The organism is Halobacillus sp. GSS1 (assembly GCF_017307035.1).
Taxonomy (GTDB): Bacteria; Bacillota; Bacilli; order Bacillales; family Halobacillaceae; genus Halobacillus; species Halobacillus litoralis.
Genome location: NZ_JAFLHE010000005.1, coordinates 1 through 57,671, shown reverse-complemented (window position 1 = coordinate 57,671; position 57,671 = coordinate 1). Strand labels below are relative to the sequence as shown.

General features: G+C 43.3%; 51 protein-coding genes (1 of these 51 running past the window's edge). 34 read left to right on the top strand and 17 right to left on the bottom strand.

Annotated features, from left to right (window positions below):
• The 9 genes in view from J0K78_RS12060 to J0K78_RS12020 are tightly spaced (at most 40 nt apart) and all read left to right on the top strand, a layout consistent with a single transcriptional unit that may run on beyond the window.
• Nucleotides 1-197 carry the end of a YveK family protein gene (locus tag J0K78_RS12060; RefSeq protein WP_206947306.1) on the top strand. Its footprint begins 559 nt before the window's first position, so the window shows 197 of its 756 coding nt (coding positions 560-756); its start codon lies off the left edge, out of view; its stop codon occupies nucleotides 195-197.
• Nucleotides 181-816, top strand: coding sequence for a CpsD/CapB family tyrosine-protein kinase (locus tag J0K78_RS12055; RefSeq protein ID WP_206947305.1), 636 nt, complete (start codon nucleotides 181-183; stop codon nucleotides 814-816). The genes J0K78_RS12060 and J0K78_RS12055 overlap by 17 nt, the downstream gene beginning before the upstream one ends.
• A 27-nt stretch (nucleotides 817-843) precedes the next feature.
• The gene (locus J0K78_RS12050; protein WP_206947304.1) at nucleotides 844-2,337 is read left to right on the top strand and encodes an oligosaccharide flippase family protein; all 1,494 of its coding nucleotides are present in this window, start codon (nucleotides 844-846) and stop codon (nucleotides 2,335-2,337) included.
• A complete protein-coding gene (locus tag J0K78_RS12045) occupies nucleotides 2,309-3,550 on the top strand; it encodes an O-antigen ligase family protein (RefSeq protein ID WP_206947303.1) in 1,242 nt (413 codons plus the stop codon). The genes J0K78_RS12050 and J0K78_RS12045 overlap by 29 nt, the downstream gene beginning before the upstream one ends.
• A gap of 24 nt (nucleotides 3,551-3,574) precedes the next feature.
• On the top strand, nucleotides 3,575-4,636 hold the full coding sequence (locus J0K78_RS12040; protein WP_370551118.1) for a glycosyltransferase family 4 protein: 1,062 nt from the start codon (nucleotides 3,575-3,577) through the stop codon (nucleotides 4,634-4,636).
• Nucleotides 4,637-4,652: 16 nt separating this feature from the next.
• Nucleotides 4,653-6,305 carry a glucosamine inositolphosphorylceramide transferase family protein gene (locus J0K78_RS12035; protein ID WP_206947301.1) on the top strand — a complete coding sequence of 551 codons (1,653 nt, stop codon included), beginning with the start codon at nucleotides 4,653-4,655 and terminating at the stop codon, nucleotides 6,303-6,305.
• Between the two features lie 40 nt (nucleotides 6,306-6,345).
• Nucleotides 6,346-7,698, top strand: a complete 1,353-nt coding sequence (locus J0K78_RS12030; protein WP_206947300.1) for a sugar transferase — start codon at nucleotides 6,346-6,348, stop codon at nucleotides 7,696-7,698.
• A gap of 17 nt (nucleotides 7,699-7,715) precedes the next feature.
• Nucleotides 7,716-8,489: a glycosyltransferase family 2 protein gene (locus J0K78_RS12025; protein WP_206947299.1), complete on the top strand. Its 774-nt coding sequence runs from the start codon at nucleotides 7,716-7,718 to the stop codon at nucleotides 8,487-8,489.
• Nucleotides 8,490-8,529: 40 nt separating this feature from the next.
• A complete protein-coding gene (locus J0K78_RS12020) occupies nucleotides 8,530-9,585 on the top strand; it encodes an acyltransferase family protein (protein WP_206947298.1) in 1,056 nt (351 codons plus the stop codon).
• A 52-nt stretch (nucleotides 9,586-9,637) separates the two neighbouring features.
• Here J0K78_RS12020 and J0K78_RS12015 read toward each other — a convergent pair whose 3' ends face one another.
• Nucleotides 9,638-9,976 (bottom strand): VanZ family protein, encoded by a 339-nt coding sequence (locus J0K78_RS12015; RefSeq protein ID WP_206947297.1) that lies wholly within the window; start codon nucleotides 9,974-9,976, stop codon nucleotides 9,638-9,640.
• Nucleotides 9,977-10,209: 233 nt separating this feature from the next.
• Between J0K78_RS12015 and J0K78_RS12010 the strand changes: the two genes are divergently transcribed.
• Nucleotides 10,210-11,151 (top strand): LCP family glycopolymer transferase, encoded by a 942-nt coding sequence (locus tag J0K78_RS12010; RefSeq protein WP_206947296.1) that lies wholly within the window; start codon nucleotides 10,210-10,212, stop codon nucleotides 11,149-11,151.
• Nucleotides 11,152-11,365: 214 nt separating this feature from the next.
• On the opposite strand, the gene J0K78_RS12005 is transcribed toward J0K78_RS12010, so the two are convergent.
• The 6 genes from J0K78_RS12005 to J0K78_RS11980 form a co-directional block, all read right to left on the bottom strand.
• Nucleotides 11,366-12,169 (bottom strand): sugar phosphate isomerase family, encoded by an 804-nt coding sequence (locus tag J0K78_RS12005; RefSeq protein WP_206947295.1) that lies wholly within the window; start codon nucleotides 12,167-12,169, stop codon nucleotides 11,366-11,368.
• Between the two features lie 13 nt (nucleotides 12,170-12,182).
• On the bottom strand, nucleotides 12,183-12,974 hold the full coding sequence (locus J0K78_RS12000; RefSeq protein WP_206947294.1) for an amidohydrolase family protein: 792 nt from the start codon (nucleotides 12,972-12,974) through the stop codon (nucleotides 12,183-12,185).
• 12 nt (nucleotides 12,975-12,986) lie between these two features.
• The gene (locus J0K78_RS11995) at nucleotides 12,987-13,976 is read right to left on the bottom strand and encodes a Gfo/Idh/MocA family protein (RefSeq protein WP_206947293.1); all 990 of its coding nucleotides are present in this window, start codon (nucleotides 13,974-13,976) and stop codon (nucleotides 12,987-12,989) included.
• A gap of 12 nt (nucleotides 13,977-13,988) precedes the next feature.
• Nucleotides 13,989-14,801 carry a carbohydrate ABC transporter permease gene (locus J0K78_RS11990; RefSeq protein WP_160911320.1) on the bottom strand — a complete coding sequence of 271 codons (813 nt, stop codon included), beginning with the start codon at nucleotides 14,799-14,801 and terminating at the stop codon, nucleotides 13,989-13,991.
• Nucleotides 14,802-14,819: 18 nt separating this feature from the next.
• Nucleotides 14,820-15,689 (bottom strand): carbohydrate ABC transporter permease, encoded by an 870-nt coding sequence (locus tag J0K78_RS11985; RefSeq protein ID WP_206947292.1) that lies wholly within the window; start codon nucleotides 15,687-15,689, stop codon nucleotides 14,820-14,822.
• 81 nt (nucleotides 15,690-15,770) lie between these two features.
• The gene (locus tag J0K78_RS11980) at nucleotides 15,771-17,003 is read right to left on the bottom strand and encodes an ABC transporter substrate-binding protein (RefSeq protein WP_206947443.1); all 1,233 of its coding nucleotides are present in this window, start codon (nucleotides 17,001-17,003) and stop codon (nucleotides 15,771-15,773) included.
• 339 nt (nucleotides 17,004-17,342) lie between these two features.
• Here J0K78_RS11980 and J0K78_RS11975 point away from each other — a divergent pair, with 339 nt between their 5' ends.
• The 9 genes from J0K78_RS11975 to J0K78_RS11935 all read left to right on the top strand — a co-directional run bounded on the left by J0K78_RS11975 (nucleotide 17,343) and on the right by J0K78_RS11935 (nucleotide 28,506).
• Nucleotides 17,343-18,029, top strand: coding sequence for a DUF4867 family protein (locus J0K78_RS11975; RefSeq protein WP_206947291.1), 687 nt, complete (start codon nucleotides 17,343-17,345; stop codon nucleotides 18,027-18,029).
• The gene (locus J0K78_RS11970; RefSeq protein WP_206947290.1) at nucleotides 18,026-19,783 is read left to right on the top strand and encodes a solute:sodium symporter family transporter; all 1,758 of its coding nucleotides are present in this window, start codon (nucleotides 18,026-18,028) and stop codon (nucleotides 19,781-19,783) included. Before J0K78_RS11975 ends, J0K78_RS11970 begins: the two co-directional genes overlap by 4 nt.
• A 21-nt stretch (nucleotides 19,784-19,804) precedes the next feature.
• Complete coding sequence (locus J0K78_RS11965) at nucleotides 19,805-21,856, top strand: alpha-glucosidase (protein WP_206947289.1); 2,052 nt, start codon at nucleotides 19,805-19,807, stop codon at nucleotides 21,854-21,856.
• A 78-nt stretch (nucleotides 21,857-21,934) separates the two neighbouring features.
• Nucleotides 21,935-23,278, top strand: a complete 1,344-nt coding sequence (gene sftI, locus J0K78_RS11960; protein ID WP_206947288.1) for a sulfoquinovose isomerase — start codon at nucleotides 21,935-21,937, stop codon at nucleotides 23,276-23,278.
• Between the two features lie 17 nt (nucleotides 23,279-23,295).
• Nucleotides 23,296-24,462: a diphosphate--fructose-6-phosphate 1-phosphotransferase gene (locus J0K78_RS11955; RefSeq protein WP_206947287.1), complete on the top strand. Its 1,167-nt coding sequence runs from the start codon at nucleotides 23,296-23,298 to the stop codon at nucleotides 24,460-24,462.
• A complete protein-coding gene (locus tag J0K78_RS11950) occupies nucleotides 24,452-25,183 on the top strand; it encodes a GntR family transcriptional regulator (RefSeq protein WP_206947286.1) in 732 nt (243 codons plus the stop codon). The genes J0K78_RS11955 and J0K78_RS11950 overlap by 11 nt, the downstream gene beginning before the upstream one ends.
• A gap of 15 nt (nucleotides 25,184-25,198) precedes the next feature.
• The gene (locus J0K78_RS11945) at nucleotides 25,199-26,089 is read left to right on the top strand and encodes a class II fructose-bisphosphate aldolase (protein ID WP_206947285.1); all 891 of its coding nucleotides are present in this window, start codon (nucleotides 25,199-25,201) and stop codon (nucleotides 26,087-26,089) included.
• Between the two features lie 20 nt (nucleotides 26,090-26,109).
• Nucleotides 26,110-27,543 carry an aldehyde dehydrogenase family protein gene (locus J0K78_RS11940; protein WP_206947284.1) on the top strand — a complete coding sequence of 478 codons (1,434 nt, stop codon included), beginning with the start codon at nucleotides 26,110-26,112 and terminating at the stop codon, nucleotides 27,541-27,543.
• Nucleotides 27,544-27,600: 57 nt separating this feature from the next.
• The gene (locus J0K78_RS11935) at nucleotides 27,601-28,506 is read left to right on the top strand and encodes an AEC family transporter (protein WP_206947283.1); all 906 of its coding nucleotides are present in this window, start codon (nucleotides 27,601-27,603) and stop codon (nucleotides 28,504-28,506) included.
• Between the two features lie 307 nt (nucleotides 28,507-28,813).
• On the opposite strand, the gene J0K78_RS11930 is transcribed toward J0K78_RS11935, so the two are convergent.
• From J0K78_RS11930 to J0K78_RS11920, 3 genes are all read right to left on the bottom strand, one after another.
• The gene (locus J0K78_RS11930) at nucleotides 28,814-30,172 is read right to left on the bottom strand and encodes a GntP family permease (RefSeq protein WP_206947282.1); all 1,359 of its coding nucleotides are present in this window, start codon (nucleotides 30,170-30,172) and stop codon (nucleotides 28,814-28,816) included.
• 17 nt (nucleotides 30,173-30,189) lie between these two features.
• Nucleotides 30,190-31,311, bottom strand: a complete 1,122-nt coding sequence (locus J0K78_RS11925) for a glycerate kinase (RefSeq protein WP_206947281.1) — start codon at nucleotides 31,309-31,311, stop codon at nucleotides 30,190-30,192.
• A 123-nt stretch (nucleotides 31,312-31,434) separates the two neighbouring features.
• Nucleotides 31,435-32,481, bottom strand: coding sequence for a CdaR family transcriptional regulator (locus tag J0K78_RS11920; protein ID WP_206947280.1), 1,047 nt, complete (start codon nucleotides 32,479-32,481; stop codon nucleotides 31,435-31,437).
• A 142-nt stretch (nucleotides 32,482-32,623) separates the two neighbouring features.
• Here J0K78_RS11920 and J0K78_RS11915 point away from each other — a divergent pair, with 142 nt between their 5' ends.
• On the top strand, nucleotides 32,624-33,130 hold the full coding sequence (locus J0K78_RS11915) for a pyroglutamyl-peptidase I (protein WP_370551117.1): 507 nt from the start codon (nucleotides 32,624-32,626) through the stop codon (nucleotides 33,128-33,130).
• A 132-nt stretch (nucleotides 33,131-33,262) separates the two neighbouring features.
• On the opposite strand, the gene J0K78_RS11910 is transcribed toward J0K78_RS11915, so the two are convergent.
• From J0K78_RS11910 to J0K78_RS11890, 5 genes are all read right to left on the bottom strand, one after another.
• On the bottom strand, nucleotides 33,263-34,462 hold the full coding sequence (locus J0K78_RS11910; RefSeq protein WP_206947279.1) for a M14 family zinc carboxypeptidase: 1,200 nt from the start codon (nucleotides 34,460-34,462) through the stop codon (nucleotides 33,263-33,265).
• Nucleotides 34,463-34,475: 13 nt separating this feature from the next.
• Nucleotides 34,476-36,176 carry a M4 family metallopeptidase gene (locus J0K78_RS11905; protein WP_206947278.1) on the bottom strand — a complete coding sequence of 567 codons (1,701 nt, stop codon included), beginning with the start codon at nucleotides 36,174-36,176 and terminating at the stop codon, nucleotides 34,476-34,478.
• A gap of 353 nt (nucleotides 36,177-36,529) precedes the next feature.
• Nucleotides 36,530-37,654 carry an alanine racemase gene (gene alr / locus J0K78_RS11900; protein ID WP_206947277.1) on the bottom strand — a complete coding sequence of 375 codons (1,125 nt, stop codon included), beginning with the start codon at nucleotides 37,652-37,654 and terminating at the stop codon, nucleotides 36,530-36,532.
• A gap of 59 nt (nucleotides 37,655-37,713) precedes the next feature.
• Nucleotides 37,714-38,844, bottom strand: coding sequence for an alanine dehydrogenase (gene ald / locus J0K78_RS11895; protein ID WP_206947276.1), 1,131 nt, complete (start codon nucleotides 38,842-38,844; stop codon nucleotides 37,714-37,716).
• Between the two features lie 105 nt (nucleotides 38,845-38,949).
• Nucleotides 38,950-40,200 carry a PucR family transcriptional regulator gene (locus J0K78_RS11890; protein WP_206947275.1) on the bottom strand — a complete coding sequence of 417 codons (1,251 nt, stop codon included), beginning with the start codon at nucleotides 40,198-40,200 and terminating at the stop codon, nucleotides 38,950-38,952.
• Between the two features lie 235 nt (nucleotides 40,201-40,435).
• On the opposite strand from J0K78_RS11890, the gene J0K78_RS11885 reads away from it, so the two are divergent.
• From J0K78_RS11885 to J0K78_RS11835, 11 genes are all read left to right on the top strand, one after another.
• Nucleotides 40,436-41,512 carry a YkvI family membrane protein gene (locus tag J0K78_RS11885; protein WP_206947274.1) on the top strand — a complete coding sequence of 359 codons (1,077 nt, stop codon included), beginning with the start codon at nucleotides 40,436-40,438 and terminating at the stop codon, nucleotides 41,510-41,512.
• 130 nt (nucleotides 41,513-41,642) lie between these two features.
• Nucleotides 41,643-43,292 (top strand): glycoside hydrolase family 13 protein, encoded by a 1,650-nt coding sequence (locus J0K78_RS11880; protein WP_206947273.1) that lies wholly within the window; start codon nucleotides 41,643-41,645, stop codon nucleotides 43,290-43,292.
• A 176-nt stretch (nucleotides 43,293-43,468) separates the two neighbouring features.
• A complete protein-coding gene (locus J0K78_RS11875) occupies nucleotides 43,469-44,413 on the top strand; it encodes an N-acetylglucosamine kinase (protein WP_206947272.1) in 945 nt (314 codons plus the stop codon).
• A gap of 18 nt (nucleotides 44,414-44,431) precedes the next feature.
• Nucleotides 44,432-45,334, top strand: a complete 903-nt coding sequence (gene murQ / locus J0K78_RS11870; protein ID WP_206947271.1) for an N-acetylmuramic acid 6-phosphate etherase — start codon at nucleotides 44,432-44,434, stop codon at nucleotides 45,332-45,334.
• Between the two features lie 60 nt (nucleotides 45,335-45,394).
• The gene (locus J0K78_RS11865) at nucleotides 45,395-46,777 is read left to right on the top strand and encodes an ABC transporter substrate-binding protein (protein ID WP_206947270.1); all 1,383 of its coding nucleotides are present in this window, start codon (nucleotides 45,395-45,397) and stop codon (nucleotides 46,775-46,777) included.
• Between the two features lie 145 nt (nucleotides 46,778-46,922).
• Nucleotides 46,923-47,816 carry a carbohydrate ABC transporter permease gene (locus tag J0K78_RS11860; protein ID WP_160911363.1) on the top strand — a complete coding sequence of 298 codons (894 nt, stop codon included), beginning with the start codon at nucleotides 46,923-46,925 and terminating at the stop codon, nucleotides 47,814-47,816.
• Between the two features lie 19 nt (nucleotides 47,817-47,835).
• Entirely contained in the window at nucleotides 47,836-48,672 is an 837-nt protein-coding gene (locus tag J0K78_RS11855; protein WP_089651246.1) for a carbohydrate ABC transporter permease, read from the top strand.
• Between the two features lie 14 nt (nucleotides 48,673-48,686).
• Nucleotides 48,687-49,565 (top strand): MurR/RpiR family transcriptional regulator, encoded by an 879-nt coding sequence (locus J0K78_RS11850; RefSeq protein ID WP_206947442.1) that lies wholly within the window; start codon nucleotides 48,687-48,689, stop codon nucleotides 49,563-49,565.
• Between the two features lie 14 nt (nucleotides 49,566-49,579).
• Nucleotides 49,580-50,983 carry an FAD-binding oxidoreductase gene (locus tag J0K78_RS11845; protein WP_206947269.1) on the top strand — a complete coding sequence of 468 codons (1,404 nt, stop codon included), beginning with the start codon at nucleotides 49,580-49,582 and terminating at the stop codon, nucleotides 50,981-50,983.
• Nucleotides 50,976-52,256 carry a (Fe-S)-binding protein gene (locus J0K78_RS11840; protein ID WP_206947268.1) on the top strand — a complete coding sequence of 427 codons (1,281 nt, stop codon included), beginning with the start codon at nucleotides 50,976-50,978 and terminating at the stop codon, nucleotides 52,254-52,256. The genes J0K78_RS11845 and J0K78_RS11840 overlap by 8 nt, the downstream gene beginning before the upstream one ends.
• Before the next feature lie 221 nt (nucleotides 52,257-52,477).
• Nucleotides 52,478-52,942, top strand: a complete 465-nt coding sequence (locus tag J0K78_RS11835) for a PepSY domain-containing protein (protein ID WP_206947267.1) — start codon at nucleotides 52,478-52,480, stop codon at nucleotides 52,940-52,942.
• Between the two features lie 68 nt (nucleotides 52,943-53,010).
• On the opposite strand, the gene J0K78_RS11830 is transcribed toward J0K78_RS11835, so the two are convergent.
• Complete coding sequence (locus J0K78_RS11830; RefSeq protein WP_206947266.1) at nucleotides 53,011-53,868, bottom strand: STAS domain-containing protein; 858 nt, start codon at nucleotides 53,866-53,868, stop codon at nucleotides 53,011-53,013.
• 270 nt (nucleotides 53,869-54,138) lie between these two features.
• Here J0K78_RS11830 and J0K78_RS11825 point away from each other — a divergent pair, with 270 nt between their 5' ends.
• From J0K78_RS11825 to J0K78_RS11815, 3 genes are all read left to right on the top strand, one after another.
• Nucleotides 54,139-54,945 carry a glutamine ABC transporter substrate-binding protein gene (locus J0K78_RS11825; protein WP_206947265.1) on the top strand — a complete coding sequence of 269 codons (807 nt, stop codon included), beginning with the start codon at nucleotides 54,139-54,141 and terminating at the stop codon, nucleotides 54,943-54,945.
• Between the two features lie 111 nt (nucleotides 54,946-55,056).
• Complete coding sequence (locus tag J0K78_RS11820) at nucleotides 55,057-55,713, top strand: amino acid ABC transporter permease (protein ID WP_115822824.1); 657 nt, start codon at nucleotides 55,057-55,059, stop codon at nucleotides 55,711-55,713.
• Nucleotides 55,713-56,435 (top strand): amino acid ABC transporter ATP-binding protein, encoded by a 723-nt coding sequence (locus tag J0K78_RS11815; RefSeq protein ID WP_206947264.1) that lies wholly within the window; start codon nucleotides 55,713-55,715, stop codon nucleotides 56,433-56,435. The genes J0K78_RS11820 and J0K78_RS11815 overlap by 1 nt, the downstream gene beginning before the upstream one ends.
• Before the next feature lie 37 nt (nucleotides 56,436-56,472).
• On the opposite strand, the gene J0K78_RS11810 is transcribed toward J0K78_RS11815, so the two are convergent.
• Nucleotides 56,473-57,438, bottom strand: a complete 966-nt coding sequence (locus J0K78_RS11810; protein ID WP_206947263.1) for a sodium:calcium antiporter — start codon at nucleotides 57,436-57,438, stop codon at nucleotides 56,473-56,475.
• Nucleotides 57,439-57,671 lie beyond the last annotated feature (233 nt).

Below are 57,671 nucleotides of genomic sequence, written 5' to 3'. Positions count from 1 at the left end.
CTTTTCTTAAAGAACATTTAGATGATTCAATCCGGACTGTTTCTCAAGTAGAAAAAGAACTAGGGATTCCGGTTCTTGGTGATCTTCACTTGAAAAAGAAAGCTTCAAAAAAGAGGAGACATGAAAAACACTCGACCCAAAGAGGTAGGAAAATGGAAATCGTAGATGGGGAGGAAAAAAATGAGATCAGTGTCTGAGAAGGTTAAACAGAAACTATTGCTCAATGAACAATATGTGAGCACTCAGCAAATACGGATGATTCAAATAAGAGTGAATCGATTTATCCGTCACAAACCTTCAGCTTTAATGCTTACATCAGTAGATGACCACACGGAAACCTCTTTGGTAGCTGCTAAATTAGCTCAGGCTATGGCTCACCAAGGTAAACGAGTGTTATTGGTCGATGCACAACTATCGTCTCCTACGCTCCATAATTTATTTCAAAATAAGAATGGATTGGGTTGGGCTGATGCTGTTCTGGAAAGAAGAGGTGTGGAAAATCTAATTCGGAAAACACTGGTCCCTAACCTATCCCTCTTAACAAGCGGTTCTCCAAAGAGTTTTTCACACGAAATGTGGATGCCTGAAAAAATTCAAGGCGTCGTTGATGAATGTAAGAAAGCGTTCGATCTTATTTTATTTACAGCGCCAATGTTTATGTCTAGTGCTCACGCCCAATTGTTAGTTGAATGCTGTGAAGGGGTCCTTTTGGTTGCCCGTACAAAGAAGAGTAAGAAAGAGACGTTAATCTCTACTATAGATGCCGTTGAAAGGTCTGGGAAAGAAGTATTTGGGACCATCCTACAAACGGGGTAGATTTAATGGGAAGGAGTGGAGGAGAAGGTGGACAAGGAAAAGAAAAACTCTATCGCATCAAATATCCTTCATCTTTTTTACAGTACGGCCTTATCTAGTATTTTGAATGCTGCTGCTCTCATTGTCCTGGCTTCCTACCTCCAATCCAGCCATTATGGAGTATTTAGTGTCGCATTAGCCTTTGCCATGATTATGGGGTACTTTACAGATGCAGGGTTAAGCGATATCACGCTTCGCGAAAGTTCTAAGCCCGGGGTGAAATTACCGGAACTGATTTCTTCTTATGTAAAGATGAGGTTGACTCTGCTAGTGGCCACCTTTTTCATTGGTTTTACTATCATTCACTTTTTTAACTCGAGTAACGGAGAGTTGATCCGTACAGCATATTATTTAATAATCCCTATGGTCACAGGTGTCGCCTTACAAAGCATAGGAACGACGTTTTATCAACTTATCGAAAAAATGCAATACTACGGATTGATCCGTATGGTCTCATCCTTTTGTCTTGTTACAGCAATGGTGGTAGGGATGGGACTTCAGTTAAACCCTCTCACCATGTGTATGTTATATGGACTCTCTTACCTAACAGCAGGCATTTTTGGTCTGGTCTTAGTGATGAAGGATGTTTCCATTCGATTTGCCTACCCTTTTCATAAAGGTCTATTCAAGAACCTGGGTTCTTTCACATTGGGGGGGCTTCTGTTCGTTTTGCTGCCACATATCGGGCCGATCATACTTGAGAAAACGATTCCAATAGCTGCTGTGGGGTTGTTCGCTGTTGCTTATCGAATTCCCCAAGCTTTGCAGCAAATTCCTTTTATTGTAGCAGGAGCATACTATCCCGTTTTATTCCGTTCTTTCCAGCACCAAAACTTGAGAGAACATCTTAATCATCAAATTTCGCAGACGAAAATCATGTCTTTGGTCGGTATGATGATGGTTCTCCCTTTTTTTTACTTATCTGAATATGTTATCAAGATTTTATTCGGTACAGAATGGTTAGGGGCTGCCTTCCCCCTTAAAGTACTTTCACTTATGTTGTTACTTCAATCCGTGAATATTGCATTAGCGGACGGTTTGACAACGATGGAGAAACAAAATTCCCGTACATTTATCCAACTGGTCACTGTTATCGTCGGATTAGGCCTGTATATAACCTTAAGTCTTTCTTATGGAGTAATCGGGGCTGCCGTTACTGGAGTGGCTATCGAGGTTTTAGCTCTTATCGGTTTTTGGGTGTGTTCACCAAATCGATGGGTACTGTTCAAAAGGTCATTATTTCCTTATTTATCCTACTTTTTTACTGGTTTGCTTATTATCGAATGGGTTGGTAATCTTCATGCCATGCTTGCGCTGCCCCTCCATACAACCCTTGTGCTGTTACTTCCTTTGCTGGACACTGATTTAAGGCGAAAACTATATGTTTATACTCAGCAGTTATTATTGAAATACAAACAAGGGCGTGTGCCGGAGCATTCAGGAGGGGTGGAAAATGGGCCTTCAAAAGCCAACGGATCTTAAAAGAAATTGGACTGTATTTTTTCTATTCCTGTTGATCACTTTAGCCAATTATGGTGTTCACATAGGTTTTTCATTAAAACCTTATATGATATTTTCACTCCTCTATTTTGTCATATTTATCAGTCAGTTCCGCTTCTATCATCTGCAATTGTATGAAGTTGCGATGCTTGCATTCTATCTGATTTACTCGTTTACTGGTGCATTCTCGCTATATCCGGCATCAAGTATAAGGATAATGGCAGGTGCTCTTATCTATTTATCTTGTTACTTGGTGATGAAATCCATTTTAGAGGGCGTCCATCAATCAATTATTGATAAAAGTATTGGATATGTAGGTCTGATCTTTAATACGGCCAGTCTTCTTTTGTACGTGATTGGACTTAGAAGTGTCGGCTACTTTTTTGATACCGAGGGCATCCGAATTTCTGAATTCGGGCTGATGATCGATCGTAACTATCCTAGATTGATTGGCTTACTTCAAGATCCTAACTTTTTTGTTTTTTATAATACTGTTTTCTTTGCTTACTATTTATGTAACTCAAAAGGTTGGTTGAACAAAGCGGGGTTAATCTTGTGTATTACCACGAATATCCTCACTTTTTCCAGAGGGGGATTACTTGTTATGGTGGCCCTCTTCATCTTATATGGATTGATCAACCGTCCATTCAAACAATTGAAAATGACAATGGGGGTCATTCTTTCCGTTTCCTTTGCTTGCTATATAGCCATCGTGTATTTAAGGTTTGACTTGCTTTCCATATTGGAATCGAGAATGAACGACTTTACCAGTGACGGAGGCAGCGGGCGGATCGAGTTGTGGGGCCGGGCCTGGGAATATTTCACCACACACAAAGTTGTCGGAATTGGAGCCTTTAACTTTGCGGAATACAACTCCTTTGAGTATGGCGATAACCTTTCCGTACACAACACTTTCTTGGATGTACTTTCGGAATCGGGTCTACTTGGCATATTCTTTTATCTCTTGTTTTTATTCCTTGTTGTTTATCACCTGTTTCAATACAAAATTTACAAACATAAACCTTATCTTTTTTTAACCGTTATAGGAATGGTCCTTCAAATGGGTTTTCTATCTGTAATCATCAATGACATCTTTTTTATGGTCTTGGCGATCTTATCTACTTATTTAAATCAATATAAGTTTGGGACGCAGGAAAGTACATTTTCTGTGACGACGGTACAAAAAGTATCATGACTGATAGTAATGGAGGTGGATGCAGTGAATGTTTTGTTACTAACAGATAAATTGAGCTTCGGAGGAGCAGAGATTTACTTCTGCAAGCTTGAAAATCATTTGGAGCATCCGGACATGAATTTCTACTATGCTGCTGGTCCAGGAGATTTGCAAGATAGGCTCACAAATAAGGACCATTACGTTGAATTAAAAAGAGACAGGCATTTTAGGAATTTCTTAAAGTTGAAAAAAGTAATGAAGATCAATGAGATTTCGTTAATTCACGCGAATAGTTTGCGGATGGTTTTGTATGGAGTTGCTCTGAAGATGGTGACACGCAGGCCGATTAAACTTCTCTATACGAAGCACAATATCACCTGGTTAGAACTGAAAAGCAGAAAAATATTCTCCGCGTTAATGAATAGGTTTGTGAATCGAATTATTACTGTGAGCAATTTTGAAAAAAAATCGCTCCTAGAATCCGGCGTCCAAAAGGAAATCATTAAAACGATTTATAACGGCGTAGACCTAGAGCAATTTATTTTTAGAGAAAAAAGACAAGGTCAGGCTTTCAATGTCGGAATCTTGGCTAGGTTATCTAAAGAAAAAAACCTTGAATTCTTTATTGAAATTGCCAGGAAGTTCAAAGGTATGAAAAATGTAAATTTTGTTATTGGCGGAGACGGGCCGGAAAAAAAGAACTTGGAAAATTTAATTAAACGGTATGGTTTATCTGAGAACGTAAAGATGCTTGGTTCAATCAAGAATCCAGAAAAATTTATCGGAGACATGGATGTTATGTTGCTTACTTCAAATCGAGAGGTTTTTCCAATGGTCATTTTGGAGTCGATGGCTGTAGGAACCCCCATCATTTCCATAGACCGGGGTGGGATCAGTGAAGCACTCCTTGAAGGACAAACGGGTTATCTCGTTTCCGAACATTCAACCGAAGTGTTCCATGAAAAGATTTTGAAGCTATTCGCGGATTCTACGAAGCATTATGAATTATCTATGAAAGCACGGCAGCGTGTGGAAGAGGAGTTTTCCTTAAAGAAAATGGTAGGTGAGACAATACAGGAATATTTGGATCGAAAAGATGTCATTTAGAGAGGGGGAGGGTGTTTTGAAGCCTGCACAAATGAAGTTTGGAATTATTATTAATTCTCTTTCAGGAGAAAAATGGAAATATGAAATGCTTCATAAGCTAAAAGAAATGGAGAATCTAGAATGTTCGTTGGTTATTAAGGTTCATGACAGGGGAAAGCACCAGTCATATAAACATCAAGACTACAATATAAAAGACATGTTCCCGCATAGTAGTCTCAAGGTATGTGAAGTTGATAAGGGTGTACTAAAGCAAAAGGACCTCTTACATTTAAGAACTTATCATTTGGATTTTTATTTAGATTTAAGTGATAACCGTTTTGAAGGCGAATTTCTAAATCTAACATCGTACGGAGTGTGGACCTTCCGCCATTTAAAAGAAAAAGAACCATTTTTTCATGCGTTATGGAAAGAATCCCCCTATACGGAAGTGTTTTTTGATCGTTTACTTCCCAACGGAAAAGTTCAAAATTTAATGAAGGGTTCTCTTCCGACGATTCTTTATTCGGCTAAAAAACACAAGACACAATTAGAACAGGCCATTTTGGAATGGCCGGCACAGATGTGTAGGAAAATAAACAAAGGTATCCCAAACACTTCTGCTTCACATGAATGGGTGATAGAAAAAAACACTCCTCTCCCAGCAATGAAACGAATAAAATATTCACTGAGAATAGGAAAACATCAAGCTAAAAGATGGTATAAGCGCTTGTTTGGATACGAGTACTGGAATATAGGGGTCGTGAATCAACCCTTGCATGCATTCTTGAAAGAAGATCCAGTAGAAATTAAATGGCTATTTTCCGATAAAAACCTATATTATGCAGACCCATTCGCTTATGAAGCAGATGGAGAGTTGCGTCTGATTTTCGAAGAAGTGGATCATAGAGTTGTTAAAGGCTTTATTAGTGAATTGCATTTAACCAACGAAGGGGAAGATATGGGAAAGTATAGTCTGAGAAAGGGAACGATGAACCTCCCCACCCATATGTCTTATCCTTATATACTAGAGGATGGAAATAACTATTTCTGTATTCCTGAAACATCAGAGTCGAAAAAAGTGACGATCCACCAATGGAAAGATGAGACTAAAGGATGGGGGGAAGTCAAAACCATCTTGAAAGGAATAGCAGCTGTCGATTCTACTATTATCCATTGGAATGGAAGGTGGTGGCTGTTTTGTACTAGGGCGTCATCCTTCCAAACCGAGAATTATGAGCTGCATATCTTTTATTCGGATCACCTTCTAGGTGAATGGAAAGAGCATGCTGCAAACCCGGTCAAGTATGATATTCGTTCAGCAAGACCCGCAGGTACTCCCTTTGTGCTAAATGATGTATTATACAGGCCTGCACAAGATTGTTCAGCCACATACGGTGGGAGTATTGTTCTAAATAGGGTAGAAAAGTTAAGTCCTGATGAATTCAAAGAAGAACCAGTATCCCAATTGCATCAGTCACCTGAAAGCCTTTACCCAGACGGATTACACACCATGTCTTATGCACGAGAGAATATTTCTCTAGTTGATGGTAAACGGATCGATTATCATCCTATGAACTTGTTTAAAAAACTTTATATGGTAAAGTCCAAGCCTTTTGAAAAAGTGGTGAAACCTGGTGATAAGAAAGGTAATTTTATACGTTCGTTCTCAATAAAGAACCTAAGTTCTTAATTGGGGTGGTTTAGGATCGTTAAGAGAGGAGAGGGATAAGATGAATCACTCGTTTAAAGGAAACTTTGCCCCCTTTATTTTTATGGATATGGCACTGCTCTTTAGTGGATTTTGGATCATCTATAACTTTTTTGAGGCGAGTTCTATCATTGATTTTCCGTTTCACACAGCATCACTTCCTCTCGCATTAGGAATAGCCTATATGACCTTTACATTCTCCAATTCTTATAAGAACTGGGAGAGAAAATCGCTTAAGGATCTTATGTATTCCGTCGTTATCTCAATGATCATTGTAGGTGTGTTGATTAGTTTGGGAATCGTTTTCACATCATGGTTCACTTTCGGTATAAGCTATTTGATGGTTTCGATCAGCCTCCAGACTTTTCTTTTATTACTCGTAAGGTCGATAGCCTGGTCTTTCATAAGGAAAAAAGCTGTAAAAAGGATCTGGTTAATTGGAGACGAGGATTCAAAGATGGATCATTTTCTTGAAAAGAATGAAGGCTGGTATCGTATTTGTGGTTCTTCTCAAACAATGGATGAAGATGTCTTAAAAAAATATGAGAAGGATACGGATGCGTTGTTGATCGGTTCTGGTTTTAGTGCAAAAGAAAAAGTGGAAATGGTACAGCTTGCCACTAAATATGGGAAGGAAACATTGGTGATACCTGAACTTTATGAATTAGGTATTCAGGGGGCGGAAACTTATCAACTGGAAGATACAATTGTCTTTTCGATCCAACCCTTTCATATTCACCCAATCCACCAATTACTGAAAAGGGGGATGGATGTGATTGGATCCATAAGTTTAATCTTACTTACAAGCCCAATACTTCTATTATTAGCATGGCTCATCCCACTAACATCTCCGGGTCCAGCCCTGTATAAACAGCAAAGATTAGGTGTCAAAGGGAAACCTTTCTGGATTTATAAATTTCGGAGTATGGTTGCTGATGCAGAGAATAAAACAGGACCTGTTTTAGCTACCTTTAAAGATCCGAGGATTACTACAATCGGTTCATTTATTCGAGCTACAAGACTAGACGAACTTCCGCAATTGTTCAATGTGTTGAAAGGTGAGATGAGCCTGATTGGTCCTAGACCAGAGAGAGAATATTTTGTAAAACAGTTCAATAAGCAATTTCCTGATTACCATCACCGACTTGAAGTTAAGCCAGGCATTACAGGTTTAGCTCAAGTACACGCGAAATACACTACGTCAGCGGAAGACAAATTACGGTTTGATTTAGCTTATGTGAAAAATTATAGCTTTTTGTCAGATTGGAAAATATTATTTCTAACGTTGAAAGTGGTTTTCCACCGCGAACAGGCTCAAGGTGTTGATGTACAAGATTCCTTGAAAAGCGTCGGTAAGAAGAGAGCGATTCATTAATAAGGGGAGATGTTCAAATGGATATTAAAAATATGGGGAAAGTCTCCGTCATTACTCCTTCGTATAATTCAGCACATTTTATATTGGAGACGATTGAATCCGTTCAATCTCAAACTTACACGAATTGGGAAATGATTATCGTGGATGATTGCTCTAATGATCATTCAGTAGAACTTATTGAAGCCAAACAATCGGCCGATGAACGTATTAAGTTTATTAAACTAACTAGAAATAGTGGGCCTGCTTATGCTAGGAATCAAGCAATTCTAGCCGCGGAAGGAAGGTATCTTGCTTTTTTAGACAGTGACGATTGTTGGTTACCTGAAAAACTAGAAAAACAAATTTCGTTCATGCATAAAAATGATTATTCTTTTTCTTATACTGCTTATCGGATTATGCGGGAAGAAGGAGAACTTACAGAGATCGTATTCCATATGCCTAGTCAGATTACGTATAAGGATTTACTCAAGAATACAGCAATTGGAACTCTGACAGTGGTCCTGAACCAAGAAAAGATAGGCACAGTGAAAATGCCCCTCTATAGAGACTGTTCTGAAGATTATGGGTTGTGGATGTCTATTCTCTCCCAGGGGATTACTGCTTATGGATTAAATGAAGAGCTAGCTTTATATAGGAAATGTAATGAATCTCTATCGAGCAACAAGTGGAAGTCTGCTCGAAAGACCTGGAATACTTACAGGAAAGTCGGGCGTAGTAATCTTCCTTCAACGATGTGGTATTTTTTGAATTACTCCGTCCGTGCGGTGAAAAAACATACGCGAACTCCTTGAGCCAGGCTCATCAGTAAGTAAGCATAGGAAGGTGAAGATTATGAAACCATCCAATTCCGGTAAAATGGAGATTATCCAAATTTCCAGAGCTCTTGCTATATTATTTGTACTTATCGGACATGCGAACAATAACTTTTATCAGGAAATTGGGTATGATTGGTTTAATGTAGCTCAATGGGAGCGGACAGGGGGCGTGGATTTCTTTTTTATCGTCACAGGATTCATGATTTATTACCTCTATAACAAGCATGCTGGAAACAAGGAAAAAGCTATTCAGTTTCTGATCAAAAGAATTTTGAGGATCTTTCCTTTATATTGGATTTTTACGACATTAGCTTTAATCGTGCCCCTTGGGTTACCTGCGCTGGAAGAAGGTTATAGTCTGGGGGTCACCCTCAAGTCTTTTCTCTTATTGACGAACGAGCCCATTTTAAGTTCAGCATGGTCACTGACACACATCGTATTCTTCTACTTTCTATTCTTTGCTTATATGTATAAACCGGTGATTATGAAACCTTTCATTGGTTTATTGATCGTACTCACTTTTCTTGGAGAAATGAATATATTTTCCTTCCTCCCAAGCTCTATCTTCAGTATCAGTATAGTGGAAATCTTCTGCGGAACACTCGTAGCTTATCTTTCTATTCATTTCACAAATAGATACGCTGGACTTTGTATTGTTCTAGGTCTGTCTGGCTATTTCCTTGTATGGATCCATAATATTTACTCGCTAACTTTTATACCATTAGCTCTAGCGTATGGGTTTTGTTCCATGTTAATTATGTATGGGATAGCAGAAAAGGATAAGACCAAGAAAAATGTCCCCCATTTCTTATCTTATCTAGGGGGAGCATCCTATTCCATTTACATTGCCCACGGACCTTTTATAAAAGGATATTTAATGATATTTGTAAAGTTGAATTTTTTTGACATCATCCACCCTTTCTTCGGATTGATCTTGATCATTCTTTTGGTTACGGCTTCGTGCTGTATGGTTTATAAATTTGTAGAAAAACCTTTGGTGGAAACATTAAGAAGAAAAGTTCTTGGTAAGAAGAAAGTGGTACATCCAGTCCCTCATTTGCTTGCGAAATAAAGAATAGTAGAAGGAAACGATGGGATATCTATTTTTACTTGATGAAGTATAATTAATGTTTTTGATTAATTAAAGTGAAGACATTTTCAATGACATCTTCTGGTTCACCATGAGGATGTTTATTTCTTCTAAAATACTTTAATTTAACAATAAAATAAGTGATCCATACTCCGCACCAATCTTTTATCAGATCATTAATCGTGAATGATCGACCGTCAACGAACAGCTGATGAAATTCATCGGTCAAACCATAGAAAGAGGCAAGAATAGCAGCAAGTAAATTGGTTGTTTTCGAAAAGTGGTTATGAATTTGCAGAGCAAGAACGATGAGAATGTATAACAGGGCGAATTCAATCAGGTGTAAACTTTCCAGGAAGAATCCTAATGTCATAAAATCCATTCCTTAATTGTCTCGATAGAAAGACTTGATTGAATCCAAATAAGAATCATGTAGAGAATGGGCATTAGGGTGATGAGTGCTTTTTTCATAATAAGATCTCCTTCATTGAACTTTTTTAATAGTATGGGGGATGAACTATGATTTTATAATTATAGAATTGTAAGTTTTTCCTTCCCACTATATAATAGAAGGATAAAGTGATAATAAGGTGGAGAGATTTGTAGATGAAACGTACGGATAAGCATAAGAAGAAAAAAACACGATGGTGGAAAGTAACTCTAGTTTTATTGGTAATGTTATTAATCCCAGCAGGAGTATATAGTTACTCCCTTTACAGTGGGGCGAAAAACACGGTGGATTCAAAAATGCACAAAGAAGTCGCATCCATCGATCATGAACTGACAGAGAAAAAGCGTAAGGAAAAGGAACCACTTAACATTTTGCTGATGGGCGTTGATGAAAGAGCCGGAGATTCCGGGCGTTCTGATGCTTTAATGGTATTGTCTGTCGATCCAAACGACAATCGCAGCCAAATTATCAGCATTCCACGTGACACACGGACAGAGATGGTGGGGAATTCCTCTCATTCTGGAAAACAGGATAAGATCAATCATGCTTACGCCTTTGGTGGAGCAGATATGGCTATACAGACTGTAGAAAACTTCCTTGATATTAACCTTGACTATTATGTTCAGGTGAACATGGAAGGTTTGGAAGAAATGGTGGATGCCGTTGGCGGGATCACTATCCAAAACGACATCGAATGGTATGGGAAGGATAACTTCCATTATAAAAAAGGTGAATTGACCATGGATGGGGAAGAAGCTTTAGGCTATGTTCGTATGCGTTATGATGATCCGAAGGGTGACCTTGGGCGTAACGAACGCCAACGTAAAGTCATCCAGGGGATTGTTGATAAAGGGATGAATGTCGGATCCATTAACAAAATTGGTAATGTCATGGACGTTCTTGGTAAGAATGTTTCTACCAATATGGATTTCAATACCATGCAGGACTTGATGAAGAACTATAGTGGGGCGAGAGAAAATCTTTCTACCTATCAGATGACAGGTAGTGGGACTAAAATTAATGGGATTTATTATTTAGAAGTCCCGGACCAAGAGGTGCAGGAAGTTCGGGAAATGATCCTGGATTATAATTCATAAGTTTTAAAAGCTGCTCTTATACGAGCAGCTTTTTTCTTTGCTTAGATTTGGTAATAGAATAATGGCGAAATATATATTACCCGGGAAATTATTGTCTATTTTTCATTAAAGAATGCAATAGAATGAAAGAGGTGGGTTCAATTAGAAAAGACCTTAAGCGTGAGTGGGGAATCCTTCACGCTTAAGGTCTTTAACTCTTAACGGACTTGGCTTGCTAAGACTGGTTGATCACTTTAAGGGCCGTTTCTTTCGTAGCTATAAACTGCAGATCTGCATGGTCTTGAAGTAAGGTGACAGGATATCGGACATCTTCTTTCCCGCAGATGGCTTGATAAAAGGCTTCTTGCTGCCACGTTCCTCCATCACAATAAAGTCGGATTTTCCTTGCATTCATGATATCTTTCATTCCTAAGGTAATCGCCATCGGGGGGAATTCATCAAAACTTCCCCCATTGGTCCGAATACTATTCATCACCTGTGTTTCGGGTGCTAAGGATAGAATTCGGGTTTTGGAGTTTCTGAATTCTTCGATGGTCACTTGTTGGAAACGGGAGATGACGGGTTCATTAAAAGCGACATGCCCATGCACCCCTACTCCTCCCAAGCATAAATCGATGCCGCCAACCTGTTCGATCTTGCTGCTGATATCATCAATATTGTACACATCAGGAAAATGACGCTGATCTTTCGGGGGGCTGAGCGAAGGGTGGAGACTTTCGTGAAATTCGTTCATGAACTTTTTGAAGCTGTATGCGTGATCTTCTTCAATGGGGCGCCCCTGCCAATCCAGGTATTCATCCATGTTGAAAATATGAACGTTCTTCCAAGAAATTTTTTCCTCATTTATCATACGGGCTAGAATAGGGTACGGCCGAACAGGTCCTACGGGCAAAATCAGTCTGGTGGGTAAGTTTCTTTCATTACGCTCCTGAATAAAATCAGCCAAATAACGGGCAAAGTGATGGGCTGATTCTTCTGGACCTTCTGTCAATGTGTAGGAAACGTCTTGATTTATCATCATTGTCCTCCGATTATAAGTTTAGGATAGCTTTCATATTCTCAGAAAAAATACGTTGCTGAGTCGTTTCATCCAGATTAAGCAGCTGAAATAGTTTTTTATGGTCGTAATAAGAAGATTTCAAGTCATCGTAATGGACATCTGAACCAAACACGATTTTTTCAAAGGCTCCCTCCCAATAGAATAGATCCTGAAAGAAAGAAGGAGATTTCCGGTTCCTCCAACCCATCGGTGAACCGGATAGGTCGACATAAGCATTGGGATGAAAGCGAGCCATCATAGCTGCCTCCTCGTGCCATGGCATTCCTAAATGAGCGATAAACATAGTCAAGTTTGGAAAAGATCGTGCCACGCGGTCTAACATCACCGGACGCATACGGGCAGAGGATACATCATCCTGCTGATCCACTTTCGTTTGGAGAATGAAGCCTGTATGGAAAAGGACCGGCATGCCCAGTTCTTCAATCTTTGCATAAATGGGATCATAGCGTGGGTCATCATAATTGTGCAAAGGCCGCGTCGTTTTAATTCCTCTAAAACCCTGGGTATATAACCGTTCGACGTCTTCTACCGTCGACTCCCCTAAACGAATAACCCCAAACCCAATCACGCGGTCAGGATACTCTTCCATCGCTTTCCTGACATCTTCATTTGTAGGTGAAAGGTCTCCAAGCCAGTTATCTGAGGGGAGACCGAGACCGCTTAAGCAGACACGATCAATACCGATCTCATCCATTCGTTTTATTAAATTCTCCATATAATTTGGGACGTTGAGAATATGGTGATGCATATCAATGACGCTCATACTTTTCCTCCTTTAAGAAAGAGTGAAGTCATTTAACAGAACTTCTTTTCCTGACCGAACCGACTCTTCAGCGGCAAAAGCAATCTTATGACTCCAATAGGCTTCCACAAGAACTCCGTCCATTGTTTTTTCTGATTTGATAAGTCGTGCGAATTCTTTCATTTGTTCAACTTCACCCGGATGATCAAAACCTGTCTGGTCAATTCCTCCAAGGTCAAAAAGGGGAGGATTTTCTATATTCCCTGACATAAGCTTTTGCTGGTTAGGGTAGTACGTAAATTGATTGTCTTTTTGAAGGACGCCCACTTCAAGATGGTGTTGCTCACAGGATAGGGAAATCCCTAAATTTCCAAAGGAGCCATCCTCAAATTCCACAATGACCCAGCCGTTTTTTATCATTTCTTCAGGATGGTCCCCTTTGGCGAATACAGAACGAGGAGGGGACTTTATCAGATTGACCATAAGATCAAAGTGGTGGATATTTTTCTCTAAGAATGTACCACCGGACCGGATTCTTTCCAGTCGCCAACTCTCACTCCCGGCACGAAAGGGAGGTCTGAATTCGTGGCACCAAATGGATAGAAGGGTGTTTGTGCTCACCTGTTTTTTAAAGCGAATGAAACCAGGGTCATGTCTTAGTTCTGTTCCAATGATAAAAGTTTTCTCGTACGCCTTTATTTTTTTATATAGGTCTATGAATGAATCATATTTGGCAACCATAGGTTTTTCTGTGAAAATAGCTACTTGGTTTTTCATCGCTGTGCTAATATTTTTTGCGTGGAGGTCGTTAGGTGTAGCAATGACGACAGCATCGATCCTCTTATTCCTATACAGTTCTTCTTCGTTGTGAAAAAAATGCGCCTCAGGGTAGAGGTGTTCAACAAACGCCTTTGATTCTTTATCGACATATCCTACCACTGAAAATTCGTTGGTATGTTTCATGGCTTTAAGTAAGGATTTTGAACGATTCCCAGCACCGATCAATCCAATCGAAATGGTCATCTCCACAGCTCCTTATCCTTTTACTGATCCTGCTGTCATTCCAGCTATGAAGTATCTCTGCAGGAACACATAGGCAATTATCATGGGTGCTGAAGCAATCATGACACCCGTAAACAGCATCGGGAAGTTTGTCATATACTGTCCTTGGAATTCTAATAAAGCCAGAGGCAGAGTTTTATATTCGTCTTTCGTGATGAACAGCAAAGGATATAACAAGTCATTCCAATGCATGACAAAAAGGAATATGGCCGTTGCGGATATCGAAGGCAAAGATAACGGCAGGGCAATTCTACGGTACACCTGCCAATTGTTTGCTCCATCAATGGTACAGGCTTCAAATAATTCTTTCGGAATGGTTTTCATGAATCCGGTCAAAATGAACACCGCAACGGGTAAGGTCACGGATATATTGACGATCATTAACCCACTGAGCGTATTGGTTAAGTCCAACCGGTAAATCAATGAGTAGAGTGGAATCATATTTACTTGGGCTGGGACCATCATTCCTAGGGTGAATAAGCCGAAAAGTAATCCTCCCATCCACTTGTTCATTCTTGTAATGGCATAGGCAATTAAACTGGCAAAGAACAAGGTGAACGTTACGGATACAAGGGTCACGATGACACTGTTCTTGAAATATGTAGCCATCGCTGTTTCATTAAATATTTGTACATAGTTGGAGAAGTTGAATGATTCAGGCAGGCCTATGGGATTCTCATACATTTGCGATGTTGTTTTAAATGTAGAGAAGAAGACGGTCAACATGGGAATGATGATGATGGCTGCGTAAATGAAGAGCAGCACTCTTTTTCCTAATCGATCCATAGATTCTTTCCCTCCTTTTTACGTAGCTCTTGATCTTAAGACTCTCATTTGAACAATTGTGATAATAGCAATGACAATCATGAAAATGACAGATTCAGCTGACGCATATCCAAAGCGGTAGCTCCGAAAAGCCGTATTGTAAATAAGCGTGGCTAAGATTTCTGTCGAGTAGTTCGGGCCGCCCCTGGTCATGGCGAAGATCAAATCGAAGGCCTTAAACGATTGGATCGTTGTATAAGCAACAACAATCGTAGCCGCAGGTGCCACAAGAGGCCAGGTGACTTTCTTGAACGTCTGCCATTTGTTTGCTCCTTCCATTTTGGCCACCTCATATAAATCTTTCGGGATGCCCTGCAGGCCGGCGACGAAAATAATCAGCATCTGCCCCGTATGGAACCAGACTTGAACAGCGGAAATGGAGTAAATAGCGATATCTTCATTTCCTATCCAATTCAATGCAAGGGAATCCAGGTTAATAGCCTGCATGACCGTGTTGATCAGTCCGAGGTTCGGGTCATACATATAGGACCAAATAAAAGCAACGGAAACGGAAGATAAAATGGTCGGAAAGAAGTAAAGCGCTCTTAAGAATACACTGCGTTTCGAGTTCTTCGTTAAAAACAGGGCGAAAACTAAAGAAAACAAGGTTTGAAAGATTACTACAAACAGCATGAATTCTATATTATTCACTAATGATTTACGAAAAATAGCATCAGCCGTGAAGATTTCCATGTAATTGCTGACTCCGACAAAATCGTACTCTGTAGATAATCCATCCCAGTTTGTGAAGGAATAGAAAAGAGCACTTATTGTAGGGTAAATAAAAAAGATCAAATACAGGATCAATCCTGGAACAACAAATAGGTAAATGGATTTTCCAGCTTTCATAAGTGCCTCCTTAGTCATAAATAGAAGAAGAAAGCGTCTGTTTTCATGAACCGCGCTTTCTTCCCCTATAAGGAATCTTGGTTATTTTACAAATTGATCGACCACTTTTTGTGCTTCAGCCGCAGCTTGTTCTGGGTCTGTCCCTCCGATGACGGATTGTATGGAAGCGATGACCGCTTTTTCAATATCTGCACTATTGATTAAGTAGCGAGGTTGGAAGCGTGTGTCTTTATCCATCCAATCGGCCGTGTTTTTCAATACTTCAGACTCATAATTCACATCGTTTACGGTTAGGTGCTGTCCCGTTTCATTTGCATAAGTACTGGCATTCTCAGGCTGGCTTAAAAACTCGATGAATTTCTTCGCTTCGTCTTGTGTGTCAGAGTTCTTATTGACAGCCATCATGAATGTCGTGGTGTGAATCCCTTCATAGACGGCTTCATCTGCAGAAACCGTGATCGGTGCCAGAAGTCCAAGCTTCATGTCTGGATTCTGTTCTTTAATACTAGCCATGGCATACGAACCACTTCCGAGCATCGCTGCTTTTTCTTGAGCCATTAGTGCGATCGCTCCGTCGTGTTTTGTTCCAAGGGAATCATCCTGGAAATACCCTTTGTCGGCTAGTTCCTTGAATTGACTTAGTGTTTTGACCCACCACTCGTCCGTCAATTTTGTTTCTCCATTTTCCAATTGTGTAAAGATATCTTCATCTGTTGCATTATTCATCATCATACTGTTCATTAATTGTCCTGGACCAATGTCTGCACCAGGGAAGGCCATTGGGGCGTACCCATTTTCCTTCAACGTTTCATTCATAGCTAAAAACTCTTCCCAACTCTCAGGGATTTCAATTCCCAACTCCTCGAAGATCCCTTTGTTGTAGACGGGCTGGTTGAACACCAACTGATAAGGAACGGCCCACTGTTTCCCGTCTTTCTGACCAGCTTCAAGTAAACTCTCATTAAAATTGGATAGTAATTCTTCTCCAGATAGATCTGTCATCAATCCTGCTTTATCCATAATTTCGAATTGAGAACCTGGGAAGGATGTGAATACATCCCCGACTTCTCCATCTCGAATGAGTGTCTGAGCTGTGGATTGATATTGTTCGGAAGGATAAATGGTCATATCCACTTTAATTCCTTCATTTTCCTTTTCAAACTTTTCAATGAGCTTATCGAAAACCTCTTTATCTTCCCCACGCCAATGTATGAAACTGATCGTTTTACTTCCATCAGCATTATCAGATTCACCAGAGCTTTCAGATGAACAAGCGCCTAGAACCATTGTCATTAGAATAAAAACAGCAAGCATCACATGCTTAACATTCACTAATTCGTCCCCCTTTTGTTTTACATACTAACGTTGCTACCTTAATTAATAACGTTACAACCTTTAATTCCGCACCTCCTCTACTGATAACGCTTTCATTGTCTAATATTATATGGACAGGCCCTGAATATTTCAACACTTTTTAGAAAATTAAAAATTTTATATCAGGTATAAATATGATTAAATCGCTGTTTCATGCGGTTCCGTGGAAGGTAATTAAAATTTCCTCTTGCCAGATTGAATGCGCTTCCAGTACAATGAATAACAACAAAGATACCTACGTTTTATAAAAGGTAGATATCTTTAATGTGGAGGGATGATATGCTGGACCAATTGCAAAAGATGAATGTTTCTCTAAATATTCGACACGTGGAGGATAGTTCCTTTAAGAATTTCGGACGAATACTTGAAAGGTTTCCTGATGAAGATCTCATTCAATTGACTGAAGATCTTCCGGTTCCAGATGCTGGGAATGTATATGTCCCTTCTGAACCTACTTTGGAGTTAAAAGATGTGAAAAGTACCATTCAAAAAAGGTACTACGGTGGCATGGATATTCAAATCGGCTATTGTAATGGGAACAATTCCAATTTAGGTGGACTGGAATATCATAAGGGCAGCGAAATCAATGTAGCTGCGACTGATATGGTCTTACTTTTAGGGCAATTGAATGATGTGGAGGATAATACTTTTTCTACAGAACATTTGAAAGCGTTTTACATTCCGGAAGGGTATGCGATCGAAATGTTCCAAACGACCCTTCACCTCGCTCCTTGCAAGGTGACCGGAGAAGGATTCAAATGTATCGTCATTTTACCTGAAGGTACCAATACTCCATTAAAGGATGAAGAAAAGGGGGAAGACTCCTTACTTTTTATGAGAAATAAATGGCTGATTGCCCATGAGGATCATCAAAGGTTTGTCTCTCAAGGCGCACATGTCGGAATTAAAGGTCCCAATGTATTTGTACAATATTTGAACGATAAAGAAGGAGGAAGTCAATCATGAGTATTCTATTTACACTCGTCACGTGTATCTTGTTTATGGGATTGGTCGGATGGGTGTCCTATCGTAAGGCGAAAGGACAGGTGAATGATTCCGATGGATATTTCCTTGCTGGTCGAGGATTAACTGGTGGGTTTATTGCTGGTAGTTTGCTGCTGACGAACTTATCTGCAGAACAATTGATTGGTTTGAACGGACAGGCTTATCGGACGAACTTGTCCAACATGGCCTGGGAAGTGACGGCTCCGATTGCTGTCATCATTATGGCATTGATTCTGCTTCCTAAGTACTTAGGTGGTGCCTTTTCTACTCTTCCTGAATTTTTAAGTACACGATTCGATGATGGCGTCAGACGTTACATAGTGGTTCTCTTTATGCTCGGGTATGCGTTTGTTACCATTCCTTCGGTTCTTTACTCTGGTGCACTCGCCGTACTTAAGCTCTTTGATGTCCCTGGTCTTCTAGGTATTTCTTTTGAATCATCGGTTTGGCTGGTCATCTGGGTGATCGGAATTATCGGTGCCATTTATGCGATTTTCGGCGGATTGAAAGCGGTTGCAGTATCTGATACGTTGAATGGAATTGGTTTGCTGTTGATTGGTTTGATGATTCCGGTGATCGGACTTTTTGTATTAGGGGACGGGAACTTCTTTCAAGGATTCAAGACGATGGCTACTGACAATGCAGACAAGTTAAATGCGATTGGTGGAAAAGAAGATTCTGTTCCATTTTCCGCTATATTCACCGGTATGATCTTCATGAACATGTTCTATTGGGGTACGAACCAGTACGTGATTCAGCGTGCCCTGGGAGCAAAGAACCTCGCGGAAGGTCAAAAAGGGGTCTTGTTCTCCGGTTTTTATAAGCTTGTTGTACCTATTCTCATGATGATTCCAGGAGTTATTGCTTTCCATCTATATGGGTCAGGCTTCCAAACGGTTGATTTGGCTTATCCAACCATGGTGACCAATTTGATGCCTACGATCTTCTCTGGATTGTTTTTAGCTGTTCTTCTGGGAGCGGTGTTCTCAAGCTTTAACTCACTTTTGAACTCAGCGGCGACGATGTTTGCTTTAGATGTGTACAAGCCTGGTTTTAAACCCGATGCTTCTGATGAACAGTTGATTCGGGTAAGTAAATATTTCGGTACGATTTTGGCACTCGTTTCATTCTTTATTTCCCCGATGCTCATGAGTGCACCGGATGGCCTTTGGGATATCATTCGTAAGTTTACTGGTTTCTTTAACATCCCAATCATCGCGATTGTGCTCGTAGGAATTGCATCCAAGTTTGTTCCGCCACTGGGCGCGAAGATTGCAGTGATATTTCACGTCATTACGTACTACATGCTTGTATGGGGATTGAACCAGATGTTCGGCATTGAAATTACGATGAACTTCATCCACATTTCTGCCATCCTTTTTGTTATCGAAGTCGGTATTATGTTGGCAATCGGATATATTCGCCCGCTGTCCAAACCTTATTCGTTCAAGCATGCTCCTAAAGTGGACATGGTCCCGTGGAAGTATGCGATTCCGACAGCGATTATTTTGTTAAGTTTGATTGTATTTACTTACATCGTCTTCTCTCCAATCGGGCTTGCATATCCGGACGCGGTGGTTTCTCAATGGTTCTGGATCACTTCTGGTGTGTTGATTGGTTTAACTTCTGTAGCACTGGTCTTTGCTATGAAGAAATGGGAAAAGAAATATGACCGTGTCGTAGAAAAACAAATGAAAAAAGCGGCTAATCTATAATTTTCAAGGAGGATTTCATCTATGCAGACGAAACAAAAACAAGGGCTATCCATTCAATATCAAAGAAATACGTTCGAAGTTGTGCTCGATGGACGTATGATCCTTGAACATACACCGACGTCCCCGTGTTTATTTGTCGGTCAAGGAGAAGAAAAAATTGAGATGTACCGTGGAAATTATGAGATTGAAGATTATGTGGTGGAACGCTTCGGACTGAGAAGTTTTGAAGTCATTGAAGAAAGCGCACAGGGTTTCCGTATTGATTTTAAGCGGACTTCCATGGATTCTGAAACTCTATCTGTAGCCTTCAGCTATGAAAATCAAAATCTGAAACTGGATTTTTCAGGAGATCGAAAGGCCTTCAATCGTTTTTGGGTTCGTATCCCTGCTGATTCCACAGAAAAGGTGTACGGATGCGGGGAGCAGATGTCTCACCTGAATTTGCGGGGCAAGCATTTCCCATTATGGACCTCTGAGCCAGGTGTTGGCCGCAACAAAAACACGTACACTACTTTTCTAGCAGACCTTCATGATAAGGCAGGGGGCGACTATTATCATACCAATTACCCTCAGCCGACATTCCTGTCTTCAAAGAAGTATTTCTGTCATGTCGATACGACTGCTTATGCCGACTTTGATTTTCGAAAAGATCATTATCATGAACTCCAAGTGTGGGAAGTCCCGTCGCAAATGATGTTTGAAACGGGAGCAAGCATCAAAGAGTTAGTGTCTCGACTGACTCATCATCTAGGAAGACAGCCGGAGCTTCCGGAATGGACTTATGATGGCATCTGGCTCGGAATGCAAGGCGGCACGGATGAGGTTCAAAAGAAAATCGATGCTGCACGTGATAAAGGCATGAAGGTAGGGGCTGTCTGGGCTCAGGATTGGCAGGGAAAAAGAGTCACTTCTTTTGGCCGCCGTTTGAACTGGAATTGGCAGTGGGATGAGAACGAATACCCTGAACTGGACCAAAAACTGAAAGAATGGAAAGAACAAGGCATCCGTTTCTTAGGCTATATTAATCCTTATTTGATTTTAGATGGAGCATTGTATAAAGAAGCTGCGGCGAATCATTATTTTGTCCTCAATCGACAAGATGACGTTTATTTAGTGGACTTTGGTGAGTTTGACTGTGGAATTGTCGATCTCACGAACCCGGCAGCCTTTGAATGGTATAAGAGCGTCATTCAAAAGTACATGATTGATTTCGGTTTAGATGGCTGGATGGCTGATTTCGGAGAATACTTGCCGACCGATGCCAAGCTCCACAATGGTGAGCCTGCCATGCTTATGCACAATGCCTGGCCGATGCTGTGGGCAAAAGTCAATTTCGAAGCTGTTGATGAAGCTGGTAAAACAGATGACATTGTCTATTTCATGCGTGCAGGCTACACAGGAAGCCAAAAGTACTGCCGATTGTTGTGGGCGGGAGATCAGAGCGTCAACTGGGATCTTGATGATGGAATCGCGTCTGTCATCCCTGCTGCACTGTCTGCGGGCCTTGTCGGAAATGGGCTTCACCACAGCGACATCGGAGGATACACGAGTCTGCATGGAAACAAGCGTTCCAAAGAATTGCTGCTTCGCTGGGTGGAACTCGCTGCTTTCACGCCGGTAATGAGAAGTCATGAAGGAAACCGCCCGACCGATAGTCACCAGTATGATCATGATGAAGACACGATGGATGCATTTATAAGAATGACAGATGTCCATGTGACATTGGCCCCTTATTTGAAAGATCTTGTGAAAGAAAATGCGGAAAAAGGGATTCCGGTTCAGCGGCCTTTGTTTATGGAATTTGAAGATGATGCACTGACGTATGACCTTCAATACCAATACATGTTGGGAGACGATGTACTTGTTGCACCTGTCTACGAGGAAGCAACGAGCCAGTGGAATGTTTATCTTCCGAATGAAACATGGGTTCACCTCTGGAGCGGTGAAGAATTTGACGGCGGCCATGTAGAAGTTTCCGCTCCTATCGGTCAGCCTCCTGTTTTTTATAAAAAAGAATCCGCCTACGCCGATCTCTTTGAGAAGATTCGGGAAAAACATATGCCGGTAAAATAAAAAGGTAATAACCTTTGTTAAAAGGTAGGTATGTATGGTATGATGTTTTCAAATAGAGAAAAAAGGTGGGACGGATCAATGAGTATGAAAGTATTGTATCTTCCAATTGGGAGAAAAACATTTGATTTAGAAGCAGGAGAAATCCAAAGGAAAAAGAGTTCGGAGATGTTGAACGAGTTAGGCATTGAAGTGATTGAACCGGAGGGCATCCTTACTTCACCGGATGACTTGAACGACTTTTTGAAAGCGATTGCTAAGGATGACATCGGCGTTTCCATTTATCAAAGTGTCACGTTCGCGGATGGTGAATTTGTGGAAACACTGATCAAGCAGGTGGAAGCGCCTGTCATGGTGTGGTCCATTCGTGAACCGAGCATTAACGGACGTTTGCGCTTAAACTCCTTAACGGGTGGGAACAGCACCAGCCACGTGTTGAAATGTGCGAAGCATCCTTATTCCTTCCTTTTCGGGAATCCGGAAGAGGCTCAAATTCGCGGGCGTTTAAAAAAATATTTAAAAGTTCAGCAGATGATTCAAGATTTAAAGCAATTCAAAATTGGCGTCATCGGGGAACACCCTCCTGGCTTCTTTTTCTCAGGAACAGACGAAGAAATGCTTCACAAGCAACTGGGGGTTGAAGTGAAAAGTGTGGATTTGATGAAAGCATTCGAAGAGTCTAAGAAACTATCAGAAGGAGAATGGGAACATGCGATTGACCGAGCGCAGCAGCAGGTGATCGGTTTGAACAGAAATGATGAAACCGTTCAGCGTTTTGCTCAGTTCACGACTTATGTCGAGTCTGTCGTTAATCAAGAAAACCTTTCGGGACTTGCCATCCGTTGCTGGCCGGAGTTTTTCAATGAATTAGGAGCAGCTGCCTGTTCAACCCTTTCCCAATTTACCGAAGATGGGATCGTCTCTTCTTGTGAGTCGGATATCCATGGTTCTGTTTCCATGTTTATTTTACAGCAGATGAGTGGAGGAAAAGCGCCTTACTTAGGAGATATGGTTCATGTGAATGAAGCGAGTAATTCAGTCGTCTTCTGGCATTGTGGCGCAGGTGCCTATTCTCTTGCTCACCCTGATCAGGGAGCGCAGCCTGGTGTGCACCCGAACCGTAAACTCGGATTTACGATGGAATTTGGTCTTAAGCCAGGGCAGGTGACGATGTTCCGCGTCAGCTATACACCAGATGGATATCGTCTGCTTGTTATGAGAGGAAATGCATTGGATACTCCGAAACGTTTCAACGGGACGTCTGTAGAAGTAGAACTTGAGACAGAGATCAATGACACGCTGTACAGTTTAATGGAAGAAGGTTTTGAGCCTCACTATGCTCTCGTTTACGAAGATGTCGTTGAAGAGCTTGTGGAGCTTGGGCGTCAACTGGACCTTGAAACCATCGTTTATACGAGAGATTGATTGAAGGAGGACACCTGATGAAACATGTCGCAGTAGGGCAGGCAGGAGGACCGACAGCTGTCATCAACGCTACCCTGGCTGGTTTTGTTGAAAGTGTAAAAGAACAGTGTCAATTGACCTTCGTTGAAGGAGGTTATCAAGGTCTGGTAGAAAAGAACTTTCTTTACGGTGATTCGGAAGTCATTGATTGGATTCTTGAAAATCAGTCAGTGCCGGGGGCGTGCCTACAATCCGGGCGTTACCCTTTTAACGATCAGGCAATTGCTGAAGCGGTCCATTCCCTGAAGAAGCACCAAATCGATACCCTCGTATTTATCGGCGGGAATGGAACGATGGAAGCTTTATTAAAGGTAAAAAGAGAAGCCGAACGTCAAGGGTATTCTCTACAGGTGCTCGGACTTCCAAAAACGGTGGATAATGATTTGGGAGGCACAGACCATGCACCTGGTTTCGCAAGTGCAGCGAGATCGATCGCGCAGACGACGAAGGATTTGAGCCGTGATTTATATTCTATGAAAAATTTTGAACAGGTCCGCGTATTGGAAACGATGGGCAGGAATGCCGGATGGTTAGCTGCCGCTGCAGGAGCCTGGAGAGAGTATGCGGAGGAAGGCCCCCATTATATAGCTCTTCCTGAACAGCCATTGAATAAGGAAACTTTGTTAACAACAGTCAAAGAAGCTTTGAGTTCCTATGGTTACGCGATCGTTGTGGTCAGTGAAGGGGTTCAGTGGGAACAAGGATCTCAAATTGAACTCAATCAAGTAGGAGGACGCTCCATTCTTGGGGGTATTTCCAAGGAAGTCAGTGAATTTATCAAGGAAGAATTAAATGTAAATACAAGGGCGGAACTGTTGGGGATGAATCAACGGGCGGACACATCGGCTTTATCCCCCATCGATACCTATGAAGCTTATCAAATTGGCAGAGAAGGTGGTCGATGGGTGATGGAAGGGTATGATGAAGTAATGGTCGCTGTTGGGCGAAAAGCATCAAACTATTATACAATGGAGATAAAACCTGTAAAACTTGAAAAAGTGATTGCTGAGGGAGAACGGCTGTTACCAGCTCAATTCATCACAGATCTAAAGGCTTATTACCAATGGTTGACTCCACTGTTAGGAGGTGACCGGCCTTCTTATCCTCCGCTTTCGAGAAGGAGAGTCGAATATAGTGAACACTAAAGTGAACCCCAACAAAGATTTAGCCCTTTACTTACAATTGAAAGAATTATTCATTGATCGTATCCATAATGGACAATGGGAAGCAGATAAATTGATTCCGACCGAGCAGGAACTTATGAAGGAATTCGACGTCAGCCGCACAACGATCCGTCAGGCCATTTCCATTCTCGTGCAGGAAGGATTGGTAGAAAAGAAACAAGGGCGCGGAACTATCGTGAAACCTAGAAAATTGAGCGGAAACTTAAGTCAATTGAAAGGGTTCGCTGAAGAGGTTCTGGAACGCGGGCAAGTTCCTCGAAGCAAGTTGATCCGGGCAGAGTTTAAATCCAATCTCCATCATGAAAAGTCCATGCTTGAGGTCAAAGACGATGAACCCATCTTGTTAATCGAGCGGATTCGTTTAGCGGATGAAATACCGGTGGCCCTTGAACGTACATGCTGGCCGAAAGAGATCGGCGAAATCCTGATGAAGCACAATTTGGATGAAGCGCGTTACTACGAAATTCTTGAAAACTACAACATTTATTTGAATAGAGCCAGCGAAAAGATAGCCGCCATCAATGCAACCATTGATGAAGCAGATGCTCTCGGAATACGGGGAGGCGAAGCTCTTCTTGAAATGACGAGGCTGAGCTTCGGTGTCAATGAACGACCGATTGAATACACGAAAACGAAATACCGTAACGATCAATACCATTATAGTCTTGAACTTAAACGATAAAAGGAGAGGTCGTCTATGCCATTTGTGGATGGAAAAACATTGCTAACCCATGCTTATGAGAACAAGTACGGAGTCGGAGCCTTTAGTGCTCATAATGCGGAAACCATTTTAGCTATATTAGAAGCTGCGGAAGAAAAGCAAGCCCCTGTGATGATCCAGATTGGACAAAAGGTGATTCAAACGCTGGGCTTGCAGCCGATGAAAGATATGGTCGATTCTTTTGCGAAGGATTTCACAGTCCCTGTGTGTATCCATCTCGACCATAGCCGCCAGTATGAGCAGACAATGGCAGCCATTCAGTCCGGCTTTCAATCCGTGATGTTTGACGGTTCGGGATATTCCTTTGAAGAGAATACACGAATTACGAAACAGGTGGTCAATGCTGCCCGGGCGCTTGGCATCGGCAGTGAAGGGGAAATCGGTAAAATTGGTGGAACTGAAGATGATATTACGGTAGACGAAAAAGATGCATTGATTACGACAACTGAGGAAGCAGTCGACTTTGTGAATGAAACGGATGTCGATTATTTAGCGGTATCCATAGGAACCGCCCATGGCATTTACAAACAGACACCAAATCTGCGTTTCGAAAGGTTGAAAGAAATCTCTGAAGCTGTGGCTCGACCAATCGTTCTGCATGGCGGTTCAGATGTGCCGGATGAACAAGTACAGGAAGCTATTAAGCTGGGGATCTCCAAAATCAATGTAGACACAGAACTTCGCCAGGCCTATACGCAAGGCTTACAGGATTATTTGGCTTCAAATCCAGAAGACATTGTTTTGGCTAATTCCTTAGGTGCAGGTCGTGAGCGAATGAAGGAAAAAGTCAAAGAGAAGATTGATGTCTTTGGAAGTGCTGGACGTTCGGAAGCATTTAGCAATGAACAAAAGATCGTAACGTTATAATATATAAGGAGGTTGTTGTAATGAATAAAGTAGCAACAGACTATTCTTTCGGTTTATTTATCAATGGCGAATGGCGCACAAAAGAAAACACCGTTCCTGTCTTGAACAAATACAATCAAGAAAAAATCGGTGAAACAGCCGTAACCAATGAATCCGATGTCAAGGAAGCTGTGGAAAGCGCCAAAGAAGCTTTTAAAGTGCCTTTCTCTTTATATGATCGTTATCAAGTTTTACTGAAAGTCGCTCAATTATTGAGAGACAACACCGAAGGGTTTGCAGCGGTGATTGCGCAGGAAGTCGGAAAACCGATTAATGAAGCAAGAGGAGAAGTAGGTCGTTCTGCCTTAACTTTAGAGAATTCGGCGGAGGAAGCAAAACGAATCCACGGCGAAGAAATCCCTGTCGAAGCAGCCCCGGGATCTGAAAATCGTAAAGCGTTCACAAGACGTTATCCTGTCGGTGTGGTTGCAGCCATTACGCCGTTCAATGTCCCGTTGAACCTTGTCTGCCACAAAGTTGGCCCAGCGCTTGCAGCTGGAAACAGTGTTGTTTTAAAACCCGCTGAGCAGACTCCGCTTACGGCTTTATTACTGACGAAGCTGTTTGAAGAAGCAGGACTTCCAAAAGGGAGACTGAATGTACTTACTGGAGAAGGTCATGAGGTAGGACCACTGCTGACATCCAATCCTGATGTGAATATGTTTACATTTACCGGGAGCCCGCAGGTCGGAGAACGGATTCGACAAGAAGCAGGCCTACGTGATGTCGCATTGGAACTTGGCAACAATTCCGCAACAATCGTTCACAAAGATGCCGAAGTTGAACAAGCGGCACAACTGGTCGCACAAAAAAGCTTTAACAATGCAGGGCAAGTGTGTATTTCCGTCCAGCGCGCCTACGTTCACGATGCTGTGTATGACCAGTTTCTTGAAAAAGTAAGAGAAGCGACCTCCCAAATCAAATTAGGAGACCCTATGGATCCTTCCACACAAATGGGACCAATGATTGCAGAAGAAGAAGCGGTTCGAGTGGAAGAATGGGTCAAAGAAGCGGTTGCAGAAGGGGCGGTTATTGAAACCGGAGGAAAGCGTGACGGTGTTTTCTACCAGCCTACCGTTCTTTCAAATGTTAATTCAGAAATGAAAGTTTGTAAACAGGAAGTGTTCGGTCCGGTCGTAGCGGTTGATTCCTATGCTGATGAAGATGAGGTCATCTCTTACGTCAATGACTCTGAGTATGGACTTCAGGCAGGGTTGTTCACAAACAGCCTGGCGTTTGCGATGAAAGCCATGGATCAGATTCACGTTGGTGGCTTGATTGTCAACGATACTTCCGGCTATAGAGTCGACCACATGCCATATGGCGGCGTGAAGAAGAGTGGAACAGGAAAAGAAGGTCCACGCTATGCCATTGAGGAAATGACAGAAGAGAAAATTGTTGTATTCAACTTGTAACTGGGAAGGGAGTCCATACGGCTCCCTTTTCTTAATTTAACTTATAGGAGAAAGCATATGGAGTTTATCACGATTTTACTGCCAATTTTCTTAGTATTTGGTATTGGTTATGGAGCTCAGAAGATCTTTCAATTCGATACTTCTACGTTTTCAAAACTAGCTCTTTATATTCTCGTTCCGTTCCTTGTCTTCCAGACGTTTTACGAAGAAAAGATCACCTTTTCCTATGTTTATATTTCAATCTATATGCTGGGATTGTGCATCATTATCATTGGCATCGTTTCTATTCTTTCCAAGATACAAAACTATACCGAAAAGGAAAGATGCGGGATGGTCTTGTCCTGTGCCTTCACTAATAATGGAAACTACGGCACACCACTTGTTTTGTTCTTATTCGGAACGGCAGGAATGGAAACCGCGATTGTCCTTATGGTCTTACAACAGCTGCTGATGAGTACCTTAGGCGTTTACTATGCGGCTAAAGGGGGAGGAGACAAGGGAGATGGAATGAAAGCTGCCCTGCGCTCCGTACGTCGGATGCCAATGGTTTATGGGGCTATAGCCGGGTTTCTTTTCCAAACGTTCGGCATATCTATCGGAGAGCTTAAAGGAGGCGTAGATTTAATTGCAAGTGCTACGATTCCTTTGATCATGCTTACCCTTGGCATGCAACTCGCGAACATCAAAGTCAAAGGGTTCGAATATAAGAAAGTATCCATCGCCTTAATGATCAAACTGGTAGCTGCTCCAGCCATCGCAGCCGCCATCGTTTGGGCAATGCCTGTCGATCCGTTGATGAAGCAAATTATGATCATTATGGCGGCCACTCCTACAGCTGCAAATACGACGATGTATGCCATCCAGTTTCAAACCGAACCCCAAACCGTTACGAGTGCAACTTTAGCAACCACAGTGCTCAGTTTAGTTACAATTCCTATTGTGATTTTTTTAGCCACATTATGATAGAATAGATCTCTTGAACCGAGTTGTCTTTTCTTCAACCCGAATTGATAGTGGATTGTTTTTTTTGCAGACCATTAAAAGGTAAGAGTCCGATTGGTGTTGTTCATACTGTTACTAAAGAGGTGATGGTATGGAGCATGATGAGGGGAACTTTTTCAAAGGATTATTATGGGCTGGATTGCTGTCTATGCCGATTTGAGGGATGATTGTTTTAGGTGTTTATTTCATTTGGTAACAGGAAATTTCACGCGAGCAAACATGGGAAAGTTAAAAAGGGAGACTTCCAATCTGGAAGTCTCCCTTCGTGTTATACCAATATGAACCAAAGAAATGATGTGACAATAATAGCCGTTATTCCTTGTAATAGTGTGCCCATCGTTTGAGCCTTGTAGGCTTGCGTAATGGACATCCCGCTGAATTCTTTAACGACCCAGAAATAGCTGTCGTTCACGTGGGAGACGACCATGGCGCCGGCACCTACGGACATGACAACAAGGGCCAGCGGTACTGCACCTTCGATTCCGATTTGCGGAAGAAGGGGAGCGATTAAGGTTGATGTGATGACGATCGCAGCAGTAGATGAACCTTGAGCACTTTTTAATGCGGCTGCGATAATGAATGGGATGAAGATGAATACCGCTCCGACTGCTACTTCATTTCCAGCAATCCCCTTAATAAGATCAGCGATACTTGTGGAGCTGATCACAGAACCGAAAGCTCCACCTGCTCCTGTAATCAACAGGATAGGAGCGGCTTCCTTGATGCCGATTCCGACCCATTCGGTAAGCGTTTCTTCATCATATTTTGGAAGAAGAGTAAAGGCGAATAAGACACCGACGAGAAGAGCGACAACAGGTGAACCTAGGAATAGGAAAAAGGAAAATAGCGGGCCTTCCCATCCAGCGAAAGTAATGACAGAGCTGAATCCAATGAGAAGAATTGGAATTAAAATGGGGGCAAAGGATTTAGAAGCCGAAGGCATATCACCAAAGCTGCTGACGACCTCGTCGTAATCATACAACGCATCATCTTCACTTTGTTCAATGTGAATGTTCTTACCGGCCTTGACCGCCCAGATGTATCCAACCAGGATAGCTGGGATCGCGACGATGATACCGAATAATATGACCGTTCCTAGATAATTCTGCGCACCGATATTCCCTGCCGCTGCGATAGGTCCAGGTGTCGGTGGCACTAAAGTGTGCGTGGCAAAAAGACCTGTAGACAATGCGATCGCCATGGATGCAACGGTCACCTTCGTTTTATTTGCAAGCGCTTTCTTTAAAGAGGATAAAATAACATAGCCTGAGTCACAGAATACCGGGATACTAACAATACTACCGATAGCGCTCATGGCAAGCTGTGGTCTCTTTTCCCCAACGATTCGTAAGACGACTTCAGCCATACGTAAGGCAGCGCCTGATTTTTCTAAAATGACACCGATGATTGTACCAAATACAATGACGAGTCCGATTCCTCCCATCAACCCTCCGAAACCGCCATTGACGGCCTCTACGACATCTCCGAGTGGCATACCGGATAAAATTCCGATAGCGAAAGCAGAAATCAAAAGAGAAAGGAAAGGGTGGAGGTTGAATTTCGCTGTGGCTACAATGACAAATAAAACACCGAGTAAAATAATAAGTACAAGTCCGAAACCTTCCATATACTTCTCACTCCTTTTTATTGTTTGGTGATCAACCTTGCAATTTGTCTTGTTGTCTCAAATAAATATTCTTCTGCGTTCTTCAGGCAGTCCTCTAGTGAGGAAGGACCTGGAGTTATGGAAAAACAGCTCGTAAACCTTTCATTTAATGCCCCGTAGTCATTGCTTAAACTTCCTGAAATGAGAAGAACAGGCGTATGGTTTTCTTTTGCAAGTTCAGCTACATAGCCGGGTGCTTTCCCATAAAGGGTCTGTTCATCGCTTTGACCTTCGCCAGTGATGACGTAATTAGCACCGCGGATGGTCTCTTGGAGCTGGATGGCATCGCCGACTAACTTTGCGCCTGATTCAAGCTGAGCACCAATGGTTAGAAAAGCAAAGCCGAGGCCACCGGCTGCACCAGCACCGGGCGTGTTCATGATGTTTTTATCAAGCACCTCTTCCACGAGTTTTCCATAGTGGTCTAGAGATTGGTCATAAGCATAGACCTGCTGCTCGGTCGCTCCTTTTTGTGGGCCATAGACATGACTGGCACCTCGGTTTCCGGTCAGTGGATTGTCTACATCAGAAGCAACATGAATTTTAATATTTCTCAGGCGGGAGTCCAATCCGGACAAATCTACTTTTTTCACAGTATGTAGATCCTTCCCGTGGATCCCCGTTATCTGACCGCTTTCATCGTAGGTTTTCATCCCCAGCGCCTGTAACATTCCGAGACCGCCGTCATTCGTAGAGCTCCCCCCGATAGCTACAATCAAGTCCGTGCATCCTTCATCCAACGCATGCGTGATTGCCTGCCCGATCCCATAGCTCGTTGTGTGATCGGGATTACGTTTTTCGGTCGGTACGAGTGGTAAGCCGGCAATTTCTGCTCCTTCGATGACCGCTCGATCATCGTCCAGTTTTACATACCAGCTTTCCCGCTCTTCTCCTAAAGGCCCTTTGCATGAAAATTGAATTTTTTCGTGCGGCACAGAGGTAGAAAATACGTCTAAGGTACCTTCTCCACCATCAGCCATTGGCTTCTTGATGGTTTCTATATTTGGATTTACCGAATGAAAAGCCTTTTCCATAATTTCAGCGACTTGAATGGAAGACAAACTTCCTTTGTACGAATCAGGGGCAAAAGCAACCTTCATCATTCACCCTCCTTTACTATATTTGCTTACTTTCTATTCAACAGGAAATAAGAAACGATAACAATTGATGGGATCTACAAAATATCAGAAAATTGTAAACGTATTCTTGTGCAAATGCACAAATCATCGGTTGATTAAAATCGCTTGTAAGATCATCGCATCTTTGAAACACCGTGCATCCAACCCTACTTTTTTATGAACTTGATCCAGACGGTAATGGAGTGTGTTTCTGTGGATATGCAATCCATCAGCAGTCCGGTTCATTTTTAAGTCGTTTTTGAAAAAAGAATCAAGTGTTTCTAAATAAGGTGCTTCTAATCGGTTCAAACGATTGGCGAAAGGTTCCGTGATCTCTATGTACGTCTCTTTTGTAATGCTTGAAAGTAGCCGTTCAACCTTAAACGCTCCGCTGTAAATCATCTCTCCAGCTTTTCCTGCAATCTCTATCGACTGTGATGCTTGTTGGAAAGATGTATAAATACCTTTGGCACTGTACCCTGGTTCACCAACAGCGGCGGGTCCTTCTGTTTGGAAGGGTGGAATATGCTCTTGGAATGGAAGAGGCATGACCACTGAATTTTCCTGAAAAGGGAGGATGAAAAGAGGACGTAATTGCAGCTGTTCTGCCTGTCTTCGGAGTCTCTCTGTAAAATCAAAAGGTGAGGTTGTCTGGAAAACGACCACCTGCCATGCTTTCTTAAGGTCTGCTCGTAAAGAGTAGCGGGCTTCTTTTTCCAGCTCTTCCATATCTTCATCTGAAATGAGCCGATGAAACCAGTGGTTCCATTGTCTTTCCTGATAGAAACTCTGTTTCTGAATATATAATTGTTCCAGCGCGATCTCGACCGATCCTTGGGTCATTCCGGCTGCTTGGTAGACTTGATCTGGATTTCCTGTCAAACCGACGACACCTGCAAGTTCTCCTCTATGAAAAATCGGCAGATTAACCCCAGGTTTTGTATTGGAATATTGGGATGAGATGTCTTTGGTTATTTGCTGGGCTTCCAGCGTTTCTATCACTCTTTGTGCTCCACCATGGACTTGATTGATGCGGGCGTGGTCTGTGCTGGCCACAATTTTTCCGGTCGGATCCATTAGGTTGATGGCTACATCGATGTATTTAGAGAGGCGATGGATGATTTCCTGTCCCAGGTGATCAGTAAGTTCCATGTTGGATCACTCCTTTTTTTATCATTCTATCAGATTGGACATGGGTAGATTCCCTAAAGGAGATGAGAAGTTATTCCATAGGGTTTAGAATAATGGATAAGGATGTTTTGTAGAGGGAGTTCAGCGAAAAGGGGGAAGAAACATGAAAAAATTATTGCTCACTGGGTTTGAACCTTTTTTGGATTACTCATTGAACCCGACCGAGGAAATTGCACGGGCATTAGATGGAGAGACAATCAACAATTATACAATTGTGGCCAAAGTCTTACCCGTCGACTATAATAAATCCGGCGATCAATTGGTGTCTTTTATTGAAGAAGTTCGACCCGATTCTGTTCTTTCGCTGGGTCTTGCTGCAGGAAGGTACAAAGTGACACCGGAGAGAATAGCGATTAACTGTAATGAAAGTAAGGAAGAAGATAATGAAGGAAATCAGTTTGAAGGAGATTTGATTGATGCGGAAGGAGCAGATGGATTGTTTTCTACTTTGCCTATTCGAACCTTCGTTGAGGCGTTGAATGACAAGGGATATCCTGCTGAAATCTCTAACACTGCCGGGACGTACTTATGTAATCATGTGATGTACAGAGGGCTGAATCATTTTAAGAAAAAGAATATGGAGATTCATTCATATGCCGGCCTCTCATGATTTAGCTGTCCAGCATGGGGATTTACCGAGTTGGTCGCAGGAGGATTTAACGAGAGCTGTGAGAGAAATGATTCGTTCTCTTCCATAATGCAAAAGAGAGCAAGGGGAATCAGGCCCCTTGCTCTTCTTATGTTATAAGCTTGGACGATAAGCTGTTTCTGGAATTTCTTCATAATCTTCAGGATCTAAATTTTCAACCCTGTCCGTTGCTACACCATCAATAATCCCTCTGAGACCCGTTTCTACGGCTTTTACGAGCATCCCTTTTTTCTTCTGCCCGAGACTCTGTGTCTGTCCCGTCACTTCAAAAAGGACCGTGCCGCTGCCATTAAGGGCAAAGGAACCTAAGGCTGTGCCTGGAAGGTCCAGTCCCTGGCTGTACAGAGTGATGTTATCGAATGGAGAGTTCCCCATTTCCTGCAGGGCATCGTAGGCGGCGACATTCAACTGGCGGGAGTAATCGAAATCATAGTTATCTGAATACTCGGAGTACTTCGATCCTTCTTCTGAGCTTGGATCAGGGACAAATTGTCCGGATAGAGACAAGGTGACGGGATCACTTGTGCCATCCACATAATAGAGTCCCTGGTGGTGGAGGTCTATGAAAACATCGACTGTTCCGAATTCCTCCTGCAAGTTTTTATACACATTACGAACCGTTTGAGCTTCCGGTGTGATGTACCAGCCTGGCTGTGAGGAAGAACCTGGAACATCTTCTGCCTCTGGAACATAATCCAAATCAGGATTAAAGTCGCGGTTTACATCAAAACCTGGATTGACTGCATAGTTGTCGCCCTGAATGTTGGGGGCAGTATAGTAATTCCATGTCGGCCCACCTGCATCAGCCAGTTGAGGGAAGTCTTCGACGACTTCTGACCACGTCATATCATTTCCGCGTCTGTCGAGCTCCGAGGCATCAGGGTTCATTTTAGGAAGGGTAACGAGTGTTACCTCTTCTCTGATTTTTTGCGCGTGAGGGGAGTTACTTGAACCCAAATAGCTTAATAGATTCAGAATGGCTTCGGTTCCTGTTTTTTCATTTCCATGGATTTCACTTTCAATAAGGATGACTTTATCTCCATGACCGACACGGGCTTGATAAATATCCAGTCCGTTATTGGATTGACCGACGACGTCGACTTTTACTGTTCCCTGGCTGGATTTTTCAATCTGCTCTAATTTTTTCGTCAGCTGACCATAGTCTGTCCAACCGGAGCTGCTGTAGGTTTGCTGTTCAGGTGTACCAGGGTGGTTTCCGGCTGCAAAAGTAGGGATGGCTACACTTGATGCCAATACGATGGAACTAGCGACAGCAAATACTTGTTTTTTCATAGACGATTCCTCCTTATTCTGTAATTCCTACTTGATTGAATCCATCTTCGGTAGCTTGAGCTTCTTTACTGTTTTCACCATAGAGGTCGACAGCAGATTGGATAAGTGATTCTCTAGCGTGGCTGAAGTCAGATTCCGGTTGCAAGTAGACAGTCAAAGCACGGTAATAGATTTGGCCGAGTTTTTCTTTTCCAATCTGTTCACCTGTGATGTAAGCCGCATGGTTGATGATGGAAGAGTTGATATGGACACCGCCATTATCCAAATCTAGCGGCAAGTCATAAAACTCATCCATGTGGGATGGATACATGCCGTTGCCATCTCCATATTCCACGTATTTTGCACCAACAGGATATTTGCTTGGATCACTCAGGCTTCTTAAGGATGTTCGCCCGGAAGCAATCGCGTCCTCCGCCATAATGTCTTCACCAATTTCCCAATCTTCCTCATCGACAAGTGCTCCAAAAATATCAGAGAAGGCTTCGTTTAAAGCTCCGGATTGGAAGCGGTATTTAAGACCTGCTGAGTTGGTTGTTACTCCGTGGGCCATTTCGTGTGCAGCAACATCAAGTCCAGCGGATAGAGGAATGAAGAACTCACCATCTCCGTCACCATACGTCATCTGCCGGCCGTTCCAGAAGGCGTTGTTGTAATCTTGTCCAAAGTGAACCGTCGACTTGATGGCCATTCCTTCCCCGTCAATGGAATTGCGGTCATGTTCTTCTAAATAATACTCGTACACTTTTTCAGAGTTGTAATGGGCATCAACGGCTGGTTTTTCATAATCATCCGTGAAGGCTGCATCGCTTGAAGAGAATAATTTATCTTGCAAGGCCGCGTAGTCCCAGCTGTTCTGCGCATCGTATGTGTAAATGCCGTCCAGGTTTTCGTGAGATTTGTCATACAGGTAAAAGTCTGTTCCGTTTGCTTCCACACCTTTTTCGTTGCTGTGGGAAATGTGGAGGTTACGGTGGTCACCGAGGACTCCAGTCCCTGATCCTTTGGAGGACTTATATCCATCCGCATGCATGAGGGCGTTGTATTTGTCAATCACCTCACCTGTGTTGGCGTCAACATATACAAACCAGTTTCCTGGATTTTCTCCAAGGAAGTTGACATTTACCTTGTAAGCGAGGTGATTTTCTTCTTGAAATGGATAGATTACAAGATTGGATGACGGAGACTCTACGAGTTGTTCTGGAGCTTTTACAGCTTCCTTAGCTATTTCCAAACCTTTCGCATCGCTTAATGCTACGTCCGTAGAAATATCTTTTTGTTCGATCGCTTCGTTGAACTGACCGTTTACGGTTTGGACTTTATTCTCCTTATCGTAGTGGACGGTCACCTGGTGGCCTTCTACAGGTACGCCATTCTTTTCCTGCTGAAGCTTGACGTGGGTCATTCCAAGGTCGTCTTTCGTAACTTCTGCGTTACCTAAACTATGTTCAGGATCATTTATTTTATAACCTTCCTTATTCTTGTTCAGGTGGGCTTTGGCAGAGGCCTCGTTCGCTTTTGTGTACTTCTCGTTTTGTTTTTCCTGTACAAAGAATGGACGATTGTCTTTATCCTTATGTACACTATTTTGCTGGATTTGTGCATGAGCATTTGAACTTGCGTTCTCACTGATCGCATAGGACTGTGCCGGTGCGACCGTTCCCATTAATAGGGCAGATGACAAGACCGCCATTGGAATCACGTGTTTTTTCTTCATAACCAACCTCCTTGTAATAATGTATCCAATTATAGGTAATAGAGGATAAAGTATACAGAGTAGATTGAACTGTTTGTATATTCTGAAAATAATGTCGAATATAAATGGTAGATAAGACTTTAATCACGGTTATTAGACACAATTACCGTCACACGAACATTTCGAGTTTCGAAATAGATTCCGACTATTGTACTAATGAAGAAGAAATATGGAGAATTGTGTAGAGTATAAGAATCGGAGTTGGGATTTTCTGTATGACCTGGTACGTAAAAATATGGAAGGAAAGAGAAAGGTTCAAAAATGTTAATAGATAAAGGTCACCCTTGATGTAAATAAATGGGTGACCTGGTGTGTTATTTATATACATACTTCCTTGGTACGCGTGTTCCGATTTGGCAGGTGATTTCGTAGTGGATGGTGTTGAGCTGATCGGCGATTTCCTGAAGGGGGATGTGGCCTTCCGTCCGATCTCCGAAGAAGGTGTATTCTGTCTCTTCGCCCGTTTCTCCGACTGCTGTGATATCCACCATGGTTTGGTCCATACACACTTTCCCTACGATCGGCGCTCTCTTCCCGTGGACGACCACATTCCCTTGGTTTGAAAGAGAGCGGGGGAGGCCGTCTCCATATCCGATGGGGACTGTGGCAACTTGTATCGGTTCCGCTGGTTCGTAGGATCTTCCATAACTGATGGGTTCGCCGGGATGGACGGTTTTCACCATGACAGGTTTTGTTTTTAAGCTCATCACTTGGTGGAGTGGGATTGATTCCCGCATATGTTCAGCTGGATAAAGTCCGTACAAGCTTACCCCCACCCGCACCATATCCAAGTGCATATGCGGAAAGGTGATGGTGGCCGCACTGTTGCAGCAGTGTTTGGTTGGAATGGCCCCATGTGCCTTTTCCACTTCTTCTACAACAGATAAAAAATGATCAAATTGTTGCTCTGTATAGGCAGGTTCCTCATTATCTGCGTCAGAGAAGTGAGTGAAGATCCCTTCCACATGGACAAATGGTGAGACATTTTGCTCTAAGAGCTGGATGATATCTTCAGCTTTTTTGAGACCAATCCGATGCATCCCGCTATCCACTTTGATATGAATATTCATAGAACTCTCCCGCTGATCGGCTTCTTGATTGACCTTTTCTAAGACTTCTTCTGTAAAGACGGTCAACGTAATGTCATGATCTATGGCTTCCGGGACGGCTTCTTTAGGCGTGTAGCCAAAAACAAGGATAGGGAGTGTGATTCCTGCTTTTCGCAATTCCAAGGCTTCTTCAATTATGGCAACACCTAAACGGTCCGCTCCAGCCTCAATCATGACTTCTGCACATTCCAAAAGCCCATGGCCGTACGCATCAGCTTTGACGACTGCCATCAATTCACAGTCCTTATCGGTATGTTTTTGAAAGGCCTTCACATTGTTTCTGAGTGTTTTCATGGAAACTTCTGCCCATGTCGGACGATAGTTGATCATGATGATTCTCTCCTCTCTATGAAAAAAGCTCCCCCATCAATGTGGAGGAGCCTGTTGATTTATACGCGTGCCAAAGACTGAAGGGCTTCTTGTACAGGCTTGTAATCATAGCCCAGATCACGAGCAACGGCTTCATAAGTCAAGTGGCCGTTGGCTGTGTTCACACCTGCTTCAATCGCTTTATTATCTTCAACTGCTTTGTTTACCCCTTTAGAAGCGATTTGCAAAGCGTAAGGGATCGTTACGTTTGTAAGAGCGATCGTCGATGTGCGTGGAACAGCTCCTGGGATGTTTGCGACCGCATAATGAAGGACGCCGTGTTTTTCATAAATCGGATCATCGTGTGTCGTAATGTGGTCGACCGTTTCGAAGTTTCCACCCTGGTCGATGGCTACGTCAACGATGACAGAGCCGTCTTTCATTTCTTTGACCATGTCCTCGGTTACTAATTTCGGTGCTTTTGCTCCTGGAATCAGAACAGCTCCGATGACAAGATCTGCTTCTTTGACCGCTTCCGCAATGTTGAACGGATTGGACATCATGGTTTGGATGTCTTTGCCGAACTGATCATCCAGCTCGCGAAGGCGGTTAGGATTCAAGTCCAGTACGGTTACATGTGCACCAAGGCCGATGGCAATTTTCGCTGCGTTCGTACCAACGATACCTCCGCCAATGATGACGACTTTTCCGCGGGAAACGCCAGGAACGCCGCTCAGGAGGATTCCTTTTCCACCGAAGGATTTCTCAAGGTATTGAGCTCCGACTTGTGTCGCCATACGTCCAGCCACTTCACTCATTGGAGTAAGAAGAGGAAGTTTGTTATCAACAGCCACCGTTTCATAAGCAATGGCCGTGACTTCGTTTTCAACTAATGCTTTTGTCAGTTCAGGTTCCGCTGCAAGGTGAAGGTATGTGAACAGAATAAGACCTTTACGGAAGTATCCATATTCAGATGGTAGTGGTTCTTTTACTTTCATTACCATTTCTGAATTCGACCAAATATCGGAAGCGGTTTCAACAATCTCAGCACCAGCATCACGGTATTCTTCGTCGGTAAAATTACTTCCTGTACCGGCTTGAGTTTCGATGCGGATCGTGTGTCCGGCTTTCATGAGATTGATGACACCTGAAGGCGTAATCGCTACGCGGTTTTCATTGTTTTTAATTTCTTTTGGAATTCCGATAATCATGGGGAACGTCCACCTTTCAAATTGAATGTAAACAAAGTATAGCCCGCCTGCGAATATTTTTGTTTAGGTGAAAGTGAAAAAATAAACAGGAGGATTTGTGTAAAATCACAAATCCTCCTGTTCGTTCTCATAGATCAGTAAATCCAGGTAGAGCATTGTCTTCTGGTTCATATCTTTGAAGTCAACGTTGCCGATCTCTTTAATCCGCTTCAGTCGATAGTTCAATGTATTGGTATGAATGTGCATATGAGCGGCTGCCTGGTGTACGTTGCTGTTTTTCTCAAGAAAAACCTTCAATGTTTCAAGCAGCATAGAGTTGTTCCGTTCATCGTACGCTTTGATATTGGTCAGGGCGGCGTTTTTGTAATTTTCCCGTTTTTGTAGAACCGACAGTTCATTAAGGAATTGATAGACACCAAGATCCTGGTAGTTGTCGACGTTCTCAAGCCCTGCGGAATACTGTTCTTTTAATTCAAGGACTTTTAATGCCTGCTTATAACTGTCGCTGATTAATGTGGGGGAGTCATAGATCAGACCGAAAGCCCCTTTTAAATCCTCAAAATTGAGACGTTCCTTCATCTTTTGTGTGAATTCACGAATGAACGCCTGATTCATTTCATTCGCATCTTCCTTATTATCAGTACGGACAAGGAGAATGAGCTGCTGGTCATCGAAAATCCGGTTTACAATCCGGGTTTGATGAAGGGTTTCGGTTAAGTAATAGGCGTGACGTTCCACGGCTTGACTCATTTCTTCCGTAAATTCGAACACAGCTACACAAAGCTGCCCCTGTAGATTCATATGAAACTTCTTCGCCAGTCGTTTGATTTCCGCCTGATTTTGTAGAGAGCCTGTCAGCAGCTGCCAGAAAAACTCTTTCCGGTTTTCTTCGGTCTTTTTCTTCTTTGCCTGTTGTCTCAATAAATGATGGCTGACCCACTGGGCGGCTTCTTTCATCTCATCCAAATGTTCAGCAGTTACGGAGAGATCGTTCGTCTGGGCCCAGATAAAACCGAGGATTTCGTTGTTCTTCCTGACAGAGACAGCTAACCTGTGACCGAGTCCAATGGAATCAATTGTTTTGACAATGAGCGGCTGGTCGCTTTCGAAAAGCTTGGCCATGATGCCTTGTTTCCATAACCCGTTGATGACATGTTCGGGCACTTTCCGTCTCATGATGGTTGCCGTTCTTGCTTCATCCACGTTTTTCTCATGTTTGCTGTATGAGACGATGCGGTGGTTGGCATCCTCAATGGTCACCGGACATCCTAAGGTTTCCGCGATGCTGTCAGCAAGCCCCTCGGGGGAATCGATGTAATCTTTATATGAATAGTTCATGTGTGATGAATGGTTCATAGCGGTACTCCTTATGGTGTGAATACCTATATATTATCATTGATTCTCTTAGAGAAACATCCATTTTCCTATTGAAGTATTTGTTAAATTGAACGAATATAGATGAGGGGATTTGTGGATTTTGCCCAATCACGGAAAGCGCATTCATGATAAACTGAGCCTGTCCCTTTGGTGTGTAAGCGTTTTACCATGCTGGGAAGGAACGAGACATCTTAGATTAAAGGAGGATTTTACCGTGAAAAAAGTACTTAAAATTGCAAGCGCTTTTATAGGGATCATCGTTGGTGCGGGCTTTGCCTCCGGCCAGGAGATTCTTCAATACTTTACGAGTTTTGGCTATTTAGGAACAATCGGGACAATCATTTCAACCGCTTTGTTCGCCTATATGGGCATGATGCTTGTGAAGCTAGGAACGAGAACACAGGCGACTTCACATAAGGAAGCGGTTTATAAAGTCAGTGGAAACAAGTGGCTTGGTAGAATTGTGGATTATGTTATCATTCTGACGTTATTTGGTGTTGGCGTTGTCATGATTGCAGGCGCGGGTTCGATTCCTAGTCAGCAATTCGGTCTGCCACCGCTCGTCGGTGTCATTGTCATGAGTGTGATTGTGGTGGCGACCATTATGATGAATGTGGACAAAGTCGTTAATGTCATTGGAAGTATTACACCGTTTTTAATCATTACTGTTTTAATTATATCCGGCTACAGCTTGTTTACGATGGATCAGTCCTTCAGTGATTTGAACGCTGTTGCCGTTGATCAGCCATCCGCTTTATCCAACTGGTTCCTTTCCGCCATCAATTACGTTTCCTTTAACGTGGCGGTAGGGGCGTCGATGTCCTTGCTGATGGGAGGAAACGAGAAAGATGAACGGACGTCAGCGCTCGGCGGGCTCCTTGGAGGATTAGGGCTCGGAATTATGATTGTCATCAGCCATCTGGCTATTTTCTCAAAAGTCGATACTGTTGCCTCGTATGACATGCCGCTTCTCGCGCTTGTCGATGGTCTGTCTCCGGTATTAGGAACATTTTATTCAATTGTTTTGTTCGGGATGGTCTTCAATACAGCCGTCAGCATGTTCTTCTCCTTTGCTGCCCGTTATACCAAAGTCGGGACAAGCCAGCATAAGAAGTTCGTACTCATTACAGGAGTCGTCGCTTTCGGGCTCAGCTTTGTAGGATTCACTGAACTTGTCGCGTTCTTCTACCCACTGATCGGGTATATGGGACTGTTCCTAATCCTTGCACTGGTCACAGCACCATTCCGACTGAAAAAAGAATACAAAAATGCAGAACGCCTATCCGCATAAACCAAAAGACCACCTTTTAGAGGTGGTCTTTTTTCCATTATCTGTATGACCTGGTGCAACAAATAATGGAAGTGCACGGCGGTTATGCGTTATGGTTATATGAGAAGGTTTTCATAAGGGAGTGGAAGAGATGAATAATCAAGAATGGTGGAAGAAGAGTGTCGTCTATCAAATTTATCCGAAGAGCTTTAATGATACAAATGGGGATGGAATTGGGGATATCCCGGGGATTATAGAGAAGCTGGATTACTTGAAAAAGTTGGGCGTAGACGTTCTTTGGCTGTCCCCCATCTATGATTCTCCACAAGCAGATAACGGTTATGATATTCGGAACTACCGCGAAGTGGATAGTCTTTTTGGAAAGATGGAAGATCTGGAACGACTGTTGGCAGAGGCTCATAAGAGAGACTTGAAGCTGGTTATGGACCTCGTCGTCAATCACACGTCTGATGAACATCCATGGTTTGTAGAGTCATCTAAGTGCAAGGATAATCCATATCGTGATTATTACATATGGAAAGATGGCAAAGAAAACGGAGAGCCACCAACAAACTGGAGCTCTGTTTTCAGTGGCCCGGCTTGGACTTATGATGAAAAGACAGGCCAATATTACTTGCACATCTTTGCAAAGAAGCAGCCTGATTTAAACTGGGAAAACCCGAAGCTTCGGGAAGATGTGTACGATATGATGAAGTTTTGGCTGGGTAAGGGGATGGATGGGTTCCGGATGGATGTCATCAACTTTATCTCTAAAGACCCGGACTATCCGGATGGAGACAATGGGGATGGCAGTCCTTATTTTATGAACGGCCCTCGTGTCCATGAATTTTTGCAGGAAATGAATCAGGAAGTTCTATCAAACTATGATGTGATGACCGTCGGGGAAATGCCGGGTTCTTCTCCCGAAGATGCCAAGCGTTACACAGATCCTGCGAATGAAGAGTTGAACATGATCTTCACATTTGAGCATATGGATTTGGATTCGAACGGAGATAAGTGGAACTGGACGAATCTGAACCTCGTAGATTTGAAGGAGAACTTTGAAAAATGGCAGACTGCACTCCATGGTGTGGGTTGGAACAGTTTATACTGGAACAATCATGACCAGCCTCGTATTGTTTCCCGTTTCGGTAATGATGGGGAGTACCGGGTGAAGTCGGCGAAAATGCTCGGAATCTGCCTCCACTTGATGCAGGGGACGCCATATATTTACCAAGGCGAAGAGCTTGGGATGACGAACGTCCACTTTGACACACTGGAAGATTACCAGGATATTGAACTATTGAATATGTATAAAGAGAAGAAGGAACAAGGATGGTCTCATGAAGATCTCATGAAAGCCATCTATGTAAAAGGGCGTGACAATGCCCGGACACCGATTCAGTGGAACAATAAGATAAATGGTGGATTTACGGACGGAACCCCATGGATACAAGTGAATACGAATTATAAAGAAATTAATGCGGAGCGCGCACTGGAAGATAGAAACTCTGTTTTCTATTTCTATCAACAGTTGATCCGCCTGAGAAAAGAAAACGATATCATCACCGACGGTCGTTTTGAACTGTTGATGAGAGAAGATCCACATGTTTTTGCCTATAAGCGTGTGAGTGATGAAGGAAGTCTTCTTATCGTCTGTAACTTTTCTTCAGAAGAAGTGGCGTTAGATGAGGAAATTGTAAAAGAGATGGAAGGAAAGCCTGTCGTAATTACAAATGAAACAGAATCATCGAATCGTGGAAAAGTAGCTCCCTATGAAGGAACGGTATATACACTTTAATGGGAATAATAACCACACCAGGTCATCCAGATATTGGATGACCTGGTGTGGTATTTTTTAGGATCCTTTACTATTAGAATGTTTTTTTGAAATATCATTACAATATTTTAAAACATATGTTGACATAAAAATTCATAGATTCTATAATAAAGCCAACAAAGATTTGGAGGATGTCCATGAACTATGTGATTGGAATAGATGGAGGCGGGACGAAAACGACGTGCCTGTTCCTTGAAGCAAATCAATGTACATACCCGGAACAACCAAAAGTCATCCAGGGGCCAGGGACCAACCCTCATCAGATTGGTTTTGAGGAAGCGGGTCACCGCTTAACGGCTCTGATTGAAAAAGGATTACAAACCTTCAACGTAGATTCTGCACAAATCATAGGCATTGGCTTCGGACTAGCTGGTATAGGAAGACCAGAAGACGAAGAGCAAATGAGAGAGATTGTGCGGAATATTTTTTGGAGTCTATCATTTTCTGAAAATTTAAACTCATTTATTGGATCTGATAGCTTAGCCGCTTTGAAAGGGGCACTTTCTCTGACAGACAAGTCTGGGATTCTCATCATTTCGGGGACCGGGTCAAATGCTATTGGAGTAAACCTTGAAGGGGAAGTTCATAAATGCGGCGGTTGGGGCCATCTAATTGGTGATGAAGGTAGTGGATATTATCTATCTTTGAAAGCGTTATCATCAGTGGCGAAAGCAGCAGATGGACGTGGAGAGGAAACGCTCCTCACTCCTTTTATCTTAGAGAAATTAAGTCTACATAAGCCTGAAGCTCTCGTCCGTCACATGTATGGCAGGAATCATGAGAAACAGGAAATAGCGAAGCTTGCGACATGCGTGATCGAAGCGTCGGAACGACAGGATGAAGTCGCAGTGAAAATATTGAAGGAAGCTGCAGATCAGCTCGTTTCACACGTGGAAAGTATAGCACGTCACGGCTTTGAAAAAGATGCAGCGATTACAGCGGCAGGGTCTATTTTCAAGCATTCTAAAATTTTGAAACAGCATTTTATCCAAGAAATCGAAACGAAAGGGTTGGGCGTATATAAAGAGCCCTATGCTCCACCTGAGTTTGGAGCAGCCCTGTTAGCAATCCCGGATAATTAATAAAAGGTGGTGCCTAAAGTGACGAATTCCTTGACGTTCCTAACAACTGAGAAACGAAATGAACGAACGAAAAACATGGATGAAATGACGACTGCTGAAATACTGAAAGTCATGAATGAAGAGGATCACAAAGTCGCAGCAGCCGTCAAGCAGGTTTTGCCGGCGATTACGAAAGCTGTCGATCATATTTCCGCTTCATTGAAAAAGGGTGGCCGACTCTTTTATGTAGGAGCAGGGACAAGCGGAAGGCTCGGCATTCTGGATGCTTCCGAATGTCCACCGACCTTCCTCGTGGATCCCGACCTGGTTCAAGCGGTCATGGCCGGGGGAGGCAACGCCTTTACAAAGGCGAAAGAGAATTCAGAAGATGATGCAGCTCAAGGGGAAGCCGATCTGAAAGCAAAAAAACTCACCTCAAACGATGTTGTGGTTGGAATTACGGCCAGTGGACGGACTCCTTACCCGATCGGAGCTCTCAAACATGCAGGTTCCATTGGTGCTTATACGATTTCTCTATCCTGTAACCATCGTTCCGAAATCAGTGATTATGCCGAGTGCCCGATCGAAGTGGTTGTCGGGCCGGAAGTTTTGACAGGTTCGACGCGTTTGAAAGCAGCGACAGCCCACAAAATGGTGTTGAACATGATGAGTACGACAGCCATGGTCAAACTCGGGAAAGTCTATGAGAATTTGATGGTGGACGTCCATGCAAGCAATCACAAGCTGAGGGAACGCGCGAAGAACATTTTGATGGAGTGTACCTCAGCGACTTATGAGGAAGCTGAGGAAACGTTGAAAAAAGCAAAGCTGCAAGTGAAGCCGGCGATTGTCATGCTGAAGCGAAGTGTTTCTTATGAACAAGCAGTAAAAATGCTTCAGGAGAATGAGGGCAATTTGCGCATGGCCATGAATGAATCTTAATGATTTGAAGACCATTTTTCATGGTTTCAAATAAATTTTTCAATCAAAAAGGGGGAGCTTATGTTGAGCATGTGGCGGAAAACATCTGCTTGGTTGATGATGGCGGTTTTGTTCGCTTTCTTGTTGTTGGTCGGTTGTGCACCTGGAGCAGGAACGGAAGAAACAGACAGCGAAGGCACGGAGGAAGAATCCAGTTCAGAAGGGTCTTCAGAGTCTGGTGAATCGGGTGAAGTTTCAGGAGAGCTTGAAATTCAGTACTTTGTCGGTGGTTATGGGGATTCCTGGTGGAAAGAAGTTATTGCTGATTTCCAGGAAGAATATCCGGATGTCTCGATTACGGAACACGCGGGTCCTAATATTAATGAAGAGATGCGTTCACGCTGGGTATCCGATGATCCACCTGATGTCGTCTACATTGATGGTGCCGGTTCCAGTGAAACACAGATGGTTGAAGACGGTCAGCTTATGAACTTGACGGAATGGTTGAGTGGCGTTGAGCTTGAGGATGGCTCCGCTCTAGGTGAAAGTTTCATTGTTGATCCTGCTAAGTACGATGGGGAAATCTACAGCTTACCACTTGTGTTCGATACATGGGGCACATGGTATGACAATGCCTGGTTTGAAGAAAACAATTGGGAGGTACCGAAAGACTTCCCTAGTTTCATGGATACGATGAGTCAGATTAAGGAAGATGAAGGCATTGAGCCTTTCGTTACAACAGGACAATATCCATACTATTTCCTTCGTGGGATGCTTTACCCTGCCTTTGGTGCCGCAGGTGGAGACGAGTTACTTAATGACGTCATTACAGGTGCAGAAGGCGCCTGGACGAGTGAACCTGTTCTTAATGTCATGAAAAAAGTGGAACAGATGCAGCAAGAAGGTATGATTGATTCCGGTTTCGGTGCGTTGAACCATACGCAGTCCCAAATGAACTTCCTGCTTCATGACAATGCGTTCATTCCGGTCGGTTTCTGGCTGCCGAATGAAATGGCGAATGATACGCCGGAAGACTTCGAATATGGATTCATTCCTTCTCCGATGCAGGATGAAGGCGAACCTGCGGCGATTGTTCCAGACCTACGTCCATTAGCAATTGCTGAAAAAGCAGAAAACCCGGAAGCTGCGAAAGCTTTTGTTGAGTTCGTGTTCACAAAAGAATATGCGAAGAGTTTTTCTGAACATACGGGAGCCATCATGAACTTGCAAGGGGTGGATCTTGCTTCAAGTGAGGAAGTGCCTTCTTTCTTGATTGATGCCAACGAGATGATCAATGACCCTGAACAGGTCCAGATCTATCAAAAGCCTCACCCAATGAGTTCAGAGCTTGAGACGCCGATCAGCAACTCGCTCGTTTCTTTGATGCTCGGTAACATTACAGCAGAAGAGTTCGTTGAGGAAGCAGAACAAGCGGCAGCGGAATACCGCAGCAGTTTGGAGTAAAGGACAAGTGGAATGTGGAGGCGGACGTCTTCACATTCCATTTTTCTTAAAGGCATAAGCCAATCAACCGCGGGAAAATCATCCTGCTGTTGCTTGACTTATGCTTGTAAAAACATATTCAAACTAGAAAAAGAGGTGGTTGTAAATGGTCCAGTCCAAACGACAGCGGAACTTGTTCCTTGCCTTTTGTCTTGTTCCGACATTCATTTTGTTTGCCGTGTTCACGTTGTACCCCTTGTTCAATGGTCTTTATTATTCCTTTTTCAAATGGTCAGGGGCATCTTCACTCGCCGAGTTCGTAGGTTTTGATAATTACCGCCGGTTATTCAGCGATGATATTATCCCGAGAACCATCTGGCACGATTACTTTCTTGTCATTACAAAAGTGTTCGGCATCATGATTCTGTCTACCTTTTTTGCGGTAGCTTTAACGCAAATGAAAATCAAAGAAGCTCCGTTTTACCGGATTGTCTTCTTCTTTCCGAATATCATGTCCGTCGTCGTGATCGGGATTTTGTGGATGTTCATCTATAATCCAAGTCTCGGGCTTGTGAACTCAGGTCTTGAACTGATTGGTCTTGAAAGCTGGACGCAGCCGTGGCTCGGGAGCGAAGACTGGGCTTTACCAAGTTTAGTGCTTCCTTCTGTATGGGCAGGAATCGGGTTGTTCATGCTCATGCTGATGGGCGGGATTTCGAACATTTCGAAGAGTTATTATGAAGCAGCAGAAATCGATGGGGCCACCGAGTGGCAGCAGTTTTGGAAGGTGACCTTACCGCTGATCTGGCCGCAAATCAAGATATCTATTTTGTACATTATTATTACGACGTTGAATGGGTCCTTCATTATCGTCCAGGTCATGACCAAAGGTGGACCAAACAACTCCACACACGTGATGGGTTCCTACTTATATGAACAGGCTTTTGTTAAATACAACTTCGGATACGGGGCAACGATCGGGGTTATGATTTTAATTCTGTCTCTCGTGACCGTACTGATTATGCAATTCCTAATGAGAAGAGAGAAAGTGGAGTATTAATAGACAGGAGGGGAATAGAGTGCAAAAAGGGAGTATTTTTTCAAGAACGATTGTACGTATCCCATTGATCATCTGGTCTCTGGCCGTCTTATACCCGATTTTCTGGATGGTGCTGGGTGCATTCAAGTCTAATGCAGAAATCTACGCCAATCCATGGGGGCTGCCGGAATCGTTCAGCTTCAGTAACTTCGTCGATGCGTGGAGCAACTACAACATCGATGCGAGTGTGTTCAACAGTTTCATCGTCACCGGTCTTGGCGCGACACTGACCCTTGCGATGGCGATTCCGACGTCTTATGCGTTAGAGCGGATGCGTTTCCGCGGAAACCGACTGTTGTTCACGCTTTATATTTCCGCGATGATGATTCCAATGGTCCTTGGCTGGATTCCGTTGTTTTTCCTATTGATGCAATTGAATCTCCTGGATAACATCTTCGGGCTCAGTATCGTGTATGCGGTCAGCCAGTTACCGTTCAGCATTTTCGTTTTGACGAGTTTCATGGCAACGATTCCAAAGTCATTGGAAGAAGCGGCAGCGATTGATGGGATGTCGCCGTATGGCATCCTGTGGAAAATCATTACGCCACTTTCGACAACTGGGATTATTACCGTTACGATTATGAATATGATCCAGTTTTGGAATGAGTATTTTATGGCGCTCATCTTCCTTCAAACAGAGGAAAACTATACGCTTGCTCTCGCGATTGATTATATTAGTAATGAAACACAGTACACGAATGCATGGGGAACGCTGTTTGCGAGTCTTGTCATTGCGATTGTTCCTGTCATCGTTTTGTATGCGATTTTTCAACGGCGTATTGTTAAAGGAATGACTGAGGGAGCCATTAAAGGATAAGTGTGGTGAAACAAATGAAGAATTCTCTAACCGGCGGACTTGTCATACTCAATGAAATGAAAGATAAGCTTCCGCCTTCTGAAAAAAAGATTGCCGAATTTATACTGGATCAGCCTCATGAAGCGATCCACTGTACAGCGACACAGCTCGGTGAACTGAGCTCGACGAGCAGTGCCGCTGTCATTCGCTTATGCAAGTCTCTCGGTCTGAAAGGATTGCAGGAATTGAAATTGAGGATCTCCGGTGATTTGCAAAAGAAACCGGAGGCGCGGTACCGGGATATTCAGCCGGGAGAGCCGTCCGATTCAATTGTAGAAAAAATAACAAGCAATAGTCTGCAGGCGATCCGCGAAACAACGGAAATGGTCGACTACCGGACGTTGTCGGAAGCGGTGAAGCTGTTAAATGAAGCAGGATCGATCCACTTCTTCGGTGTGGGGGCGTCCGGGATTATTGCTCAGGACGCTCAACAGAAATTTTTAAGGATGAACAAACCGACCTCTGCTTTTACTGATATGCATAATGCGGCGATGAACATTGCCAACGTCACGGAGAATGATGTTATCTTTGGCATCTCTTTCTCTGGAGAAACCTATGAGACAGCAAAAATCATGGAGATTGCAAAGAAAAAGGGAGCGCGGACCATCAGTTTAACCCGTTATGGACAGTCTCCTGTTACAGAGCATGCCGATGTTTCGCTATACATCTCTGCCTCAAGGGAGATCCCTGCCCCATTCCGAAGTGGTGCGACATCTTCCCGTCTTGCCCAGTTACATATGATCGACATCTTGTTTGTCAATGTCGTCACCGAACAATGGGACAAGGCTTCTGAGTACTTTCATGAAATTACCGACGTGATGGATTTGTTGAAAGGGAAGAAAACAAAGGGATAAGGAGGAATCAGCGTATGGAAAAGTGGCTGGAAGATCTGCAGTCTTTTCTTCCGGAAGGGCGTGTGTTAACGTCCCTCGCCGACCGTCACAGTTACAGTTTTGATGCTTCTTTTGGGGAACACCTGCCGGATGCTGTGGTGCAGGTGAAAGAAAAACAGGAAGTCGCTGATGTTTTGAAGCTTGCCAATCGTTATAAAGTACCGGTTCATCCGCGCGGGTCCGGCACCTGCCTGAGCGGCGGTCCCCTTCCCGTTCACGGCGGGATTGTTTTGGATATGTCTCAATATCCAGCAGTCATTGACCTTAGTCCTCGCGATCTAACGGTAAAGGTGACGCCGAGTGTCTTGACCGGAAACATCAATAAAGCGGCCGAACAACACGGGCTGATGTACGCCCCTGACCCAAGCAGTGCCCATGTGGCTACGATTGGAGGTAACCTTGCCGAGAACTCAGGCGGTCCCCGCGGGTTGAAGTATGGCGTGACAAAAGACCACGTACTCGGGTTGGAAGTCGTGACGCCTGAAGGTGAAATCATTAAGACAGGTGGTCAGACGATTAAGAATGTCACAGGCATTGATCTGACGAAGCTGATCGTCGGATCGGAAGGAACGCTAGGCGTCATCGTCGGAGCTACGTTGAAGCTGATGCCGAAACCGCCCGCGGTGCAGACAATCATGGTCGCTTTTGACGAAGTGCGAAAAGCAGGGGAAGCCATCTCCCAGACGCTCACGTCAGGAATTTTACCAGCGAAAATGGAATTTATGGATCAAGCCTGTATTGTTGCCGTCGAAAATTTTCAGCCGGTCGGTCTGCCTGTCGATGCAGTTGCCGTGATTATCATTGAGCTTGATGGACATCCGGAGACGCTTCGCGTGGAGCGGGGTCTGATCGAAGGAATTATGGAAGAGATGGGCGCTAAGGAAATCATCATACCTAAAAATGGTGAGGAAGCGTCTAAGCTCTGGCATGCGCGCAAACAAGTTTCACCTGCGATTGCGAAGATTAAGCCGACGAAAGTCTCCGAAGACGCGACCGTTCCGAGAAGCAAAATCCCGGACTTCATGGACCGTTTAGAGCTCATCAAAGAAAAGTACGGGCTTGACGTCGTCGCTTTTGGACATGCGGGAGACGGCAATCTGCACCCAAACATTTTATGTGACAAGCGAAATGTAGAAGAGATGAAGCTTGTTGAACAAGCGGTGGAGGATATGTTCCAGGCTGCCCTTGATCTTGGAGGCACGCTTTCCGGGGAGCACGGAATCGGTACGATGAAGGCGCCGTTCATGGAGCTTGAACTCGGAGAAGTGGGACTTGATATGATGAAGCGCATCAAAGACAGCTGGGACCCGAACGGCATCTTGAACCCGGGCAAAGTTTTTCCTGAAAAGGGGCAGAAGTTGGTGTTGCACCATGACTAGTTCACTGAAGGAACGCTTGAACTATGACAAAACGTTCGACTGTGTCCAGTGCGGTTACTGTCTTCCAGCCTGTCCAACGTATGAAACGATGGGAAAAGAGACCCACTCGCCGAGAGGGCGGATCAATCTCGTGAAGATGGTGGCAGAAGGGAAAGCTTCTGTTGAGGATTTAAGAGAGCCAATCGAAAAATGTCTGGGCTGTATGGCGTGTACGACCGTCTGTCCAACGAACGTCCAGTATGGAGAGATCTTTGAGGGAGCGAAACGGGTGATTGATGAGGAGAGGCCGCGCAGGATTGTGGAGGATTTCTTGTTCCAGTCATTCTTTCCTTCTTCGAAGTGGATGAATACGTTGGGAAATGCGACTTGGCTTTATCAGAAGAGTGGTTTGCAGAAGGTTTCCCAGAGTTTTGGATTGACGAAAAGAGCGCCGCTTCATATTCACGAATTCGAAGCGGCTTTGCCGAGTATGCCTGCGCCGAGTAAACGCCGCAGGGAGCGAGTCGATCGTTATGTGCGTAAGCGGCCTGCTGCGGCGAAGATCGGGTTTTTTAAGGGATGCGTGATGGACAGCGTCTTTTTTGAAACGAATCAGAATACCGTCGAGCTTTTGCTTCGGAGTGGAGCGGAAGTTGTTTTTCCAGAAGCTCAGACGTGCTGCGGAGCTCTTCACGCGCATACAGGCAAAGTGGCTCAGTCGGTGGAACTTGCGAAGCGGAATATAGAAGCTTTCGAAGAAGAAGGCTTTGATTATATCGTGAATAATGCTGGTGGCTGTGGTGCGCGGTTGGTCGAGTATACGCATTTGTTTGAGGAAGGTACAGAGTGGCACGACCGTGCGGAACGGTTTGTATCACGTGTGAGGGATATTTCAGAAGTGCTGGTGGAGGTGGACGGGCTCTTTTTTGAAAAAGAATTGTCGAGGACCGTTACCTATCAACCTTCCTGTCATTTGCGCAACGTGCAGAAGGTGACGAGTGAACCGCTGGATCTGATTCGCCGCATTCCTGGGGTGGAATTGCGCGAGTTGCAGCGGCCGGAGTTTTGCTGTGGGTCCGCCGGTGTTTATAATATCACAAACTATGAAGAGGCGATGGATATTCTGGACGTGAAAATGCAGGATGTGTGTGGTACCGGCGCTGGAGGTGTTGTGACATCCAATCCTGGCTGTCAGCTTCAGATGAAGCTTGGTGTGGAGCGTGAAGGATTGGGTATGGAAGCTGTGCATTTGGTAGATTTGCTGATGGAGGCTGATCCTAGGCCGAATTGGTGAGACGATCTCGTGATGAGGTCGTCTTTTTTTGTTTGGTGAGTGTTGTGGAGGGCGGCGGATATCGGCTGAATTTTGGTTTTATCAATTAAAAATGGAATATATCAATTAAATGCAAGATATATCGGCTGAATTAGCAATATATCAATTAAACTGCTCCAAAAAGTAAACTCTCCCTTTATTTTCCCCTGAGTGTTGTTGTGTTGGTGGGAGGAGCTTTTGGTGTGAGTGCAGTTTCAGGAAATGATCAATTCTCTGAAAGTGAAGTGGGTCTCTCCCAGAAAGAAGCAGAAGCTGTGGCTAAAGAAAAAGTAGAAGGTATGACAATTGAAAAAGTAGAGAAAGAGAAAGAAGACGGAACATTCGTTTATGAGTTTGAGGGTAAGTTGGAAGACGGTAAACAAGTGGACGTGGAAGTAGAAGCAAATACAGGGGAAGTTTTACAAGTGGAAAACGAAGATGACGATTCCAACGAAACTTCAGCTGAAGATTTGAAAGTGACAAAAGATGAAGCTGAGAAGACCGCGAAAGAAAAAGCTTCTGGCAGTGAAATGAAAGAGGCGGAAATTGATGCTGGTCATTATGAGTTTGAATTCCAGGATGAGGAATTTGAATATGAGGTTACCGTTGATGGTCAGTCAGGTGAGATTAAAGAGTTTGAAAAAACAAAAGGAAATAACAAACGCTGAAATAAATGGAGCTCCACCTTTTATGGTGGAGCTTTTCCTATGGAGATTAGCACCGTAAGTGGCTTTTTTTAATGGCTTTCTACTAATTTAAACCCGATTTTTGAAAGAGCTGTCTGCAAGTTCGGAACGGTTTTAGGCTTGGTTCGAGCCAGCACGTTGGTTTCGATTTCCTTCTGTGCTATTTCCGGGGTAATACCGGTCAACATCGTATCTATACCCATCACTTGGAGAGCGTGGATCAGTTTTGGTAGCATTTCTGAGAAAAATTGATCACGGACGACGAGGCCGGAAAGATCGAGGACGAAATAATCAATGTCTTGGTCTTTTCCATACCGCAGAACATCACTCATCAATTTGTCCGCACGCTCTTGATCGACAATCCCCTGGATGGGGATTACGGATACTCCATCCGTTATAGGGATGATCGGCGCATTCATGAGCCCCATGTTGTAGTGGGTCTGATCAAGGTCGATCATGTGAGAAAGAACGGAAGCGATGGTTTGTAGGAATTCCACATCTTCTTCGGTAAAATCTTTCTCTTCCTTGTCCATCACGCAGAGGGTCCCGAATACATTTCCTTTCAAATCTTTCAGCGTCACACCGAGATAGCCTTTTACCTGTAAAAGGTTGGATGCTTCCATGTCTCGAGTCAGTTTATTTTCCATTAAATTGGTTGTTCTAAGTATGTCATTTTGATTATTAATAATTAACCGGCAGTGACTTTCTTCATAATCAATCGTGAATCCCTCGGGGACGATTTCTTCCTGCTTATTTAATGAACTCAGCACAGTCATGGAATTTTTACCTCTCATTGTGATATAAGTGGTCTGTACATCGAGTCTCTGTGTTATGACTTCAAAGATCTTATGAGCAGCTGATTTGAGTGAATAATATTGCTCTGATCCAAAGTAATATTCTTCCGACATGTAAAACCTTCCCTTTCGTAAAATTAGGAACTATCCCCTATTATACCCTATTACCCTTTGAAACTAAGATTAACACGTTTATTTTTATAGAAATTTGATGCATTTACCCGTAAATTGACAGAAAATAAAGAAATATTGAGTAATCACTAGAAAAGTTTAATAGAATCGTTATTTTCAGTCTAAAAGTCCTTTAAAAGTAGTATTCAGAAAATTTGCAAGAGTAGTAAAATTTGAGATAATAGAGGTCATAGAATAAAAGGGGGAAAATAGATGAAAGCAAAATGGTACTTATTCATTATGGTCATTTCTTTAACTCTGTTTCTTGCAGCCTGTGGCAGTGATAGTGAGACAGGCTCATCAGGAGACTCCGGCGATTCAGGCGGAGAAACGTACTCGGTGGCAACGGATAATAACTTTGTCCCATTTGAGTTTATGAACGAAGAAACGGGCGAAATGGAAGGGTTCGATATTGATTTGATCAAGGCGATTGCTGATGAAGCTGGATTCAATATTGAGATTGAATCGATGAAGTTTGACGGTGTTGTTGCTGGGATGCAATCCGGCCGCTATGACATCGGAATTGCTGGTATGACAATTACGGATGAGCGTAAAGAAACTATCGATTTTTCTGATCCTTATTATGACGCTGGTCTGATGCTTGCGGTCAGCGCAGATAATGATGATATTCAATCAGAAGACGATCTTGCAGGTAAAAAGGTAGGGACTCGTTCTGGTACGACAAGTGAAACATACATCAGAGAAAACCACCCGGATGCCGAGTTGATTACATTCCCAGGAATCGTTGAAGCTTATATGGACCTTGAGTCTGGTCGTTTGGATGCGGTGATGTATGACGTTCCTAACGTCCAGTACTACGTAGCCAATGATTCTGAAGGATTAAAAACAGCTGGCGACATTTTGCAGGGGGAGCAGTATGGTATTGCTTTTCCTAAGGATTCTGAACTTGTAAGTGATGTGAACGAAGCCTTACAGACATTGATTGATAATGGTACGTACGATGATATCTACGAAGAATGGTTCGGTGAGCGTAAATACGGCACAGAATCTTCCGAGTAATTAAGCAGCTGATCATAAAAGCGTAGCAAGTGATTGGCTTGTTGCGCTTTTTGAATTGAATACTTGGCATGAACCCACACACCATTCAAAACACAAGGAGCGAATACATATATGGAGTTCATTACAGAATCGCACTATTTTCGTGTCATGCCTTTTTTGCTTGAAGGATTGGTATGGACACTACTCATCACCTTTGTTGGATTGATTTTTGGATTTGTACTCGGGGCGGTCTTTGGCTTTGCCCGTTTATCGAAAAACAAGATCATATACGGACTTGCAACGGTCTATGTAGAAGCCGTTCGCGGTACACCGATTCTCGCTCAAATTTTGTTTATCTATTTTGGTCTGTCCGACCTTACCGGAATCAACATTGATAAAATTACGGCCTCCATCATAGCGATTGCCATTAATGCCGGTGCTTACATAGCGGAAATCGTAAGGGGAGCGGTTTACTCGATTGATAAAGGACAGGAAGAGGCGGGACGTTCCATCGGTCTCACACGTAATCAGACGATGCGTTACATCATCTGGCCACAGGCGTTCAGAAGGATGATTCCGCCGCTTGGAAACCAATTTGTTATCAGCTTGAAAGATACTTCGCTTTTCTCCGTCATTGCTGTAGGGGAATTGCTTTATATGGGACAACAGTATTATGGAATGACGTTCCAGGCCTTCCAGGCACTGACGATGGTTTGTGTGATGTACTTGATCATCACGGTACCGACAGCTGTGTACTTGAGACGAGTTGAAAGGAGACTGGATGTGTAATGATTACCGTCAAAGATTTGCATAAATCATTCGGTTCCAATGAAGTGTTGAAAGGAATCAATGCAGAAATCAAAGAGAAAGAAGTGGTCTGTGTCATCGGGCCATCAGGTTCCGGGAAAAGTACTTTTTTACGGTGCTTGAACCTGCTTGAGGAAGTCACCTCCGGGGAAGTCATCATTCAAGGGGACAATCTGACTGACCCTAAAATCAATATCAACGATGTCCGGTCCCGTGTCGGAATGGTGTTCCAGCACTTTAACCTTTTCCCGCACAAAACCGTGCTTGATAACATTACGATCGGTCCAATCAAAGTGAAAAAAATGAAGAAAGCAGAAGCTGAAAAAGTGGCCCGTCCGCTCCTTGAGAAAGTCGGTCTGAGTGAAAAAGCGGACGCTTACCCGGAAAGCCTTTCCGGCGGTCAGAAACAACGTGTAGCGATCGCGCGATCACTAGCGATGGAACCAAGCATCATGTTGTTTGACGAGCCGACGTCAGCGCTTGATCCGGAACTTGTCGGGGACGTGCTTGCGGTTATGAAGGAATTAGCGCAGGAAGGGATGACGATGGTGGTCGTAACCCACGAAATGGGATTTGCCCGCGAAGTCGGCGACCGGGTCCTGTTTATGGATGAAGGGATCATCATGGAGGAGGATGTACCTGATAATCTTTTCGGGAATCCACAAAATCCTAGAACGCAGGAGTTCTTAAGTAAAGTATTATAGAGAAAATCCGCAGACATTTGAGTCTGCGGATTTTTTATTAGAAAAGGAAGTAAGAAGAGACGAAGTACGTCACTACGATAAGGAGAGAAGGAGCGGCATAGCGAGCGAAGCTCTCCACATTTTTCCTTACCATCATGAAAATCGTCAGCACCATCATGCCAATGAATAAAAGGGCAATCGGGAGGTTGCTTCCTGATGTCGCATTCAGGATCGGACCTTTTTGATAGAAAAGGTCTGTGATGGCAAGAAGCTGCAGATTGAACAAGTTACTCCCTAAAATAGAGCCTACCGCCATATCATAATTTCCCATTTTAAATGCTACAAGGACCGTGACTAGTTCAGGTAGAGAGGTGGAAGCAGCAATCAAGAAGCTTCCGACAAAGCTTGAACTCATTCCGGTTTGCTGGGCCAGTTGATCCCCGGATATCGAAAGGGCACTTCCGGCAGCGAAAACGACAATAGCGCTGATGGCAAAACCGATGCTTGCCCCTTTTAAGGAAACCGTTTTGCCTGTGGCTGCCGCTTCATCCATCTCTTCTGCTTCATCATTTTCAAAGAATCGTACAGTCAGGATGTATAAGCCCACGAGAATAAACATTTCGATTCCTATATTAAAAAGCGAAAGGGTAGAACCCATCAATAGCGAGACAACAACGACCAGCGTAAAAATAATCCCTGCAATGGCAGAAGGGAGGTGATGCTTTGGCACGATGCTGTTGAACATTTTCTGTTTGCGATAGATAAGATCAACCGCTGCCAGAATCAACACATTAAATACGTTACTACCAAGCATATTCCCTACAGCAATGTCCGGGTTGTCAATATAGACGGCCGTTAAACTCGTGGTCAATTCCGGTAAGGAGGTAGCTCCAGCGATAAGGAAGGTTCCCACGACAGCTCCGCTCAATTTAGATTTTTGACTGATAACATCCCCGTAGCGGTTCAGCTGCACGGCAGCGAGAACGACCACAACGGCTGAGATGACGAAAATTAAAAAGTTCATCGTTTTCCTCCTTGGTTTGAGCCAATAAAAAAAGACCTTGGCCCTAGTTTCGTTCAGGCCAAGGTCTTGCGTACTATGGTCATAGTTTGGTGAACCGAGTGTCTGCACACTGAAATGACGATTCACCAACCGCATTATACGGTCGCTACTCCCCTTGTTACTATTAATATAGCTAATTCCTGTGAAAACGTCAATAAAATAGTCTCTTACCTATGACAATGATCTTCAACTAT

Bases quoted from the DNA above. Each gene is read 5' to 3' on its own strand.
- J0K78_RS12005 (WP_206947295.1), bottom strand. From the start codon at position 12,169: ATGATAAATCAAGACGTTTCCTACACATTGACAGAAGGTCCAGAAGAA.
- J0K78_RS12030 (WP_206947300.1), top strand. From the start codon at position 6,346: ATGAATCACTCGTTTAAAGGAAACTTTGCCCCCTTTATTTTTATGGAT.
- J0K78_RS11810 (WP_206947263.1), bottom strand. From the start codon at position 57,438: ATGAACTTTTTAATTTTCGTCATCTCAGCCGTTGTGGTCGTTCTCGCT.
- J0K78_RS11850 (WP_206947442.1), top strand. From the start codon at position 48,687: ATGAAGAATTCTCTAACCGGCGGACTTGTCATACTCAATGAAATGAAA.
- J0K78_RS11910 (WP_206947279.1), bottom strand. From the start codon at position 34,462: ATGAAAAAACAAGTATTTGCTGTCGCTAGTTCCATCGTATTGGCATCA.
- J0K78_RS11825 (WP_206947265.1), top strand. From the start codon at position 54,139: ATGAAAGCAAAATGGTACTTATTCATTATGGTCATTTCTTTAACTCTG.
- J0K78_RS11905 (WP_206947278.1), bottom strand. From the start codon at position 36,176: ATGAAGAAAAAACACGTGATTCCAATGGCGGTCTTGTCATCTGCCCTA.
- J0K78_RS11860 (WP_160911363.1), top strand. From the start codon at position 46,923: ATGGTCCAGTCCAAACGACAGCGGAACTTGTTCCTTGCCTTTTGTCTT.
- J0K78_RS11845 (WP_206947269.1), top strand. From the start codon at position 49,580: ATGGAAAAGTGGCTGGAAGATCTGCAGTCTTTTCTTCCGGAAGGGCGT.
- J0K78_RS11840 (WP_206947268.1), top strand. From the start codon at position 50,976: ATGACTAGTTCACTGAAGGAACGCTTGAACTATGACAAAACGTTCGAC.
- J0K78_RS11815 (WP_206947264.1), top strand. From the start codon at position 55,713: ATGATTACCGTCAAAGATTTGCATAAATCATTCGGTTCCAATGAAGTG.
- J0K78_RS11940 (WP_206947284.1), top strand. From the start codon at position 26,110: ATGAATAAAGTAGCAACAGACTATTCTTTCGGTTTATTTATCAATGGC.
- J0K78_RS11890 (WP_206947275.1), bottom strand. From the start codon at position 40,200: ATGAACCATTCATCACACATGAACTATTCATATAAAGATTACATCGAT.
- J0K78_RS11865 (WP_206947270.1), top strand. From the start codon at position 45,395: ATGTTGAGCATGTGGCGGAAAACATCTGCTTGGTTGATGATGGCGGTT.
- J0K78_RS12045 (WP_206947303.1), top strand. From the start codon at position 2,309: ATGGGCCTTCAAAAGCCAACGGATCTTAAAAGAAATTGGACTGTATTT.
- sftI (WP_206947288.1), top strand. From the start codon at position 21,935: ATGAGTATGAAAGTATTGTATCTTCCAATTGGGAGAAAAACATTTGAT.
- J0K78_RS11920 (WP_206947280.1), bottom strand. From the start codon at position 32,481: ATGGAACTTACTGATCACCTGGGACAGGAAATCATCCATCGCCTCTCT.
- alr (WP_206947277.1), bottom strand. From the start codon at position 37,654: ATGATCAACTATCGTCCGACATGGGCAGAAGTTTCCATGAAAACACTC.
- J0K78_RS12010 (WP_206947296.1), top strand. From the start codon at position 10,210: ATGAAACGTACGGATAAGCATAAGAAGAAAAAAACACGATGGTGGAAA.
- J0K78_RS11930 (WP_206947282.1), bottom strand. From the start codon at position 30,172: ATGGAAGGTTTCGGACTTGTACTTATTATTTTACTCGGTGTTTTATTT.
- J0K78_RS11915 (WP_370551117.1), top strand. From the start codon at position 32,624: ATGAAAAAATTATTGCTCACTGGGTTTGAACCTTTTTTGGATTACTCA.
- J0K78_RS11820 (WP_115822824.1), top strand. From the start codon at position 55,057: ATGGAGTTCATTACAGAATCGCACTATTTTCGTGTCATGCCTTTTTTG.
- J0K78_RS11990 (WP_160911320.1), bottom strand. From the start codon at position 14,801: ATGGATCGATTAGGAAAAAGAGTGCTGCTCTTCATTTACGCAGCCATC.
- J0K78_RS12055 (WP_206947305.1), top strand. From the start codon at position 181: ATGAGATCAGTGTCTGAGAAGGTTAAACAGAAACTATTGCTCAATGAA.
- J0K78_RS11945 (WP_206947285.1), top strand. From the start codon at position 25,199: ATGCCATTTGTGGATGGAAAAACATTGCTAACCCATGCTTATGAGAAC.
- J0K78_RS11975 (WP_206947291.1), top strand. From the start codon at position 17,343: ATGCTGGACCAATTGCAAAAGATGAATGTTTCTCTAAATATTCGACAC.
- J0K78_RS11880 (WP_206947273.1), top strand. From the start codon at position 41,643: ATGAATAATCAAGAATGGTGGAAGAAGAGTGTCGTCTATCAAATTTAT.
- J0K78_RS12025 (WP_206947299.1), top strand. From the start codon at position 7,716: ATGGATATTAAAAATATGGGGAAAGTCTCCGTCATTACTCCTTCGTAT.
- J0K78_RS11830 (WP_206947266.1), bottom strand. From the start codon at position 53,868: ATGTCGGAAGAATATTACTTTGGATCAGAGCAATATTATTCACTCAAA.
- J0K78_RS12015 (WP_206947297.1), bottom strand. From the start codon at position 9,976: ATGACATTAGGATTCTTCCTGGAAAGTTTACACCTGATTGAATTCGCC.
- J0K78_RS11965 (WP_206947289.1), top strand. From the start codon at position 19,805: ATGCAGACGAAACAAAAACAAGGGCTATCCATTCAATATCAAAGAAAT.
- J0K78_RS11925 (WP_206947281.1), bottom strand. From the start codon at position 31,311: ATGAAGGTTGCTTTTGCCCCTGATTCGTACAAAGGAAGTTTGTCTTCC.
- J0K78_RS11970 (WP_206947290.1), top strand. From the start codon at position 18,026: ATGAGTATTCTATTTACACTCGTCACGTGTATCTTGTTTATGGGATTG.
- ald (WP_206947276.1), bottom strand. From the start codon at position 38,844: ATGATTATCGGAATTCCAAAAGAAATTAAAAACAATGAAAACCGCGTA.
- J0K78_RS11980 (WP_206947443.1), bottom strand. From the start codon at position 17,003: ATGCTTGCTGTTTTTATTCTAATGACAATGGTTCTAGGCGCTTGTTCA.
- J0K78_RS11935 (WP_206947283.1), top strand. From the start codon at position 27,601: ATGGAGTTTATCACGATTTTACTGCCAATTTTCTTAGTATTTGGTATT.
- J0K78_RS11995 (WP_206947293.1), bottom strand. From the start codon at position 13,976: ATGACCATTTCGATTGGATTGATCGGTGCTGGGAATCGTTCAAAATCC.
- J0K78_RS11955 (WP_206947287.1), top strand. From the start codon at position 23,296: ATGAAACATGTCGCAGTAGGGCAGGCAGGAGGACCGACAGCTGTCATC.
- J0K78_RS12000 (WP_206947294.1), bottom strand. From the start codon at position 12,974: ATGAGCGTCATTGATATGCATCACCATATTCTCAACGTCCCAAATTAT.
- J0K78_RS12020 (WP_206947298.1), top strand. From the start codon at position 8,530: ATGAAACCATCCAATTCCGGTAAAATGGAGATTATCCAAATTTCCAGA.
- J0K78_RS11875 (WP_206947272.1), top strand. From the start codon at position 43,469: ATGAACTATGTGATTGGAATAGATGGAGGCGGGACGAAAACGACGTGC.
- J0K78_RS11985 (WP_206947292.1), bottom strand. From the start codon at position 15,689: ATGAAAGCTGGAAAATCCATTTACCTATTTGTTGTTCCAGGATTGATC.